The 57,671-nt window shown below is 63.4% G+C and carries 49 protein-coding genes (2 of these 49 cut by a window edge); 21 read left to right on the top strand and 28 right to left on the bottom strand.

All coding sequences use genetic code 11. The features are described 5' to 3' along the window. From apnL to NKI70_RS14665, 7 genes are all read right to left on the bottom strand, one after another. Positions 1 to 436, bottom strand: partial view of a D-apionate lactonase gene (apnL, locus tag NKI70_RS14695; RefSeq protein WP_352697466.1) — the beginning only. It extends 1,472 nt beyond the left edge of the window; the window shows 436 of its 1,908 coding nt (coding positions 1-436); it begins with the start codon at positions 434 to 436; the stop codon falls past the left edge of the window. Beyond that, a complete protein-coding gene (locus tag NKI70_RS14690; RefSeq protein WP_352697464.1) occupies positions 433 to 1,467 on the bottom strand; it encodes a Gfo/Idh/MocA family protein in 1,035 nt (344 codons plus the stop codon). Before NKI70_RS14690 ends, apnL begins: the two co-directional genes overlap by 4 nt. 1 nt (position 1,468) lies before the next feature. Continuing rightward, positions 1,469 to 2,533, bottom strand: a complete 1,065-nt coding sequence (locus tag NKI70_RS14685; protein WP_352577757.1) for an ABC transporter permease — start codon at positions 2,531 to 2,533, stop codon at positions 1,469 to 1,471. Next, positions 2,530 to 4,074 (bottom strand): sugar ABC transporter ATP-binding protein, encoded by a 1,545-nt coding sequence (locus NKI70_RS14680; protein ID WP_352697462.1) that lies wholly within the window; start codon positions 4,072 to 4,074, stop codon positions 2,530 to 2,532. The genes NKI70_RS14685 and NKI70_RS14680 overlap by 4 nt, the downstream gene beginning before the upstream one ends. Next, positions 4,071 to 4,724 (bottom strand): DUF2291 family protein, encoded by a 654-nt coding sequence (locus NKI70_RS14675; protein WP_023675476.1) that lies wholly within the window; start codon positions 4,722 to 4,724, stop codon positions 4,071 to 4,073. Before NKI70_RS14675 ends, NKI70_RS14680 begins: the two co-directional genes overlap by 4 nt. Positions 4,725 to 4,836: 112 nt before the next feature. Continuing rightward, entirely contained in the window at positions 4,837 to 5,778 is a 942-nt protein-coding gene (locus tag NKI70_RS14670; RefSeq protein ID WP_023675475.1) for a D-ribose ABC transporter substrate-binding protein, read from the bottom strand. 263 nt (positions 5,779 to 6,041) lie between these two features. After that, the gene (locus tag NKI70_RS14665) at positions 6,042 to 6,869 is read right to left on the bottom strand and encodes a phosphogluconate dehydrogenase C-terminal domain-containing protein (RefSeq protein ID WP_352568083.1); all 828 of its coding nucleotides are present in this window, start codon (positions 6,867 to 6,869) and stop codon (positions 6,042 to 6,044) included. A gap of 341 nt (positions 6,870 to 7,210) precedes the next feature. On the opposite strand from NKI70_RS14665, the gene NKI70_RS14660 reads away from it, so the two are divergent. From NKI70_RS14660 to NKI70_RS14650, 3 genes are all read left to right on the top strand, one after another. After that, complete coding sequence (locus NKI70_RS14660) at positions 7,211 to 7,885, top strand: DUF2161 domain-containing phosphodiesterase (protein WP_352577760.1); 675 nt, start codon at positions 7,211 to 7,213, stop codon at positions 7,883 to 7,885. 147 nt (positions 7,886 to 8,032) lie between these two features. Beyond that, positions 8,033 to 8,458, top strand: a complete 426-nt coding sequence (locus tag NKI70_RS14655; RefSeq protein ID WP_023675471.1) for a hypothetical protein — start codon at positions 8,033 to 8,035, stop codon at positions 8,456 to 8,458. 66 nt (positions 8,459 to 8,524) lie between these two features. Then, positions 8,525 to 9,715 (top strand): NADH-quinone oxidoreductase subunit D, encoded by a 1,191-nt coding sequence (locus tag NKI70_RS14650; protein ID WP_352615389.1) that lies wholly within the window; start codon positions 8,525 to 8,527, stop codon positions 9,713 to 9,715. A gap of 286 nt (positions 9,716 to 10,001) precedes the next feature. Here the strand turns inward: NKI70_RS14650 and NKI70_RS14645 are convergent, their stop codons facing one another. Next, complete coding sequence (locus NKI70_RS14645) at positions 10,002 to 10,433, bottom strand: hypothetical protein (protein ID WP_023675469.1); 432 nt, start codon at positions 10,431 to 10,433, stop codon at positions 10,002 to 10,004. A gap of 268 nt (positions 10,434 to 10,701) precedes the next feature. Between NKI70_RS14645 and NKI70_RS14640 the strand changes: the two genes are divergently transcribed. From NKI70_RS14640 to NKI70_RS14630, 3 genes are read left to right on the top strand one after another with little or no spacing between them, the layout of a single operon-like run. Next, positions 10,702 to 11,877 carry an HlyD family secretion protein gene (locus NKI70_RS14640; protein ID WP_352697460.1) on the top strand — a complete coding sequence of 392 codons (1,176 nt, stop codon included), beginning with the start codon at positions 10,702 to 10,704 and terminating at the stop codon, positions 11,875 to 11,877. Continuing rightward, entirely contained in the window at positions 11,874 to 13,487 is a 1,614-nt protein-coding gene (locus NKI70_RS14635; RefSeq protein WP_352697458.1) for a DHA2 family efflux MFS transporter permease subunit, read from the top strand. Before NKI70_RS14640 ends, NKI70_RS14635 begins: the two co-directional genes overlap by 4 nt. A 60-nt stretch (positions 13,488 to 13,547) precedes the next feature. Next, positions 13,548 to 13,715, top strand: a complete 168-nt coding sequence (locus tag NKI70_RS14630; protein WP_352448160.1) for a hypothetical protein — start codon at positions 13,548 to 13,550, stop codon at positions 13,713 to 13,715. Positions 13,716 to 13,719: 4 nt separating this feature from the next. On the opposite strand, the gene NKI70_RS14625 is transcribed toward NKI70_RS14630, so the two are convergent. Then, on the bottom strand, positions 13,720 to 14,472 hold the full coding sequence (locus NKI70_RS14625; protein ID WP_023675466.1) for a metallophosphoesterase family protein: 753 nt from the start codon (positions 14,470 to 14,472) through the stop codon (positions 13,720 to 13,722). After that, positions 14,465 to 15,277 carry a nucleotidyltransferase family protein gene (locus NKI70_RS14620; RefSeq protein WP_352586627.1) on the bottom strand — a complete coding sequence of 271 codons (813 nt, stop codon included), beginning with the start codon at positions 15,275 to 15,277 and terminating at the stop codon, positions 14,465 to 14,467. The genes NKI70_RS14625 and NKI70_RS14620 overlap by 8 nt, the downstream gene beginning before the upstream one ends. 708 nt (positions 15,278 to 15,985) lie before the next feature. Here NKI70_RS14620 and NKI70_RS14615 point away from each other — a divergent pair. After that, complete coding sequence (locus NKI70_RS14615) at positions 15,986 to 16,849, top strand: hypothetical protein (protein WP_352697672.1); 864 nt, start codon at positions 15,986 to 15,988, stop codon at positions 16,847 to 16,849. Positions 16,850 to 16,908: 59 nt separating this feature from the next. Here the strand turns inward: NKI70_RS14615 and amaB are convergent, their stop codons facing one another. The 16 genes from amaB to NKI70_RS14535 all read right to left on the bottom strand — a co-directional run bounded on the left by amaB (position 16,909) and on the right by NKI70_RS14535 (position 40,729). Next, entirely contained in the window at positions 16,909 to 18,423 is a 1,515-nt protein-coding gene (amaB, locus tag NKI70_RS14610; protein ID WP_352568310.1) for an L-piperidine-6-carboxylate dehydrogenase, read from the bottom strand. A 183-nt stretch (positions 18,424 to 18,606) separates the two neighbouring features. Continuing rightward, entirely contained in the window at positions 18,607 to 19,881 is a 1,275-nt protein-coding gene (locus tag NKI70_RS14605) for an RNA polymerase sigma factor (RefSeq protein WP_352568090.1), read from the bottom strand. After that, complete coding sequence (locus tag NKI70_RS14600; RefSeq protein WP_292663532.1) at positions 19,878 to 20,252, bottom strand: YciI family protein; 375 nt, start codon at positions 20,250 to 20,252, stop codon at positions 19,878 to 19,880. The genes NKI70_RS14605 and NKI70_RS14600 overlap by 4 nt, the downstream gene beginning before the upstream one ends. A gap of 87 nt (positions 20,253 to 20,339) precedes the next feature. After that, positions 20,340 to 21,458: a DNA topoisomerase IB gene (locus tag NKI70_RS14595; protein ID WP_352568091.1), complete on the bottom strand. Its 1,119-nt coding sequence runs from the start codon at positions 21,456 to 21,458 to the stop codon at positions 20,340 to 20,342. A gap of 118 nt (positions 21,459 to 21,576) precedes the next feature. Then, on the bottom strand, positions 21,577 to 22,461 hold the full coding sequence (locus tag NKI70_RS14590) for a transglutaminase family protein (protein ID WP_352448166.1): 885 nt from the start codon (positions 22,459 to 22,461) through the stop codon (positions 21,577 to 21,579). A 7-nt stretch (positions 22,462 to 22,468) separates the two neighbouring features. Next, positions 22,469 to 24,880 (bottom strand): circularly permuted type 2 ATP-grasp protein, encoded by a 2,412-nt coding sequence (locus NKI70_RS14585; RefSeq protein ID WP_352454108.1) that lies wholly within the window; start codon positions 24,878 to 24,880, stop codon positions 22,469 to 22,471. 6 nt (positions 24,881 to 24,886) lie between these two features. Beyond that, positions 24,887 to 28,258 carry a transglutaminase family protein gene (locus tag NKI70_RS14580; RefSeq protein ID WP_352568092.1) on the bottom strand — a complete coding sequence of 1,124 codons (3,372 nt, stop codon included), beginning with the start codon at positions 28,256 to 28,258 and terminating at the stop codon, positions 24,887 to 24,889. 446 nt (positions 28,259 to 28,704) lie between these two features. After that, positions 28,705 to 29,895 carry an acyl-CoA dehydrogenase gene (locus NKI70_RS14575; RefSeq protein ID WP_352454106.1) on the bottom strand — a complete coding sequence of 397 codons (1,191 nt, stop codon included), beginning with the start codon at positions 29,893 to 29,895 and terminating at the stop codon, positions 28,705 to 28,707. Positions 29,896 to 30,137: 242 nt separating this feature from the next. Beyond that, positions 30,138 to 32,450, bottom strand: coding sequence for a Tex family protein (locus tag NKI70_RS14570; RefSeq protein ID WP_352697455.1), 2,313 nt, complete (start codon positions 32,448 to 32,450; stop codon positions 30,138 to 30,140). A 119-nt stretch (positions 32,451 to 32,569) separates the two neighbouring features. After that, on the bottom strand, positions 32,570 to 33,751 hold the full coding sequence (locus NKI70_RS14565) for a serine hydrolase domain-containing protein (protein ID WP_352697453.1): 1,182 nt from the start codon (positions 33,749 to 33,751) through the stop codon (positions 32,570 to 32,572). 28 nt (positions 33,752 to 33,779) lie between these two features. Beyond that, positions 33,780 to 34,976 (bottom strand): serine hydrolase domain-containing protein, encoded by a 1,197-nt coding sequence (locus NKI70_RS14560; protein ID WP_352724687.1) that lies wholly within the window; start codon positions 34,974 to 34,976, stop codon positions 33,780 to 33,782. Between the two features lie 62 nt (positions 34,977 to 35,038). Beyond that, positions 35,039 to 36,067, bottom strand: coding sequence for an extracellular solute-binding protein (locus NKI70_RS14555; RefSeq protein ID WP_352568095.1), 1,029 nt, complete (start codon positions 36,065 to 36,067; stop codon positions 35,039 to 35,041). Positions 36,068 to 36,094: 27 nt separating this feature from the next. Beyond that, positions 36,095 to 36,907, bottom strand: coding sequence for an ABC transporter permease (locus NKI70_RS14550; RefSeq protein WP_023675453.1), 813 nt, complete (start codon positions 36,905 to 36,907; stop codon positions 36,095 to 36,097). Continuing rightward, positions 36,900 to 37,829, bottom strand: coding sequence for an ABC transporter permease (locus NKI70_RS14545; RefSeq protein ID WP_023675452.1), 930 nt, complete (start codon positions 37,827 to 37,829; stop codon positions 36,900 to 36,902). Before NKI70_RS14545 ends, NKI70_RS14550 begins: the two co-directional genes overlap by 8 nt. Next, on the bottom strand, positions 37,829 to 38,923 hold the full coding sequence (locus tag NKI70_RS14540) for an ABC transporter ATP-binding protein (RefSeq protein WP_352577771.1): 1,095 nt from the start codon (positions 38,921 to 38,923) through the stop codon (positions 37,829 to 37,831). Before NKI70_RS14540 ends, NKI70_RS14545 begins: the two co-directional genes overlap by 1 nt. 102 nt (positions 38,924 to 39,025) lie before the next feature. Further along, positions 39,026 to 40,729 carry an amidohydrolase gene (locus NKI70_RS14535; protein WP_352724686.1) on the bottom strand — a complete coding sequence of 568 codons (1,704 nt, stop codon included), beginning with the start codon at positions 40,727 to 40,729 and terminating at the stop codon, positions 39,026 to 39,028. A gap of 141 nt (positions 40,730 to 40,870) precedes the next feature. On the opposite strand from NKI70_RS14535, the gene NKI70_RS14530 reads away from it, so the two are divergent. Next, on the top strand, positions 40,871 to 41,902 hold the full coding sequence (locus NKI70_RS14530) for a histone deacetylase family protein (RefSeq protein ID WP_352724685.1): 1,032 nt from the start codon (positions 40,871 to 40,873) through the stop codon (positions 41,900 to 41,902). A 237-nt stretch (positions 41,903 to 42,139) separates the two neighbouring features. Next, positions 42,140 to 43,783 carry an MFS transporter gene (locus NKI70_RS14525; protein WP_352697444.1) on the top strand — a complete coding sequence of 548 codons (1,644 nt, stop codon included), beginning with the start codon at positions 42,140 to 42,142 and terminating at the stop codon, positions 43,781 to 43,783. Between the two features lie 220 nt (positions 43,784 to 44,003). Here NKI70_RS14525 and NKI70_RS14520 read toward each other — a convergent pair whose 3' ends face one another. Beyond that, on the bottom strand, positions 44,004 to 46,304 hold the full coding sequence (locus NKI70_RS14520) for a hypothetical protein (protein WP_352724684.1): 2,301 nt from the start codon (positions 46,302 to 46,304) through the stop codon (positions 44,004 to 44,006). A 428-nt stretch (positions 46,305 to 46,732) separates the two neighbouring features. Here NKI70_RS14520 and NKI70_RS14515 point away from each other — a divergent pair, with 428 nt between their 5' ends. Genes NKI70_RS14515 through NKI70_RS14500 form a run of 4 tightly spaced genes read left to right on the top strand, consistent with a single transcriptional unit; the run spans position 46,733 to position 50,581 of the window. After that, on the top strand, positions 46,733 to 47,593 hold the full coding sequence (locus NKI70_RS14515) for an FAD binding domain-containing protein (protein WP_352724683.1): 861 nt from the start codon (positions 46,733 to 46,735) through the stop codon (positions 47,591 to 47,593). After that, complete coding sequence (locus NKI70_RS14510) at positions 47,593 to 48,069, top strand: (2Fe-2S)-binding protein (RefSeq protein WP_023675443.1); 477 nt, start codon at positions 47,593 to 47,595, stop codon at positions 48,067 to 48,069. Before NKI70_RS14515 ends, NKI70_RS14510 begins: the two co-directional genes overlap by 1 nt. A 2-nt stretch (positions 48,070 to 48,071) precedes the next feature. After that, on the top strand, positions 48,072 to 50,336 hold the full coding sequence (locus NKI70_RS14505) for a xanthine dehydrogenase family protein molybdopterin-binding subunit (protein ID WP_352697670.1): 2,265 nt from the start codon (positions 48,072 to 48,074) through the stop codon (positions 50,334 to 50,336). Then, positions 50,336 to 50,581 carry a MoaD/ThiS family protein gene (locus NKI70_RS14500; protein ID WP_023675441.1) on the top strand — a complete coding sequence of 82 codons (246 nt, stop codon included), beginning with the start codon at positions 50,336 to 50,338 and terminating at the stop codon, positions 50,579 to 50,581. The genes NKI70_RS14505 and NKI70_RS14500 overlap by 1 nt, the downstream gene beginning before the upstream one ends. A 276-nt stretch (positions 50,582 to 50,857) precedes the next feature. Here the strand turns inward: NKI70_RS14500 and NKI70_RS14495 are convergent, their stop codons facing one another. After that, on the bottom strand, positions 50,858 to 51,751 hold the full coding sequence (locus tag NKI70_RS14495) for a LysR family transcriptional regulator (RefSeq protein WP_352698612.1): 894 nt from the start codon (positions 51,749 to 51,751) through the stop codon (positions 50,858 to 50,860). 151 nt (positions 51,752 to 51,902) lie between these two features. On the opposite strand from NKI70_RS14495, the gene NKI70_RS14490 reads away from it, so the two are divergent. From NKI70_RS14490 to NKI70_RS14455, 8 genes are all read left to right on the top strand, one after another. Continuing rightward, positions 51,903 to 53,093 carry an MFS transporter gene (locus NKI70_RS14490; RefSeq protein WP_352698610.1) on the top strand — a complete coding sequence of 397 codons (1,191 nt, stop codon included), beginning with the start codon at positions 51,903 to 51,905 and terminating at the stop codon, positions 53,091 to 53,093. Beyond that, a complete protein-coding gene (locus NKI70_RS14485) occupies positions 53,090 to 53,572 on the top strand; it encodes a cyclophilin-like fold protein (RefSeq protein ID WP_502897759.1) in 483 nt (160 codons plus the stop codon). The genes NKI70_RS14490 and NKI70_RS14485 overlap by 4 nt, the downstream gene beginning before the upstream one ends. Before the next feature lie 12 nt (positions 53,573 to 53,584). Further along, complete coding sequence (locus NKI70_RS14480) at positions 53,585 to 53,980, top strand: (R)-mandelonitrile lyase (RefSeq protein WP_352576066.1); 396 nt, start codon at positions 53,585 to 53,587, stop codon at positions 53,978 to 53,980. 26 nt (positions 53,981 to 54,006) lie between these two features. Further along, complete coding sequence (locus NKI70_RS14475; RefSeq protein ID WP_352576068.1) at positions 54,007 to 55,023, top strand: zinc-dependent alcohol dehydrogenase family protein; 1,017 nt, start codon at positions 54,007 to 54,009, stop codon at positions 55,021 to 55,023. A 64-nt stretch (positions 55,024 to 55,087) separates the two neighbouring features. Then, positions 55,088 to 55,516: a lipocalin-like domain-containing protein gene (locus tag NKI70_RS14470; RefSeq protein WP_352644140.1), complete on the top strand. Its 429-nt coding sequence runs from the start codon at positions 55,088 to 55,090 to the stop codon at positions 55,514 to 55,516. Between the two features lie 40 nt (positions 55,517 to 55,556). Next, entirely contained in the window at positions 55,557 to 56,738 is a 1,182-nt protein-coding gene (locus NKI70_RS14465; RefSeq protein ID WP_352698607.1) for an arabinose transporter, read from the top strand. Between the two features lie 87 nt (positions 56,739 to 56,825). Continuing rightward, positions 56,826 to 57,104: a GNAT family N-acetyltransferase gene (locus NKI70_RS14460; protein WP_352724682.1), complete on the top strand. Its 279-nt coding sequence runs from the start codon at positions 56,826 to 56,828 to the stop codon at positions 57,102 to 57,104. A gap of 200 nt (positions 57,105 to 57,304) precedes the next feature. Beyond that, positions 57,305 to 57,671, top strand: the 5' portion of a protein-coding gene (locus tag NKI70_RS14455) for a GNAT family N-acetyltransferase (protein WP_352568107.1). It continues 197 nt past the right edge of the window; 367 of the gene's 564 nt are visible here — the first part of the coding sequence; its start codon is at positions 57,305 to 57,307; the stop codon falls past the right edge of the window.

The raw sequence follows: 57,671 nt of genomic DNA, 5'->3' as shown, positions 1-57,671 counted from the left end.
CGGTATGCTCGACCGTGACCGGGCGGCCGGACAGGCCGGCAATCGGATGCAGGATGCAGAAGCCACAGCGATTGGTTTCGAAATCGCTGTCGGGAAGAGTGCTCACGTCGAAGACCAACTGGCCGTCGGCGGAGCCCTTGATGGTCGCACGGAAGCCGAGCCGGCTTCCCTCTGGTCCGAAACAACCTGCCGAATAGCTGACGAAGAAAGCGTCATCGCCCTGGTCGATGATTAAATCGGTGAGCGTCGGCTCGTAGGTGCCCCAGTCGCGATCCCTGACGATGTAGGCGATGGCACGCAGAACTTCGGTGTCGCCGTGGCGGATGCTGCGCAGATTGCCGTTGACGAAGTCCGCCGTCAGCGCGCCGGCGCGCAGCCTGACCGGTTCGGCTTCAACGGCACGTGTGCCGTAGAGGAGGAAGGCGTCGGCTGTCATTTCAGCAAGGCGTCGAGTTGCACCGGCTCCTGGCTTGCGGCGCCGGCATAGGCTGCCTCGACCAGCGCTAATGTCTTGAGGTTGTCCGCGCCCGAGGTCGCGGGCTCGGTTCCGTTGGTCAGGCAATCGACCCAGTGCTTTTGAATGGCGACGACGCTTTCCTGGATGTTGTGCCACGGCCGTGATGCCCAGGCCAGCAGCGGTGGCGAGACGTCGCTCACGGCTGTCCCGCTCCTGCCGGTGACGGTGAGCCGGTAGCCCTGCGCCAGCCGGATCGTGCCGTCGCTGCCGTCGATCTCGATCAGCGTCTCCGGAAACGGCTCGGTAGCGAGCTTGCTCGCGTAGCTGCAGTCGACCACGGAAGTGGCGCCGCTCGTGTGGTCCATCAGCATCGTCGCAACGTCCTCGCCGGCAATGCCGGGATTGATGCGCGCCGTTCGCGCAGTGACCGTCGAGACGTCGCCCAGCAGAAAGCGGGCGATGTCGAGGATATGGATGCCGAGATCCTCGATAATGAAGCGCTTTCCGGTCGCCAGATAGGGCTGGCCGGAAAACACGTCATAGGCAGAGCGGAACGAGATCCGTCCGAAAAAGGGGGTGCCGATTTCGCCGCTGTCGAGCACGGTACGCACCGCCTGGATCGGCGACTGCCAGCGAAAATTCTCATGCACCATCAGCGGCACGCCGGCGTCAGCACAGGCCTTTACCATCGCTTTGGCGTCGGCAAGCGTCGGCGCAAACGGTTTTTGGCAGATTGCCGGAACGCCGTGCTGCGCCGCCATCTCCACGAGCATTCTGTGGCTTGGTGCGGTGGTGGCGATGTCGACGAAATCCAGCCTTTCGCCGGCAAACAGCGCCGCCGCGTCGGTATAGCGCCGCGCGACCCCGAACTGGTCGCCGACGATCCGCAGCCGGTCCGGATCACGGTCGCAGATGGCGGCGATCGAGGCGCCCTCTATGTCGCGCCAGGCATGCAACTGGTTGACGGCAAAGAAGCCGCAGCCGATCAGCGCTCCACGCAGTTCCGCCATGTCAGCCGGCCTTTGCCATCTGCATCAGCGTGACACGGCTCTGCAGCCGGCGCTGTGCCTGGTCGACGACGACGGCGACGATGATGACGAGGCCCTTGATCACCATCTGCCAGAACGAGCTCACTCCCATCATCACCAGCCCGTCCGAAAGGATGCCGATTACGAAGGCGCCGACAATGGTACCGCCGATGGTACCGCGTCCGCCCGACATCGAGGTGCCGCCGAGCACCGCCGCGGCAATGGCGTTCAGCTCGAAGCTCTCGCCGGTCGCCGGATGCGACGCCATCAGCTCGGACGAGATGATCAGCCCGACGATCGCCGCGCAGAAGCCGGAGAACATGTAGACGAACATCTTCACCATGTTGACGCGGACGCCCGAAATCCGCGCCGCCCGTTCGTTGCCGCCGACCGCAAAGATGTGGCGGCCGAGCGGGGTGTATTTGGCGAGATAGGCCGCCCCTAGCGCAACGACGAGCAGAATCCAGAGCGCGACCGGCAGGCCGAGCAGCCGGCCGGCGCCGAGGTAGCCGAACCCTGTGGTGCCGAGCTCGGGCTTGCCGACGAGATTGGGGAAAGTACGGCCGTCCGACGACAGCAGCGCCAGGCCGCGCGCGACATAGAGCACGCCGAGCGTGGCAATGAAAGGCGCAACGTTAAGCCTGGTGATCAGCAAGCCGTTGACGGCGCCGATCAATATGCCGACGGCAAGCGTGATCAGCGCGATCTCGAAGACGTTGAAATAGATGGTGTAGCCGACCTGCAGGTCGATGCCGTTGAGCACGAGGTAGCCGGCCACCATGCCGCACAGGCCGACGATCGAGCCGACCGACAGGTCGATGCCGCCGGTGATGATGACGAAGGTCATGCCCATTGCGAGGAATGCGTTCAGCGCCACGTGCTTCGACATCAGGATAAGATTGGCGGCCGATAGGAAATTGGGGGCGGCTATCGAGAAGAATAACAGCACGGCGATCAGCGCGATGAACGTCCTCGCCTTCATCAGCGTCAGCAGGACCGAGCCGCCCGACATGGAGTTGACCGCCGCCTTGGCTGGGATGTCAGTCATGCGCCTTGCTCTCCGTGCGGGACCGGTCCGTGGCCGAAGGCCGAGGCAGCGACGAGTGCGGCCTCCGTCGCCTCGGCGCGGTCGAACATGCCGGTCAATTTTCCATTGCTCATCACCGCGATGCGGTCGGACAACGCCATCACTTCGTCGAGATCGGAGGTGGCAAACAGAATCCCCAGGCCGTCGCGCGACAGCTTGCGCATGGTGCGGAACACGTCGGCCTTGGCGCCGACGTCGATGCCGCGGCTGGGCTCGTCCATCAACAGCACCTTCGGGCCGGTGAGCAGCGCCTTGCCGATCACCACCTTCTGCTGGTTGCCGCCTGACAGCGACGAGACTTCCTGCGCCGGATCGGCGACCTTGATCGCCAGTTCGCGCACCGTCCGGGCCACCGCCTGTCTTTCGGCGGCACCGCGAATGTGGAACAGGCGCACGAACCGCGACAGGCTGGCCAGCGTCAGATTGCTGGCGACGGAGAGGATCGACACCAGCCCTTCGCGCTGGCGGTCTTCGGGGATCAGCGCCAGGCCGCGCCGGATGCGCCGCGTCGTGTCGCGCTCGTGCACTTTTTTGCCGGCAATGAATATCGTGCCCGTCGAATGGCCGTGGCGGCCCATGACGCAGTCGAACAGCTCGCTGCGTCCGGCGCCCATCAGGCCATAGATGCCAAGAATTTCGCCGGCGCGCAGCGACAGCGAGACGTGATCGACCGCAAGCCCGCCGGTGACGCGCGGCAGGCAGATGTCCTCGGCGCGGAATATTTCCTCGCCCGGCACATGGCCGTCGGCCTTGGCGAAGTCCTTGGCGTCCGAGCCGATCATCTGCCGCACGATCCACCGGGTGTCGACGTCTTTCATCTCCGCCTGGCCGGTGATGCGCCCGTCGCGCAGCACCGTGATGGTGTCGCCGATGCGGATCAGTTCCTCGAGCCGGTGCGAGATGTAGACGATTGCCACGCCGCGTGCCTTGAGGTCGGCAATCACCTTGAACAGGATCTCGACTTCCGCCGCGCTGAGCGCCGAGGTCGGTTCATCCATGATCAGGATGCGCGCATCGAGCGAAACCGCCTTGGCGATCTCGACCAGCTGCTGCTGGCCGATGCGCAGATCCTCGACCAGCATGTCGGGCCGGATGCCGGCTTCCAGGCGTTCAAGGAACTCCGCCGCGCGGCGCTCCTGCTCCTTGCGGTCGATCTTGCGGAAGCGGTTGGTGATCTCGCGGGTGGCGAAAATATTTTCGGCGACAGTCAGATTGCCGAACAGATTCAGCTCCTGGAAAACCATGCCGATGCCGCGGCTCACGGCATCACCGGAAGACGAGAATGAAACCTCCTCGCCGTCCAGCAAGATGCGCCCGAGCGTCGGTTGCTCGACGCCGGCGATGATCTTCATCAGCGTCGATTTGCCGGCTCCGTTTTCGCCGACCAGCACGTTGACCGCGCCTTTGCGCACCTCGAAATTCGCCCGCTTGACCGCGACGGTGCCGGAATAGACTTTCGAGACGTCCTCCAGCTTCAGGATGACATCTTGATCGCCGGTCATGGCTTCGGCCCGATCTTTGCCTCCGCCGGCGTTACCAGCGGCAGGTCCTGGCCACTGCCCGGCGTATAGGCGCCAAGTACCTCGACGCTGCGGCCCTCGAGTGCCTCGCGCGGCAGCTTGGAAAGCACGGTCTTGTCGGCATAGGCGTTGAAAGCCTTGCCGAACTGGGCGAAGTCGATCTGGTTGGTGAAATCGTTGAACTGGATGAAGTCGAGGCTGTCGCGCAGCGCGGTTCCGCGCATGGCGGGTCCGATCTGCACCCGCGCGTCCGCCTTGCCGTCGCCGTCGGCATCGATGTCCATCGTCGCCGCGCGTGACTGTGTGTTGGCTGCCACGACCTTGCCCTCGAGCCGAACCGCGAAGGTCCATGGCGAATTCGCCTGCTTTTTCGGATTGCCGTATTTGGCGCCGGCAGCGGCGGGATCGGTCTTTGCCAAGGCATGAACCTCGGGAAACGGCCCGGCCTTCTGCTGCAGATAGGGTATGACTTTCGCCGCCCAGATGTCCTCGACCATCTTGTCGGGATTGAACGCGGAGCCAGTGCCGCCGTTTTCCGCTGACGGCGTCGGCAGGATCTTGCAGGCGGTCAGGCTGCCTATTGCTGCGAGGAACAACGCGACAAAGATCGGCCGGGTCAGCGTGTTGAACATGTCGGCTCGTTCGGCATGGCAGTCAGGAGCACCCAAAGAAATGGAAGAAAGGGCGAAATGGAAGCAAGGGACGAACCGGAGGCTCGTCCCTTGCTGCTGATGTTGCACCGGCTCAGTTGGTGAGCGCGAACGTCTCCAGCTTGGCGGCATTGTCGCCATTGACCAGGACGCAGTCCATCAATTGCTTTTCTTCGGCGGGAGACTTCTTGTTTTTGATGAAGTCGTTGGCCTGCTCGACCGCCATCTGCGCCTGCGCGAAGGCCGGCTGCAGGACTGTCGCCTTGATGCCGCCGGAGGTGATCGAGTCGCGCACGTCGTTCGACCCGTCGAAGCCGACGACGATGACGTCCTTGCGGCCGGCAGCGGCAAGTGCCGCATAAGCGCCCATCGCCATCGTGTCGTTGCCGGAGATCACGCCCTTGATATCGGGATTGGCCTGGAGGATCGATTCCATCTTTGAATAGGCCTCGGTCTGGCTCCAATTGGCCGACTGCTGCGCCACCATCTTCAGGTCCGGATAGTCGTCGATGACGTCGTGGTAACCCTTGGAGCGGATGCCGGCATTGGTGTCGGATTCCTTGCCGACGAGCTCGACGAAATTACCCTTCTCGCCCATCAGTTTGACGAATTCCTGTGCGCCGAGCTGGGCGCCCTGATAATTGTTGGAGACGATCTGCGCGACGGCAACGCCGGTGGCATTGATCTCGCGATCGATCAGGAAGGAAGGAACGCCCGCGTCCTTGGCCTTCTGCACCGCGGCGACGGTGGCGTCGGCGCCGGCATTATCGAGGATGATCGCCTTGGCGCCGCGGCCAATCGCCGTGTCGATCAATTCGGACTGCTTGTTGGCGTCGTCGTCATGGACGAGCACCAACGCCTCGTAACCGAGTTCCTTGGCCTTGGCCTCCGCGCCGACAGCTTCCGCCTTGAAGAACGGATTGTCATGCGAGGGCGTGATGATGGCGATCAAATCCGCCGCATAGGCGGGTGCGGCGGTGCCAAGCGCCAGCATACCGGCAAAAGCCGCAAGCGTCATTCTGCGTGTCAGTTTCATGTATTCCTCCCGTTGAAAATCCGTGCCTTATCCCAAGGCTATATGCATTCGATTTCGTTAGCCGGCCGTAGGCGGCGGGTCGCGTCAGATTCACAAGCCTTGCCGGCTTCACTTCGACGGATCGCTCCCCCTATCCTCCACTCATCCAGCGCCTGATCCTGCTGCGAAGCTTGACGGTCCGATCCATCGAACAGCTAAGCCAACTGGTATGATGAGTCAATGACAATTTCAGGTGACATGTTCCGGAAGACGCGTCGCTGCCCTCAAGTGATGCGCTGAATGCTCGCGGCAATCTCCTCCGGCTCGAACACCCGCTTCCAGTCGTCTCGCATCAGCACCGGCTTGCCGAACTCTATCGCCTTGTTGCAGGCGTCGGAGAACACGCCTTTGGTCTCGCCGAAGATGACGGCGCCAAGCACGTTCATATGGCCAAGCAGGAAGTCGAGCGCCGCCTGCTTGTCGACCCCGCGCGCCACCACCTCGTCAACGGCCTCCTTCATGACGACGAGCAGCGAAGCGCATACCGTTTCCGAAAGGCCGGGCTCGAGCAGCGCCATCTGATCGACGGTGACGCGATGCGAGCGCATGACCGGGGCCCAGATGATCTTGGCGATCGCCTCACCCTTGGCGAAATCTTCCTCGGGTCCCTGCATCAAGGCGCTGACCATGTGTTGCTTGGCCTTGACGCCGCCGAAATAGTCCTTCTTCGCCGCCATGTCGGTCTCGTCGTTGAAGATCGGCGGATGGCACGGGTGGGTGACGAAATAGGTCAGGTCCGGCCGCTTCGGCAAATGCCCGGCGAAAGGTGCCGCGGCGTCGAGCACGACGACCATCGTGCCTGATGCAAGCTTGCTCTCGATACTCGCCGCGACCTTGCCGATGTGCGTGTCCGGCACCGCCAGGATCACCACATCGGCGCCATCAAGCGCCTCATCGGCGCTGACGGCATCGATGCCGAGACCCGACTTAAGCCGCTCGCGGCCGGCGTCGCTGACCTCGACATGGCGTATCGTATAGGGAGATCCGCGAAAATTGGTCGACAGACGGTAACCCATTTTGCCGCCCGCACCAAACAGCGCAATCGTTGTCATGTGTCCGTTACTCCTGAATTCAAACGACGGCCCTGCCGATCGTCATCCCATTGACTTGTGTGCACATTGCCGCCGGTTGGCGGATTAGAGAACGCAGGGGAGCCGCCGCTCAAATGACGATGCCATGGACGATGTCTCGGGCGCCCGGATGTCCAGCACAGCGCAGCTACGCGGAGCATGCTACCTTAGGTACACATTATACCAGCATACCAAATTGGCAAGCGGCCATGGCACGGCTCTGACCACTTGCTCGGTCGTCGTTTACCTCCTGTTCAACGGCAAGGAGCAATCATCGCGCTGAACCGCCGATCGGCGGGATGATTCGCAGCGAACAAAGGCCCATGCTCGAAACGTCACTCTACAGCCCGGTCAAGGCCTTCCTCGAAGGCCTGGGATTTATGGTCAAGGGCGAGATCGGCGGCTGCGATCTGCTGGCGCTGAGTGCCGACTCTCCACCGATCGTCGTCATCTGCGAGCTGAAGCTGAAGTTCAATCTCGAACTCATCCTCCAGGGCGTCGACCGTATGGCGGCGAGCGACGAGGTCTGGCTAGCGGCATGCATGTCGGCCCGTGGCAAGGGCCGTGAGAGCGATGTGAGATACCGCAATCTCTGCCGTCGGCTCGGCTTTGGCCTGCTTGGCGTGCGACCGAACGGCGAGGTTCAGGTGCTGCTCAGCCCGACGGCATTGGCTCCGCGTCGCGATCCCCGGCGCCGCTCGAAGCTAATTGACGAACATCGGCGTCGGCAGGGCGATCCTGTCGCCGGCGGCGGCTCGCGTGCGCCGATCATGACCGCTTATCGCCAGCAGGCGCTGGCATGCGCCGCAGCGCTCGCCGACGGCCCAAAGCGGCCGCGTGACTTGAAGCCCAACCTGCCGAACGCGCCTAAGATCCTGCTGCACAATGTGTATCGCTGGTTCGCGCGCACCGATCGCGGGATCTACGAACTGACCGCTCAGGGCCGTGAGGCGTTGCAGCGCTGGCCGCAGCCCGATCGCAGCCACACCGCTGCCTGAGACAGGCAACGCCGGATTTCGCGCCCTGCTTTCCGCGACAATCACGGCTTTCGGCAAGACATCACCTCGGTCACGGAACCATATTTCGACACGATGGTTTTGTCGTCACCGAATTGATCGTCCGCTGAGCAAACGGAAGGAACGGCCATGCGCCTATCGACGACAATTGCCACACTTTCGGCACTGGCCCTTGCCTCGCCGGTCTATGCGCAATCCGTGGGACCAGAGCTTGCCCCTGTCCCGCCGACGGCCCCGCAAACCCTGCCGGAGCAAGCCACGCCCGAAGGGACCACTCCCGACCAGACTACACCTGACCAAGCCTTCTCCGCCCAGAATTTCACCGCAGTGACAATCGTGGCGATGGAGGATCTGCCTCCTGACATCAAGGCACAGGCGGAGGCCGTCGTCACCCAGACCAGCGCCGAGGATTTGCGCATCCTGCAAAGTTCGATCGACGCATCGCCGCAGGCGGCATCGGCGCTGGCGGCGAACGGGCTTAATTCCACGCAGGTCGTGGCGGCCAATATCGACGGCGACGGCACGCTGACGCTGATCATCCAGACGACGACGTGAGCGGCTGAAAGCGGACAAGCCGGCTCCGGCACGGAAACGAAGGCCGCCCGATCGCGGAGGACTGTCATGGCCGAGGCTGCAGTTCGCAACTTCACCATCAATTTCGGGCCACAACATCCCTCCGCTCACGGCGTCCTGCGGCTGGTGCTCGAACTCGACGGCGAGATCGTGGAACGCGCCGATCCCCACATCGGCCTGCTGCATCGCGGCACCGAAAAGCTCATCGAGTACAAGAACTACCTGCAGGCCTTGCCCTATTTCGACCGGCTCGACTACGTCGCGCCGATGAACCAGGAGCATGCATTCTGTCTCGCCGCCGAGAAGCTCCTCGAAATATCGGTCCCGAAACGCGGACAGCTCATCCGCGTGCTTTTCTGCGAAATAGGCCGGCTGTTATCGCACCTCCTCAACGTCACCACGCAAGCCATGGACATCGGCGCGCTGACGCCGCCGCTCTGGGGTTTCGCCGAGCGCGAGAAGCTGATGGTCTTTTATGAGCGCGCGTCCGGCGCCCGCATGCACGCGAATTATTTCAGGGTCGGCGGCGTGCATCAGGATCTGCCGCCGGAACTCCTCGACGACATCTGGAAGTTCTGCGATCCGTTCCTCAAGGTCTGCGACAATCTCGAAGAGCTGTTGACCGAGAACCGCATTTTCAAGCAGCGCAATGTCGATGTCGGCGTGATCGGCCTCGACGATGCCTGGGCCTGGGGCTTTTCCGGCGTGATGGTGCGCGGATCGGGCGCGTCCTGGGACCTGCGCAAGGCGCAGCCATACGAATGCTATTCGGAGATGGATTTCGATATCCCAGTCGGCAAGCATGGCGACTGCTACGACCGCTATCTCGTCCGCATGGAGGAAATGCGCCAGTCGGTCCGGATCATGCGGCAATGTCTGGAAAAGTTGCGCTCACCAGAAGGTCAGGGGCCGGTCGCGATCCCGAACCGCAAGATCACGCCGCCGCCGCGTGCCACGATGAAGCGCTCGATGGAAGCGACGATCCACCACTTCAAACTTTATACCGAAGGCATTCGCGTGCCGAGCGGTGAAGTCTATGCCGCCGTCGAGGCGCCGAAGGGTGAATTCGGCGTCTACCTCGTGTCGGACGGGGGCAACGTTCCCTACCGATGCAAGATCCGCGCACCTTCCTTCGCCCACCTGCAAGCGATGGATTTCCTGTCCCGAGGCCATATGATCGCCGATGTTGCCGCGATCATCGGCTCGCTCGACATCGTGTTCGGAGAAATCGATCGCTAGTTTAGCCAGGTCGCAGGATCTTCCCCGATCGCAGGATCATTCGTCGTTAGTAGCCGCGCAGGCAGGCCTGGACGGCGCACGACCGCCGGTCAGACGAAGGCTCTCACCTGCGGCGGGCCAGCTCAAATTCTCACATCAAAGACTGACGCATGGCCGCGACAAGGCGCAGCCAAGCGTCGAGGAGTTTCACAATCTGCGCGGCCCGACGGGGCACGAGCCCTTCCAAGTTCGGAAGCGCTCTCCACGGCGCGGAAAGAACGCGTGTTCCGCCGTTCCTCGTACCGCCTCAATGCACGATCAAGCCCTTCATCCAGGCAACAAATCTGTTGCCGCGAACTATCCCGCGCACCCTGGCAGCGGCCCATCTCGCTTGCATCGTAGCGCCGACATGGCAATGGCAGACGATTTGATGCAACTGCCGGTCGCTCAGTTCGAAGAAGCGCTTTGCCTCACCATAGGTATCATCGCTGAGGCCCATGGCACGCAGAACCGGATCCTCGAAGGCGACAGTGAGCGGCGTCCCAGCGCCACGCGATCTGTCACGCGCTTCCCTGTTCATATATTCGGTGCCTGGAAGCGCCCCAAGGCATCGGGTCGGGTTTTGTTCGAGAAGTTCCGCCCAACGTTCAATCCGCTGGGTTCGAGTCATCGCCGGGTACGCCGCGAAGGACTCAACTTCCGCGACGGCCTGCAGTTGGTCGAGTGTTTGATGTTTCATGGTCGGCTCCTGTCGACAGGTGAATTCGCCCACGCCTACATGAGCAATTATCGCGCCATGGAGCGCTGACAAGGCCGGACCGCCGTAACATGAGGCGTACGGATCACCTGCCCGGTGAAGCGGCGCTCGAATTCCGACGCGCCCCCGCCTGTGTTCGATGTCGACCCGTTAACCGAACCCGTTTCCGGACAGGAACTTTTGCGGAAGCTTGCCGTTTGGCTTTGCGTCCGCTTCGGCGGCTGCAATATCAGTCTTGAAAGCAATTCCGTTGGACACGAAGCCTCAACGCGTCGAGCAAGACGTCGAGCCTGTAAATGAAACCCGGGAGCAACCGGCCCCGGTTCGAGAATCTCGTGAGCGATCGGCAGAGCCCCGGCAGGAGAAGCTCGACGGGAATGCCTCGCAACGAAAGGCCGGTCTGCTCGGCTTTCCCAGGCGCCATCCCTATGCGGCCGCAGCCATCGCGCTTGCGCTGTTGCTCGTCGCGGCAGGCATCGCGATCTGGTGGCTGAACGCTCGCCAGTACGAATCGACCGACGACGCCTTCATAGATGCGCGCACAGTGACGATCGGTGCGCAAATAGCCGGCCGCATTACCGAGCTGGCGGTTACCGACAATCAGCATGTACAGGCGGGCGATGTCCTCCTGCGTATCGACGACAGCGACTATCAGGCAAACCTGAAGCAGGCCGATGCCGGTGTCGCCGCGGCCGAGGCCGAAATCGTCAATGTCGCCGCCCAGATCGAGGCTCAAAAGGCAAAGGTGAACGCTGCCCAGAGGCAGGTTGCACAGGCCAAGGCAGCGCTGGATTTCGCCAAGGCCGAGGATCAACGCAATCGCGAACTCCTGGCCAGGGGCACAGCAACGCAGCAGCAGGCGCAGCAGGCGGCATCGACGTTGCGTCAGGACCAGGCCGCGCTGGACAGCGCCGAGGCCAATGTCGCCTCCGCAAAAAGCCAGGTTTCGGTCTTGCAGGCACAGGCCAGGAGCGCCGAGGCGCAGCTCGAGCAGGCAAAGGCCAGCCAGGAGCAAGCCCGCATGACGCTGTCGCGCACGACTATCACAGCACCCGCAGCCGGGCGCGCAACGAGCATTTCCGCCGCTAAGGGCACCTACGCCCAACCCGGCCAGGTATTGATGATGTTCGTTCCCGACGAGGTCTGGGTGAAGGCCAATTTCAAGGAGACGCAGCTCGATCTGATGCGGCAGGGACAGCCGGTCGACATCGACATCGACGCCTACCCGGACAAGTCCTTTCATGGCCGCGTCGACAGCATCCAGGCCGGCAGCGGCACCGCCTTCAGCCTCCTGCCGGCCGAAAATGCCACCGGCAATTACGTCAAGGTGGTGCAGCGCGTGCCGGTCAAGATCGTCTTCGACAAGCCGCCGGATGTGCTTCTCGGGCCAGGCCTGTCGGTGGTGCCGACGGTCAAGGTGCGATGAACGGCGAAACCGCCAGAAATCAGGGCGAAAGCCGATCCGCCGCCGGGACACACAATCCGTGGCTCATCGCCGTCGTCGTCTCCATCGCCACTTTCATGCTGGTGCTGGACACCTCGATCGCCAATGTCGCCCTGCGCAACATCGCCGGCAGCCTGGCGGCCGGAATGGATGAAAGCACCTGGGTGATCACCACCTATCTCGTTGCCAACTCGGTGATCATTCCGGTCAGCGGCTGGCTGGCAAGCGTCATCGGCCGAAAGCGCTACTACATGCTCTGCGTTGCGACCTTCACCGTCGCGTCGCTGCTGTGCGGACTGGCGCCCAACCTGGAACTGCTCATCCTGTTCAGGGTCCTTCAGGGCCTCGGCGGCGGCGGCATGGCGCCAAGCGAGCAATCGATCCTTGCCGACACCTTTCCGCCTGAAAAGCGCTCGCAGGCCTTCGCGCTTTACGGCATTGCCGTCATCGTCGCACCGACGGTCGGGCCGACGATCGGCGGCTGGCTGACGGACCATTTCTCCTGGCACTGGATCTTCTTTATCAACGTGCCGTTCGGCATCCTGTCGCTGGCCCTGGTGCAATGGCTGTTGGTCGAGCCGGACGTACTCGAACGCGAACGCAAGGAACGACTGAAGGGCGGCCTGAAGATCGACGGGGTCGGGTTCGTCCTGGTGGCGATTGCCTTGGGGTGCCTGGAGATTTTTCTCGACCGGGGCCAGCGCTACGATTGGTTCGCCTCGGATTTCATCACCACTTTCGCAGTGATTTCCGCGATCGCGTTCCTGCTGCTTATCCCATGGGAACTCAGTCGCAGCGATCCGGTCGTCGACATGCGTCTATTGTTCACGCGCCAATTCGGCACGGCCTTCCTGGTCATGATGGCGGTCGGTGCTATCCTGTTCAGCACCACCCAGATCGTGCCGCAGCTGCAGCAGACGACATTTGCCTACACCGCGACGCTCTCGGGCCTTTCGATGATGCCGGGCGGCATCGCCATGCTGATCTTGATGCCGGTATCCGGATTTGTAGGCACCATCGTGCAGCCCAAATACCTGATCATGATGGGCATGTCGGTGGTCGCAGTGGCCCTTTGGCATATGACCTCGCTCACCCCGGACGCCAGCTTCCGCTTCTTTGCCTTTGCCCGTGTTTTCCTGATGGTCGGACTGCCGTTCCTGTTCATTCCCATCTCGACCGCGGCCTATGTCGGCCTGCCCCCGCAGAAGACCAACCAGGCATCGGCGCTGATCAACGTTGCGCGCAATATCGGCGGCAGCATCGGCGTCTCGCTGTCCAACACCGTCATTGCGCAAAGCTCCCAGATCCATCAATCGAATCTGGTCGGCCACACCGTGCAGTCGTCGCCCGCCTATCAGCAGGCGCTTCGGCAGGCGACCGAGCATTTCGTCGCCCAGGGTTCGCCGATGGTCGAGGCGAAGCAGCAGGCGATCGGCTGGCTTGGCCAGTTGATCGCCCGCCAGGCCACGCTGCTCGCCTATGTCGATGTCTTCCGCTACTGCGCGGTGGCAACCGCCCTGCTCGTTCCGCTTGCTCTGCTGCTGCGATCAAGCAAGTCGGGCAGCAGACAGGCGAATCCGGAGATGGGCTGACCAGAAGGCGGGAACCAGCTGACCCATTGCGTTGTTCTGCGCCAAGAGGAGATGATCACGATGGCCACTATTCCCACACCCGAGCCAATGCCGACCCCGGTGCCGCCGCCTCCCATCCCCGATCCCAAGCCCGTGCGTGAGCCGGACCCCGACAGGCTCCCCGACGAGGACCCCATTCCCAATCCGGATGAAAACGATATTCCGCCGAAGCGGGCGTTCAACATCTAGCCTATCAGATTTCGAGCACAGCGTAGGGGCGGCCGGTCGGCTTGGCGACATGCATGGCAACGTTATAGACCGACGCCCCGCCCGGTGTGCGGCCCTCGTAGGCGCCGCGATGCGCATGGCCATGCACCACCGCGCTGACCTGGAACCGGTCTATTGTCTCGGCCAGGCGTGACGAACCGAGAAACGGGAAGATCTCCAGCGGCTCGCCTTCGACCGTCTCGACGACAGGCGCGTAGTGCAGAACGACAAGCGTGCGTTTGGCGCGGACCTGCCGCATTGCGTTTTCAAGCCGCATCGCTTCGTTCACGCTTTCCGCCACCATTGACTTGATCGCCGGTTCGCCGAAGGAGCCGAGCATGCGCGATCCAAAACCGCCAACGAAACCCTTGACCCCGACGAACCCGACCTCGTGAATCTCCGTCGCCTCGCCGTCGAGCAGGTGAACGCCCGCCTGGCGCAGAATGTCGGTGACCTGCTCGACGGCGCCTGACTCATAGTCGTGGTTGCCAAGTACGGCGACGACCGGGATCGTGCAGGCACGCAGTTCCTCGGCAAGGATTTCGGCCTCCCGAGGCTTGCCGAGGTTGGTAAGGTCGCCGGTCAGCACGAGAACCTGGGCTGCACGCGACATCTCGCCGAAAAGATCGCGGTACGAGGCCTGGTCCTCCTTGCCGACATGCAGATCGCCAATGGCGGCGACTTTGAGTGCGCTGCCGTTTTCCGCCTTCGGCGAAGCGGTTTCGAGCTCGTCAGCCATTGCTATGTTCTCCTTCACCGCCGACGTCGGCAAAACCCCAGTCGTTGACGTCGATCTCATAGTCAGTTCGTGAAAGCATGCGCCCACGGCAGATTTTCATCCGGGAAGGTGGCAATTCGCGCTGCTTGGCCAGCCGGTCAAGCAGCTCGTCGAGCAGCCAGGCGGGCACGCGGCCCCGCTCCGTCGGATAGATCCATCGGAAGTTCAAGAGATGCATCAGCAGAACTTCCCAATGAACTTCCATGTAGGAAAGCAGCCTTTGCCAGTCGATCTGGTCGTGGGCCTTGAGGATGGTGTGCGCGACGTCGGCACCATCGTGGCGACCGCGGTCCTGGATGAAACTTTTGGACCAGATAAGCTCGGTGGGCCCGATGATCCGCACCTGGCTGCCCAGCAATTCGCCCTGACGGGCGTGCTCCAGCCACTGGTCGTCGACAGGCATTGTGCCGTTCATCGAGGCGAAAATGACGTCGAAAAAATGGGTGCCCTTGAACACTTTGCCGAGCCACCGGTCGTCCTCGACCACGACGGCGTAGCCGATCTGCTTAAAATGGGCGAGGATGCGCGGGCAGTCGCCGGCCTTGCAGAAAATGTCGAGATCCTTGGTCTGACGGATGATCCCGGTATAGGCGCTTACGGCATAGGTGCCGGCGACGAGAAAGGGGATGCCGGTCGCGACAAGTTCGCGGATCGCTTCGATATAAAAGACCTCCGCTTCGGCATTGCGAAGCGTCGGGGCGGCTTTTGGGTCGACCGACGGAACGGATGCCGGGATGGCGCTTTCCGGTGGGGGATTAATGATCATGGCAATGGCTCCTGGCCCGGCAGACCAGCAGCCGCCTGTATCTAATAGCCAAGCATGCCCGATGGTTCCCGCCGTTACGCGGCACTGCCGCTCTCGCCTGCTGCATCAGGCGGACATGCCGCCGTGGCAGGCCTTCGAAGCGGTCATGGTTGTCGGCTGCGGCGCGGCCCTAAAATGATATGTGAGCGGTCATTTTTGACGTCAAGATCGCAGCGCGGTCAGCCTCAAGCACGTCGAGGCGGAGTGGGCCCGCTATCGTCCTCGGGTTCGGAAAGGATTGGCTTCAACATGGTTCCCGAACTGTCGGAGGCGCTGCGCACTCGGCGCAACAGCCACTTGAGCGCCCGTGGCCAGACCGACTCTGTTTGCCGGAAAGCTGCAGGCGGCGTGGCGAAAAGGCCATTCTCCATTTTGTAGTCCCTCACTGTCTCAGTCCAATCAGCGTTCTTCAACGAGCAAAGCTTGTGTTGGTTCCGCGTCGCCATCGGCGGGAGCACGGGCTGGACAGGCGAAGTCATCGTTGGTGGGTTCGAGCGGGCTAGCCCTCTGCAGCGAAATCAGTGGCCTCGGCGATCAAGTCGCGGAATTCAGCCCACTAGCCGGCGGGATTCAGCTCGTATCCTAATGCGCCGGCTCTGGACACGACCCGCGAAGGCTGAAATTGTGATCGGCATTTTCCAGTTGCAAATTTGGTTGGGCTCGGCGGGGATGGCGCTGGTTTCTGAAGACATTGCCAGCCATCCGGCACTGCGTCGCCATGTCCAGGCTCAGTCGCGGACGCTTCTCCAGACCTATGAAGCGAACCCGCGGCTGGCTTCCGTATTCGCCACGCAACAGCGTTGGCTGATGGCCCATATCGGCCTTGGCTTGTATTTCAATCGAGAGCCGGACGATCATCGCAAGGGACTTACGTCCGCACGGTTCATGGACGACATCTGCCGGCATTCGGTGGCCAGCCGCAACACCGCCGATGCCTTCCTGAAGGAGATGCTGCATTACGGTTTCATCCGGCATCTGCCGATTAAATATGGGCGCATCCGCCCGTTTCAGCCGACCGCGGGCACTCTGGAGACGGTTGCCGGCTGGGTCATGGCTCATCTCAAAACGCTGGACAGCCTGGACGGTGGATCTCGACTGGCTGCATTCGTCGTACAACCGGATGTGCTCGCCAAACTGCAGCCGCTGGTGGCCGACGGCCTGCTTTCGTCGCATGCCGTGCGGCAGCCAAAACAGACTTTTTCCTTGTTCACCTGGCTCGACAATGGCGGCATCGTCATGGATTGGCTGATGTCCGGCGTCGATCCCGATTATGCCGACCTGGACCGAATCCCGACCGGTGTCGTCTCAATCGGGGATTTCGCGAACTGGCTCAAGCTTTCCCGCACTCACCTGTCACGCAAATTGCGCGATGCCGAGGAACTCGGCAGCATCGGCTGGTTGGGCCAGCGCGGTCACTCGGTCATGTGGGTGTCGAGCGAGTTCTATCAGGAATACATGACCGCCCAGGCGGTCAAGCTCGCCATCATCGATGCAGCCTTCGACAACTGTGTTGTAACTTCCGAAACCAGCTGAACCGCGAGCCGACCGCCCTCGTGGCAGCCTTGGCGCCGCCGCGACGGAGGTCTGGCATTTCAATCGATGTCGAACGACACGCCCTGCGCAAGCGGCAGCGCCTTGGAATAATTCACCGTATTGGTGGCGCGCCGCATATAGGCCTTCCAGGCATCGGACCCCGACTCGCGGCCGCCGCCGGTCTCCTTCTCGCCACCGAAGGCACCGCCGATCTCGGCCCCTGACGTGCCTATATTGACGTTGGCGATGCCGCAGTCCGATCCGTCGACGCTAAGAAAGCGCTCGGATTCCTGCAGGTCGCGGGTAAAGATCGAGGATGACAGCCCCGCTCCCACCGCATTGTGTTCTTCTAGCACGGTGTCGAAGTCCGAATATTTCATCACATAGAGGATGGGCGCGAAGGTTTCCTCCGTCACCGGCGAAACCTGCCGCGGCATTTCGACCAGCGCCGGACGCACATAGTAGGCGTCGGGGTGACCGTTCTCGACCCGCATTCCGCCGGTTATCTTACCGCCATGCGAAGCCGCCTCCTCCAGCGCCTTCTGCATATTCTCGTAGGCAGCCTTGTCGATCAGAGGGCCAACCAGAGCGCTTGTCTCCAGCGGATTGCCGACCGAGACGCTCTCATAAGCCTTCTTCAGGCGCGGAACGAGCTGGTCATAGACGCTCTCATGCACGAACAGGCGCCTGAGCGTCGTGCAGCGCTGGCCGGCCGTGCCCATGGCGCCGAAGGCGATAGCGCGGAGCGCCATGTCCAGATCGGCCGTCGGGCAGACGATGCCGGCATTGTTGCCGCCGAGCTCCAGCACCGCACGGGCAAAGCGCTTCGCCAGCCGTGGGCCGACATCCCTGCCCATGCGCGTCGAGCCGGTGGCCGAGACCAGCGGCACCCTGGGATGATCGACCAGGATCTCGCCGACGGCGCGATCGCCGATCAGCACGGGCGCCAGTCCCTGCGGCGCGTCAGCACCGAAACGCTTTACCGCGCGTGCAAAAATCGCTTCGCAGGCGAGCGCCGTCAGCGGCGTCTTCTCCGACGGCTTCCACACCACCGCGTCGCCGCAGACCAGCGCAAGTGCTGCGTTCCACGACCACACCGCGACCGGGAAATTGAAGGCGGAAATGACGCCGACGACACCGAGCGGATGCCAGGTCTCCATCATGCGATGGCCGGGACGCTCGGTGGCGATGGTCAGGCCGTACAATTGCCGGGAAAGACCGACGGCGAAATCGCAGATGTCGATCATCTCCTGCACTTCGCCAAGACCTTCGGATGGGATCTTGCCGACTTCGATCGATACCAACCGGCCAAGCTCGGCCTTGTGTGTGCGCAATTCCTCGCCGAGCAGCCGTACCAGCTCGCCACGCTTGGGAGCTGGTACCTGCCGCCACGCCAGGAAAGCCTTGTGGGCATTGTCGATGGTCGTTGCCGCATCGGCCGGCGAGATGGTCTTCAGCGCGGCGATCTGCTCGCCGGTCACCGGGCTGCGCACGATAAGATCGCCGCCCGTAAGCGCGCGCTCGGCAACGCCCAGTTTCGCCAGAAGCCCGGCCGTTTCCTTCGCAATCGTCATTTTCATCCCTTTCAGATCCCGTCGCTCATATGGCGTCGGTCCAAGCCTTGCGCCATACCCGCTCCCTGCCGGTCGGCACACCAGGCGCTGTCATGGCGTGGCATTACGCGTTTCAGGGAAAAATCGCCACCCCGGCATGGTCCAAGCCGGCGTCCGACTGTTGAACCAGCCAGATAGAGCGAATCAGTGTGCCGTCTTGGCGGTTTCCCGCACGGCGCTTTCTTTCATCAGCCGGTCGATATGCATGCGGATATGCGCTGCCTCGGCGGCCGTATTGGCGAGCGCGATGGCGCGGTCGAAAGCGACACGCGCCTCCTCGCCGCGGCCAAGCTGCATCAGCAGTCCGCCCTTGAGGCCGAAGAAATGGAAATAGCCGGAAAGCCTTCCCTCCAGCGGCTCGATCATGGCGAGTGCGGCTTCCGGTCCACGCACCTTGGAGACCGCGACGGCGCGGTTGAGCGTCACCACCGGCGACGGCTGCATCTGCTCGAGCAGCCCGTAGAGCAGGTCGATCTCGTTCCAGTCCGTGTCCTCGGGCTTTTCCGCCCGCGCATGCAGTGCGGCGATCGCCGCTTGCACCTGGTAGGGACCGGGCTTGCGATGGCGCAACGCCTTGTCGACCAGCGCCAGGCCTTCATCGATCATCTTGCGGCTCCACAGGCTGCGGTCCTGGTCTTCGAGCAGCACGATCTCGCCGTTCTCGTCGAAGCGAGCCGGCGAGCGTGCATGCTGCAGCAGCAACAGCGCCGTCAGCCCCATGATCTCCGGCTCGGTCTGGAATAGCCTGAGCAGCAGCCGGGCCAGCCGGATCGCCTCTTCGCAAAGCGGCGCACGCGCCGAAGCCTCGCCGCTGTTGCTGGAATAGCCTTCGTTGAAGATCAAGTAGACCATGGCGGCGACGGCGGCGAGCCGTTCGGAGCGCTCGACCGCTCCCGGCGTCTCGAACGGCACCCCGGCGTCGGCGATACGCGCCTTGGCGCGCGTGATACGCTGCTCCATGGCGCTTTCACCGACGAGGAAGGCGCGGGCGATCTGCTTGACCGTCAGGCCGGAGACGATGCGTAACGCCACCGCGATCTGCTGTGTGGCCGGCAGGTCGGGATGGCAGCAGATAAACAGCAGCCGCAAAATATCGTCGCGGTAATGCGCCCCGTCCAGCCGCTCGGCGACGTCGCTCTCGGCATCCTCCAGATCGGAGATCTGGTCCTCCTCCGGCAGCGGCGCCTGCTTGGCCCGCTTGCGCACCGCATCGATGCCGCTGTTGCGGCCGACGAAAATCAGCCAAGCTGCCGGATCGCGCGGAGGACCGTTTTTCGGCCAGTTGTTCAGTGCCCTCAGGCAGGCGTCCTGGAATGCTTCCTCCGCCGCGTCGAGGTCGCGGAAGTAGCGCAGCAATGCCCCCATCACCTGCGGGCGAGCGGTGCTGATTGCCGTGCTGATCCAGGCGAGTTCGGTCATGCGGAAACCTTGGCGGGATTGAAGAGCGAGACCGGCCGGATTTCATAGGAGCCGCCGCTCGGGTTGACTTCGGAAAGCTCGCGCGCGAAGTCGACGGCCTCATCGAGGTCGGCGCATTCGAGCGTGTAGAAGCCGAGGAACTGTTCCTTGGTTTCGGCAAACGGGCCGTCGATGACGATCGATTCGCCCTTGACCTTCCTCAGCGTCGTCGCCGCGGTCGTCGGCAAGAGCCGCGCCACCGGGCCAAGCCGGCCTGCCTGGGCATATTTTTCCTGCACACCGATAAGCTTTTCCATGACTGCGTCGTCCTGCTCCTTGCTCCAGGAGCAGACGACGTCTTCCGAGGCATAGCAGAGGATCGCGTAGAGCATGGGTCGTCCTTTTCTCTATCAAAGGACGAAACACTAGGACCGATGCCGACATGGCGTCGACAAAAAAAATACGCCCCCGGTCTGGCGTCATTCCCTCGCCTTCAGCCATCTCAAGACCAAGGCCTCCTCGTCGTCGAGCGCGGCGATCGAGCGCTTGCCTTTGTTGGCATCCGCCATTTCGTCCAGCAGCCGTCCTTCGGACCAGGCGCGGAACACTTCCGGATGGATGTAGCATTGGCGACAAACCGCGCGCGTATTGCCGAGCCGCTCGGCAACCTTGTCGATGACATTGTTCATCACCCGCTTTTGCTGCGCCTGGCTTTCCGGACGTTCGGTTTGCGCAAACAGCGACGCCGCATGGATGGTGCCGCCCCAGGTTCTGAAGTGCTTGGAGCTGAACTCCGCTCCGGCTTTTTCCCTGATATAGCGGTTGACGTCGTCTGAGCGCACCGGACGCCTGTTACCGTCCTCGTCGAGATACTGGAACAACTTCTGCCCCGGCAGGTCCTGCGCTCCACGCACGACCTTGGCAATCCGGCGATCGACAAGCTTCAATCTCCATTCCTTGCCGGATTTGCCGATGAAAGCAAAACGCAGGCTCGAGCCCTTGATGTCGACATGGCGGTCGCGCAGCGTGGTCAGCCCAAAACTCTTGTTGTCACGGGCATAGGCGGCATTGCCGACACGGATCATCGTGTTGTCGAGCAGCCAGACGATAGCCGCAACGACGCGTTCCAGCGGCAGGCCGTGACGGCGCAAATCGACGTCGATCTGCCGCCGCAGTTCGGGCAGGCTTTCGGCGAAGGCGATCAGGCTCGAATATTTGACGCCGTCACGCTCCTCCGCCCAGTGCGGGTGATAGCGGTATTGTTTGCGGCCGCGCTGGTCCCGACCGGTCGCCTGGATGTGACCGTCGGCATCCGGCGAGATCCACACATCCGTCCAGGCCGGTGGAATGGCGAGCGCCTTGATGCGTGCCAGCGCCTCCCCGTCGACAATCCGCCCGTCGGGTCCTTTGTACGAGAACCCCTTGCCCGAACGCAGCCGGCGAATACCGGGTTCAGTGTCGGTGACATAGTTGAGCGAGGCCCGAACGGCCGAGGCTTGCGCGCCGTTCTCCAGCGCTCCGTTCTGCGGCACCCCGTTTTTTGGTGCAGCTTTCCTCACAGCCAATTGGCCAGACGACGACCCGGATTTGTCCAGCATGTCCTCTCCACGGAATTTCCGTAGATAAGCCGCTTGCCGGCTGCGGGTTCCAACGCCTCTTGATCTCTTGGTTCCAGAACAGCCTATCGACGTCGCCGTGCAACGAAGACGTGCGTCGTCACGCCTTTTCGAGCACGACCGGAATGACGTCGACCGCCTGCTCGCCGACCTGTCCACCAGTGGTTTTCAGCACGCCGACGATCGGCGCCACATCGGAGTAATCGCGGCCGTAGCCGACCGTGATATGGTCGTTGCTTGCCCGCATGCCATTGGTCGGATCGAATTCCTGCCAGCCGGCATCGCGCCCGCACCACACCTTGACCCAGGCGTGCATGGCGTCGGCGCCTTCGAGCCGCGGCTTCCCGCGCGGCGGGATGGTGCGCAGGAACCCGCTGACATAGCCCGCGGGAATACCGAGGCCGCGCAGGCCGGCGATCATGATGTGGGAAAAATCCTGGCAGACGCCGCGCTTCAGCCCGAAGGCGTCGCTGGCCCGCGTCTGCACGGTGGTCGCCTCGCCGTCATAGGTGAAATCGCGGTGAATGCGGTTGCACAGAGCCATGGCCGTGCCGACTGTCGAACTGCCGGCACTGCCTTTCGCATAGGCAGTGATTGCCGCGTCGATGCCGGCATGATCGCTGGCGGCCAGAAAGTGATGCGGCGAAGCCGGCGCCAGCGAGTGCACTGCGCCGAGTTCTTCCCTCAGCCGGCGTATGTCCGGCGATACGTCGAGCCCGGGTTCGGGCCGCGACACTGAAACACGCGCGCTCATCCTGATGTCGAGCGCATCATGCGCGTCACGAAAGGCGATCGAGGTGACACTGTTGCCGAAAAAGTCGGAAAAGTCGGAACGTTCGCTGGGCGCCGGCACAAAAGACAGTGAAGCGGCGATGACGCGCTGCACGCCAGGGATGGTCGGCGGCAGCACGCGCACTTGATGGCGGCCGCCGCCGGCCGCCGCATCATAGTCGTAACGCAGGTGAAGCCTGATGTCGTAGAGCATGCTGTCTCTACCCGAAATAGGCTTTGGCGAGGCTGTTGTAGAGCCCGCCGATTTCATTGGCGAGATCGCCGAGGGCCTTGGCCGTCATGTCCGAGGGCTCCTTGATGGCGATCGACGTGTTGAGCTGCAGGATTTCCTTGGCCGCCGGCGACATATGGCCTTCAGCGCCGACAGCGGGCAGCAGCGCGATTTCGGCTTTCAGCCGTTCGAGCTGGAAAAGGATTGAGCGCGGGTTGAGCGGATCGAGCGCCAGAAGGTCGACCACCGTGCGCCGCCCCGCCTGCACCGGATATTGCCGACGGTGCGTCATGACGCTGTCGCCGATCTCCAGCATCATGTCGAGCGCGCCTTCCGGCGCCTGGGCTCCGGTCAGCCGGGCGAGCGTGCGGGCGATCTGGATGCCGCGTTCGAGCCTGCGGCCGATTTCCAGGAAACGCCAGCCGGCAAAGCGGTACATGTTCTCGTGCAGCAGGCCGGAAAACCCGGCCAGCTTGCGCAGGATGACCGTCATTGCCCTTGTCGCGTCGTCGCCCGGCGCCACTGTCGCGGCAAATTGATGGATGGTCTTCGACAGATCCTTCAATGCCAGCCAGCCATCGGGCGAGAAGCGGTCACGGATCTGCCCGGCGCTGTAAACGGCGCTGTCCAGCGTGCCGATGAGCCCCAATGGGATTGCCGTCTCGACGTCGATGCCGAACGGCGCGAGATAGTCGCTGATATCGGCGAGCAGCGGCATCTCGGGATCGGATGTCTCGGCCAGCCGCACATGGTAGGCGCGCAGGATGCGCACCGTGTCTTCCGACCGCTCGATATAGCGGCCGAGCCATGTCAGGTTCTCAGCCGCGCGGCTGGGCAGGCTGCCGGGCAAGGTTCGGGTGAAGCTGTCGTGCTCCTGCGGCAGCAGCGTCTCGCGCTCGACCGGCCTGTCGCTGACCACCCAGACATCCGCCGCCTGGCCGCCGCGCTGCATGGCGATGGCGGTCGGGTCGAGCGAGAAGCCGACACGGGCAAAGCCGCCCGGCATCACCGTCCAGCCTTCCGGCGTCCGCGCCAGATAGACGCGCAGGCTTGCCGGCCGCGGCTCCAGCCAGCCGCCGACATAGACAGGCGTGGTCGACAGCGTCACCGCTTCCTGGCCGACGAAGTCGCCGCCGTCCCGTTCGATCCTGGCGACGAGTTCGGCCCGTTCCTCGACCGACAGCGCTGACCCGAGCTTGGTCGAGCCGTCGTCCTCGAAGGCAAGCCGCGTCGACAGCGCCGGGCCGATCACCATGCTATCGATATTGGCGAGCACATGCTCACGCTCCGTCTCCTGCCCGCACCACCATGTCGCGACCGTCGGCAGCAGCAGTTCCTCATTGCGCAGGGCGCGCGAAATCTTCGGCAGGAAGGCGAGCAGCGCGCGCGTCTCCATCAGGCCGGAACCCAGTGCATTGACGGCCGAAACCGCCCCTTGCCGGACCGCTTCGACCAGCCCCGGCGTGCCGATCTGCGAGTCCGGCCGCAATTCAAGCGGATCGGCGAAGGCGGCGTCGAGCCGCCGCCACAAGACGCTCACCGGCATCAGCCCCGAAACCGTGCGCACCATCAGCCTGCCGCCCGAGACGGTCAGGTCCTCGCCCTCGAGCAGCATGATGCCGAGATAGCGGGCGATATAGGCATGTTCGTAATAGGTTTCGTTCAGCGGTCCCGGCGTCAGGATGGCGACACGGCCGCCGGCTTGCTTGGCCATGCCGATCAGCGCGTCGCGGAAGCGACGGAAGAAGCCGGCCAGGCGGTGCACATGCATCTCGCCGTAGATGTCGGACAGCGCCCTCGTAGTGGCGACGCGGTTCTCCAGCGCGAAGCCGGCGCCCGACGGCGCCTGTGTGCGGTCGCCAAGCACCCACCAGCGGCCGTCCGGGCCACGACCGAGCTCGAAGGCGCAGAAATGCAGGAAATGGCCGCTGGCCGGCCTGGTGCCGACGACCGGCCGCAAATATTCGGGGCTGGCCGCGATCAATCCGGCCGGTAGAATGCCTTTCTCGACCAGCCGGTTCGGACCGTAAATGTCGGCGATGGTCTCCTCGAACAGATCGGCGCGCTGGACCAGGCCGGCGCTGATACCAGCCCATTCCTGCTCCTCGATCAGCAGCGGCACATGCGCCAGCGGCCATTCCCGCTCGTTGGCGCCGGCCTTGTCGTAGACGCGGTAATAGACGCCGGCATCGCGCAGGTACTGGTCGGCGCGGGCGAAGCGCTGGGCAAGCTTTTCCGGACCCAGGTCCTCCAGCGCCTCGATGAAGTGCCGCCACGCCGGCCGCGGATTGCCCGACGCATCGACCATCTCGTCGACGACGCCTTCGATCGGCTGATAGTGCTCCAGCAGACTGTGGGTTTGCGGCTTGCTGCGCAGCCTTTTGTGATTCCCCTTCGCCATGGCTGATCAGAGTCTTTGCGGCCGCCGAAGGTCAAGGGTCATCGGGAAATCTTCAGAGGCTTCTTCGTTGCGCAGCACATAGCTGGACGGCGTATGGCCACGTGGTTCGAAGCGGGCGAGCCGCCGCGCCTCCGCTTCGTTGCCGTTGACCGGGAAGGTGTCGTAGCTGCGCCCGCCGGGATGTGCCACATGGTAGACGCAGCCGCCGACCGCGCGGCCCGACCAGCGGTCATAGATGTCGAAGACCAGCGGGGTGTTGACCGGTAGCGCCGGATGCAGGCCCGACGCCGGCTGCCAGGCCTTGAAGCGCACGCCGGCCACTGCGATCTCGCGGTTGTCGGTCACCTTCATCGGCACTACGCGGCCGTTGCAGACGACGGCGTGACGCTCCGGGTTGAGCCCATCGGTCTTCACCTGCAGCCTTTCGACGGAGGAATCGACAAAGCGTACGGTGCCGCCGATCGCGCCTTGCTCGCCCATCACGTGCCACGGCTCGAGCGCCTGCCTGAGCTCCAGCTTGACGCCGGCATGCTGGACCTCGCCGCAGAACGGGAAGCGGAATTCGAGCTGGGCGTCGAACCATTCCGGACGGAACGCAAAGCCGTTCAGCTTGAGGTCGTCCAGCACGTCGAGAAAATCCCCCCAGACATAATGCGGCAGCATGAAACGGTCGTGCAGCGAGGTGCCCCAGCGCACGAAGCGGCCGTCGAGCGGGTTCTTCCAGGCCCGGGCGATGATGGCGCGCACCAGCAATTGCTGCGCCAGGCTCATGCGCGCGTTGGGCGGCATCTCGAAGCCGCGGAATTCGACCAGCCCGAGCCGGCCGGTCGGCCCGTCCGGCGAAAACAATTTGTCGATGCAGATTTCCGAGCGATGCGTATTGCCCGTCACGTCGGTCAGAAGGTTGCGGAACAGCCGGTCGACCAGCCACGGCAGGGGTGCCGCGCCCTTGTCCGGATGTGGCACCTGCGCCATCGCGATTTCGAGTTCGTAGAGCGAATCGTGGCGTGCCTCGTCGAAGCGCGGCGCCTGGCTGGTCGGGCCGATGAACAGGCCGGAGAAAAGGTAGGACAGCGACGGATGTCGCTGCCATTGCAGCACCAGGCTCTTCAACAGGTCGGGGCGGCGCAGGAACGGACTGTCATTGGGCGTGGCGCCGCCGACGACGACGTGGTTGCCGCCGCCGGTGCCGGTGTGGCGGCCGTCGATCATGAACTTGTCGGCGCCAAGCCGCGTCTGCCGCGCCTCTTCGTAGATCGCCGTGGTCGTCGCCACGCAATCCTGCCAATTCGCGGCGGGGTGGATATTGACCTCGATGACGCCGGGATCGGGTGCGACACGGATGACATTGAGGCGCGGATCGTGCGGCGGGCCGTAGCCCTCGATGTGCACCGGCAGGCCGATCGCCCTTGCCGCCTTCTCCGCCGCCGCCACCAGTTCGAGATAGTCCTCCAGCGCCTCGACCGGCGGCATGAACACACAAAGCCGTCCGTCGCGCGGCTCGACCGAAAGGGCCGTGCGCACGGCGCCGCCGATCTCGGTAATCTCCTGTTCAACGCGGTCCTGCTGGCCAGTAACGGCCGTAAAGGAGACCGCCTGCTGGCGTCGCGCCATCTCGTCGGCGCCCTCCAGTTCGGCCGCAGCGGGCGACGAAGCAGAACCGGGCAAGATCGCCTCACGCGCCGGCAGTGGTCCGCGCGGCAGCGATGGATCGACCGGGACTATGTAGGGGAACTGCGCCGGCGGCACATAGGGCAGCGTGCCGAGCGGCAGGCGGTAGCCGACCGGCGAATCGCCGGGCACCAGGAACAGCCTGCCGCGCCGCGTCTTCCATTTCTCCGAGCGCCAGCGCGGTCCGGAAGCCTGGCTGTTCCAGCGCTGGACGGGCAGCACATAGCCCGACGGCTTGGTCAGCCCGCGTTCGAACACCCGCGCCATGCGGCTGCGCTCCTCCGGATCCTCCAGCTTCGAATTGGAAGGATCGACGTTGTCAGGCAGCTTGCCTTCCTTGAGCAGCCACTCGGCCGGATCCTCATAGGCTTCGCTGACCATCGTCTTGTCGATGCCGAGTTCGTCGGCGATCGCCGTCAGCAGGCCTTCGGCCTGCTTCGGTCCGACATCCGCCTCGCTCTTTTCATGCGCGATCAGCGACGGGTCGCTCCACACCGGCTCGCCGTCGGTGCGCCAGTAGAGCGAGAAGGTCCAGCGCGGCAGGCTTTCGCCGGGGTACCATTTGCCTTGCCCGTAATGCAGGAAGCCGCCCGGCGCGAAGCGTTCGCGCAGCCGGCGGATCAGCGCGTCGGCCTTTTCGCGTTTGGTCGGCCCGACGGCGGCGGTGTTCCACTCTGCAGCCTCGAAATCGTCGATCGAGACGAAGGTCGGCTCGCCGCCCATGGTCAGCCGCACATCGCCGGCCTGGAGCGCAGCATCGACCTGGACCCCCAGCGCGTCCAGCGCCTGCCAGCTCTCGTCGGAGAACGGCTTGGTAATGCGCGGATGCTCGGCGATGCGGTCTACCCGCATGTCGAAGCCGAACTCGACATTGGCGAAGCTCGCCATGCCGGAGATCGGCGCGGCATTGCGGAAATGCGGCGTTGCCGCGAGCGGCACATGGCTTTCGCCGGTGAGCAGGCCGGAAGTCGGGTCGAAGCCGATCCAGCCGGCGCCCGGCAGATACACCTCGCACCAGGCATGAAGATCGGTGAAATCGGTCGCCGTGCCGGGCGGCCCGTCAAGCGCAACGAGGTCGGGCTTCAGCTGGATCAGATAGCCCGAGACGAAGCGCGCGGCGATGCCGAGGTTCCTCAGTATCTGCACCAGGAGCCAGCTCGAATCCCGGCACGACCCCTTGCCGGCGGCCAGCGTTTCCTCGGGCGAGAAGACGCCGGTTTCCATGCGCACGATGTAGGCGATCTCGCGCTGCAGCCGCGCATTGAGGTCGACGACAAAATTGACGGTGTTGGTCGGGTGGCGCGCGAGGGTTTTCAGGAATGCCTCCAACAGCGGCCCCGCCGGTTCCGGCGTTCGGTAGATGGTCAGATCGTCCCGGATCTCTTCGGGGTATTCGAACGGAAACGTCTCGGCCGACGGTTCGACGAAGAAATCGAACGGATTGTAGACCGTCATGTCGGCAACGAGATCGACCTCGATCTTCAACTCCGTCACCGGCTCGGGAAAGACGAAACGGGCAAGGAAATTGCCGTAGGGGTCCTGCTGCAAATTGACGAAGTGGTTTGCCGGCCCGACCTTCAGCGAATGGCTGAGCACTTTGGTGCGGGAATGCGGCGCAGGCTGCAACCTTATGACTTGCGGGCCCAAGACGACCGGCCGGTCGTATTTGTAGTGGGTCAGGTGATAGACGGCTGCCAGAATTGCCATGGTGCCCCTGAAGTCGGCGTTTCAAAAGGAGTTCGCTGAACCCTGACACGAATGCTGACCATTCTCCAAGCAGAGATGTTGCGCTGCACCTAAATTAAGCAGCTTTCACAGCTTCACGAAACGGAGCGCCGACCTGGGATTCCGTGGCGTGGCGGCAAGACGTTGCAACGGTGCAGAGCCGAAGGCCGGCGAGTCAGCACCGGGCGCTTCCCGCCGACATTGATGTCAGCAGCACGCGCGATGCTTGGTCGAAAAGAGCTGAAAAGAAAAACCCGCCTCGGTGAGCGGGTCGTCGGTGCGAATTAGCACCATAGCGAAATTAGTAGCATAGCTGCCGGCACAAAGCAAGAACAAAATGTGGCGCCGTTGGCGAAAATTGCCGATCTCCCGCCTTGCGAGGGGAGATGCCAAGCAGTGGCGCTGGAAGCGGAGGACACCTGCCAATGCTAAAAGAACGCCTGCAACCCGGTCTGCGCCCGCCCGAGGATCAGCGCATGCACGTCATGCGTGCCCTCATAGGTGTTGACGGTTTCCAGGTTCTGGGCGTGGCGCATGACGTGGTAGCCTATCTGGATGCCATTGCCGCCATGCATGTCGCGGGCCTGGCGGGCGATGTCGAGCGCCTTGCCGCAATTGTTGCGCTTGACGAGCGAGATCATCTCCGGCGCCATCTTGCCTTCATCCATCAGCCGCCCGACGCGCAGGCTGCCCTGCAGGCCGAGCGCGATCTCGGTCTGCATGTCGGCGAGCTTCTTCTGGAAAAGCTGCGTGCCGGCCAGCGGCTTGCCGAACTGCTTACGGTCGAGGCCATACTGGCGGGCGCGGTGCCAGCAATCCTCAGCCGCGCCCATGGCGCCCCAGGAAATTCCGTAGCGCGCCCGGTTGAGGCAGCCGAACGGTCCCTTGAGACCCGAGACGTTGGGCAGCAGCGCGTCCTCGCCGACCTCGACGCCCTCCATCACCACTTCGCCGGTGATCGAGGCTCGCAGCGACAGCTTGCCGCCGATCTTCGGCGCCGACAGCCCGTTCATGCCCTTTTCCAGGACAAAGCCGCGAATCTCGTTGTCATGCGCGGCCGATTTTGCCCAGACGACGAACACGTCGGCGATCGGCGCGTTGGAAATCCACATCTTCGAGCCGGAGATCCTGTAGCCGCTCGCGGTCTTCTCGGCCCGCGTCTTCATGCCGCCCGGGTCGGAACCGGCGTCAGGTTCGGTCAGGCCAAAGCAGCCGATCCATTCGCCCGACGCCAGCTTCGGCAGGTATTTCTTGCGCTGTTCTTCCGAGCCATAGGCGTGGATCGGATACATTACCAGCGACGACTGCACGCTCATCATCGAGCGATAGCCCGAGTCGATCCGCTCCACTTCCCGCGCGACCAGCCCGTAGGTGACGTAGTTGGCGCCGAGCCCGCCATATTCTTCCGGGATGGTGATGCCGAGCAGACCGGCCTCGCCCATTTCGCGAAAGATCCCGGCGTCGGTCTTCTCCTCGAGATAGGCTTCCTCGATCTTCGGAGCGAGCTTGTCGGCGGCAAACGCCGCGGCGCCATCGCGCACCATGCGCTCGTCCTCCGAAAGCTGGTCCTCGATCAGGAAAGGATCATCCCAGACGAATGCGTTCTTGTCGGCGGCCATGGCTCTCGGTCTCCCAAACTCATGCATGTCGCCCAAAGCTTGCCCGCGGGCCTGACCCGAGGGTGTTCGGCAGCTTGGAGATAACGACATGCATCGAAACAGAAATCTTGAAACGCGCGGCTTATCGGCTCCCGTCCTGAAAAAATCAAACGAAATAGCTTCGCCGATCCATGAGCATTGGTGATGGATGATCAATGTCGAGCGCCGCCGTCTGACCTGGCGGCGCAGCCCGGCTCGCGAAATTACTTCCGCTTCAACGCATCGGCCAAAGCGGCGCCGAACGCGCCCTGCTGCACCGGCCGCTCCGGCTGGCGTTGGGGCGCGGGCGCGCGCGGCACCGGCCTGCTGCCATTGTCGCGCGGCTTCGGTGCGCCAGCGTCGCCATCCTTGCGCATCGACAGACCGATGCGCTTGCGCTTGATATCGACGTCGACGACACGCACCTTGACCACGTCGCCGGCCTTGACCACCTCATGCGCGTCCTTGACGAAACGGTCGGCTAGTTGCGAGACGTGCACCAGTCCGTCCTGGTGCACGCCGATATCGACGAAGGCGCCGAAGGCGGCGACATTGGTGACAGTGCCTTCAAGCTGCATGCCGGGCTTCAGATCTTTGATGTCGTCGATGCCATCGGCAAAAGTCGCGGTCTTGAAGCCGGGGCGCGGGTCGCGGCCGGGCTTTTCCAGCTCCGCCAGGATGTCGCGCACCGTCGGCAGGCCGAAGCGCTCATCGACGAAGACGCGCGGATCGAGCGCCTTGAGTGCGGCGCTGTCGCCCATCAGCGAGCGGACGTCGCGCCCGCAGGCCGCAACAATCTTCTTGGCCACGCCATAGGCTTCCGGATGCACCGCTGACGCATCGAGCGGTTCGCTGCCGTTTGGAATGCGCAGGAAGCCGGCGCATTGCTCGAACGCGCGGGGTCCAAGGCGGGAGACCTTCAACAGTTCGCGACGGCTGGCGAACGGGCCGGAGGCATCGCGATGCGCAACGATCGCCTCGGCCAGCGATGCGCCGAGACCCGAAACCCGCCCCAGAAGCGGCGCTGAGGCCGTGTTGAGATCGACGCCGACGGCGTTGACCGCATCCTCGACCACCGCTTCCAGCGAGCGGCCGAGGCGGTACTGATCGACGTCGTGCTGGTACTGGCCGACGCCGATCGACTTCGGCTCGATCTTGACCAGTTCGGCGAGCGGATCCTGCAGGCGCCGCGCGATCGACACTGCCCCGCGCAGCGACACGTCAAGGCCGGGAAATTCCGCCGCCGCCGTTGCCGAGGCGGAATAGACCGAGGCGCCGGCTTCACTGACGATCACCTTGAGCGGCTTCGGCCCGGACCCGGCAGGCATGTCAGCCAGCATGTCGGCCACCAGCCTTTCGGTCTCGCGGCTGCCGGTGCCGTTGCCGATCGAAATCAGCTCGACCTTGTGCAGCCGGATGAGCTTGGCCAGTTCGGCCTGCGTGCCGCGGACATCGTTCTTCGGCGGGAACGGATAGACCGTTGTCGTCGCCAGCAGCTTGCCGGTGCCGTCCACCACCGCCACCTTGACGCCGGTGCGAATGCCCGGATCGAGCCCCATCGTCGGCCGCGAGCCGGCAGGCGCGGCAAGCAGCAAATCCTTGAGATTGCGGGCGAAGACATGGATGGCTTCTTCTTCGGCCCGCTCGCGCAGATCGCGCATCAGATCGAGCGTCAGGTGCAGCGACAGCTTTATGCGCCAGGTCCAGCCGGCGACCTCCATCAGCCAGCGGTCTCCCGGCAACTGGCGGCCGATGGCGTAGGCGTCGGCGATCATCCGCTCAACCGGTTTCACCGGAGAGGCGTCATCGGCATCGACTTCGACGTCGAGCGACAGAACCTCCTCGTTGCGGCCGCGCAGCATGGCCAGCGCGCGATGGCTCGGCACGTTGGCCCAGCGCTCGACATGGTCGAAATAGTCGGAGAATTTCGCGCCCGCCTCCTGCTTGCCGTCGACGACGCGCGACCGCAGGAAGGCGCGTTCCTTCATGTAGGTCCGCAATCTGCCGACCAGATCGGCATTCTCGGCGAACTGTTCGGACAGGATGTCGCGCGCACCCTCGAGCGCCGCCTTGGTATCGACGACGTCTTTGCTGATGTAGGCCAGCGCCAACTCGGCGGGTACAGCCGTACGGTCGGCGAGAATAGCTTCCGCCAGAGGCCCGAGCCCGCGCTCGCGTGCGATCTCGGCCTTGGTCCGGCGCTTCGGCTTGTAAGGCAGATAGATGTCTTCGAGTTCGGCCTTGGTGCCGGCCGCAGCGATCTTTGCCTCGAGCTCCTCGGTCAGCTTGCCCTGCTCGCGGATCGAACCAAGGATGGTGTCGCGGCGCGCGTCGAGTTCGCGCAGATAGGCGAGCCGCTCGGCGAGGTCGCGCAGCTGCGTGTCGTCGAGGCCGCCGGTGACCTCCTTGCGGTAGCGCGCCACGAACGGCACGGTCGCGCCGTCATCGAGCAAGCCGATCGCCGCCGCAGCCTGTTCGGGCCGGGCGGCGATTTCGGCGGCTATGATGGATGCGATGCGCTTGATGTCGGCTGCCATGTCGTACCTGTCGCTAGTCGAAACGAGCAGCGACCATAGGCGCAGAGCACTGCCGCGCCAACTGCGCCATTTTCAACCCGGCGAGAGGTCCACAGGAAAGGTCGGGCTTTCTGGACGGATCAGACCATCCGGCTCAGCGCCTCGAAGAAGGAAACCATATCCAGATCGAGCGGATCGTCGACCGGCTGCGGCTGCGACGACATTTTTGCGATTACCATTTCGGCCTTCGGATTGACGTAAAGCCACTGGCCGTGGATGCCGATGCCGCAGAAGGCGCCGCTTGCGGCGCCCGTCTGGTACCATTTGTTGCGGTAGCGGCCACGCGGAAACAGGAACGCCATCGTGCCGCGCCGCCAGGCCTCGGCGTCACCGCCAGTTTCGGTCGTGTCGCGCACCCAGGCTTCCGGCACGACGCGGCGGCCATTGGCTGCGCCGCCTTGCCGCATCATCTCGCCGACGCGTGCAAGGTCGCGCGGCGTCACCGAAATGCCGCCGGCGGTGCGCGCCGTACCTTCCGTGTCGACTGTCACCGAGGCGTCGCTGACGGCGCCGAGCGGCGCCCATAATTTCTCGCGCATCAGATCGTCGAAACGCCGGCCAGACGCACGTTCGAGCAGGATGCCGAGCAGGTCGGAATTGGGCGAACGGTAGCGGAACGTCCGGCCATGCGGCTCGGCCAGACCTTGCAGCGTCATGAGGAAAGTGGCCAGGCTCTCGGTGCCCCCGCCCGGATTCCACAGCATGGCGCGGCGATAGCGGGCGAAGGCACTTTCCGGATCGAGATAGGCCTCTTCGAAATCGAGGCTGACACTCATGTCGAGCACGTGCCGCACACGCGCATCGCCATAGGCCGAGCCGGCGGCTTCGGGCAGATAGAGGCTTACCGGTGCCTGCGGATCGAAAATCCCCTCGCCTTCCAATATGCCGGCAACAATGGCGGTCAGCGACTTGCTGATCGAAAAGACGATGTGGCGCGCCCCAAACTCCATATGCGGCGCGAACCAGTCGCCGACGAATTTGCCGCGTTTCATGATCGTCAGCGCGTCGGTATCGGAGCGCCTGAGAAAAGCCGCGACCGTCTCCGCGCCGCCTGCAAGAGCGACCTTTTCGCCAAGTAGCCCGCCGAAATCCTGCGCCGGCGCCTCGCTGCTGCCCGGCTGTGCCGTCACGGCAGCGCTCGGCACCAGCTCGCCGACATTCTGGAACGACCACCGGCTGAACGGGCTTTCCCGCCAATTGCCGAGCAGCACCTCCTTGCGGGCAAAGCCATACCTGGTCTCGAACGCGGTCTTGCCAGCCATGGTGGTCCTTGCGGATTTTCTTTGAGGTTCAGCCAAGCGCGGCGGCAATGGCATGCACTGCCTTCAGCGTCGCCACCGAATAGCCGATGTTGGTGAAATCCGGATAGCTCGAAAGCTTCACCATGACCATTTTCGTATCCCAGTCGATATGGATCAGCTGCCCGAACACGCCCCGGCACAACAACGCCCGCGAGCGCGGGTCCTCGATCCAGAACTGGTTGCGGTAGCTGCCTTCCGGCAGGCTGGGACTGAAATCCGGTCCATGCCTGCCATGGCGCGTCGCCTCGATCCAGTCGGCCGGTACGATGCCGCCTCCATTGTCGAGGATCAGCTGGCCGAAGCGGCCATAATCGCGCAGCGTGGCGTTGAAACCGCCGTCGGCGACCGCATAACCGGCGCTGTCGACAGTGAAGCAGGCGCTTTCATCGGCGCCGAGCTTTTGCCAGAGCTCTTCCGAAATCAGCTGCGCCAGCCTTTTGCCGCTCACCCGCTCCATGATGAAGGCAAGCACGTCGGTCTCGATCGAGCGGTATTCGAAGGCGGCGCCGTGCGGCCGGCTCTTTTCCTTGAGCCCCAGGATCAGTTCGAACATATGCGATGGCCAGCGGAAGACCGGATCGCTGCCCGGCGGCACCGGCTTCCAGCCGGTGGCGACATCGACCTGGCCGATGTCGGAATAGGGATCGGCGTATTCCTCGGAAAAGCGCACGCCGCTCGTCATGTCGAGCACATGCTGCACGCTGGCGCCTGCCCAGCCGGTCGCTTCCAGCTCCGGCAGATAGGCCGTCACCGGCAAGTCCGGATCGATCACCCCGTGCCCGACCAATATGCCGAACACCGAGCCCGTGACCGACTTCGCCATTGACTGCGACAAATGCAGCGTGCGCTCGGTCATGCCGTTGAAGTAGCGCTCATAGGCGACCTTGCTGTCCTTGAGCACGAGAAACCCGTCGGTATAGGTCTCGTCGAGCAGCCCGGCGAGCGTCGTCGGCTGCCCCATGCTGTCGCTCACCGGCAGCGCGTCGAGATCGACCTCGGCGCGCTCGAAGCGATGCCGATGGCCATTGCCGCGCCAGACTTCGACGGTCGGCAGAAATTCGCGGATGTGCTGAAACGCCCAGCGGTTCCATGGCGGCCGGTCCCAGTCGAGCTTCGGCGGCACCATCCGCGGCGGCGAACCCTGCATGATCGGCGGCGCCGGTTCGCTGTTGCGATAAGATTTCATCCAATCCCCTTGTCGCAAAGAAGGGAGGCCGAAGCCTCCCTTCGATCGATCCCACGTCGAGCCTATTTGCGCAGATTGGTCCAGATCTTGTTGTAGATCTCGACCACTTCCGGTGGGCAAGGTGGCACAAATTCCGCAGTCGGCGCACCGGCCGGCGGATTGATTTCCGGCGCGCTGGCGAAGTCCGGCGGCAGGAATTTGTGGCTCCCGGTAATGCCGTTGTCGTAACCGGCGAATTCCGAAATCAGCGCGGCGTTTTCCGGGGCCATGACGAAATCCTGAAACAGCTTCGCATTTTCAAGGTTCTTCGCGCCTTTCAGCACGGCCACATTGTCCATCCAGCCTTCGATGCCTTCCTTGGGATAGGCGTATTTGATCGCCGGAATTTTCTGGCGCGCACGATAGGTTGCGCCGTTCCACGCCTCCGTGACGATCACATCGCCCGAGGTGATCTTGGTGATGGTGTCGTAGCTGAAGGTCTTCCATGACGGCTTGGCGGCCATGAGAATGTCGTTGACCTTCTTCAGATTGGCCTTGTCGGCGCCGCAACGCGGCACACCGGCATAGCGCTCGGCCGCGTGCATCACGGTGTTGACATCGTCGAGCATGTTGATCTGGCCTTTCAACTCGTCCGGCGGGTCGAACAGGATTGCCAGCGTGTCGATGTCGCCCTTGTATTTGTCGGTGTTGACTTCGAACGCGGTGGTGCCGAACTGCCACGGCACGGTGTAGTGACGGCCTTTGTCCCAGTAGATGTCGACGAAGCGCGGGTCGAGGTTCTTGCCGTTCGGCATCGCATTGGGCTCGGTCTTTTCGAGCAGGCCCTCATCGATCATGATCTTCACGGTGTAGTCGGATGGGACGACGATGTCGTAGCCGGAATTGCCGGCGCGCACCTTCGACAGCATGGTCTCGTTGGAATCGTAGTCGTCCAGCGTCACCTTGACGTTGTATTGTTTTTCGAATTTCTCGATCAGCTTGGGGTTGGTGTAATCACCCCAATTGTAGATGTGCAGCTCACCATCGGCGAGTGCAGGTACTGCCCATAAAAGTGCTGCCGTCGAAACGGCAGCCATCAGTTTCCTAGACATCACAGTCTCCTTTGCCTTCCCATTGACTCACTTGGCGCGGCGGCGCGCGATCAGGAACGATATCGAGACGAACAGGATCGACACCAGCAGCAGGATGGTGGAGATGGCATTGATCTCCGGCGTCATCGGCCGCCTGATCTGGTTCCAGATGTAGAGGGGCAGCGTCGTCTGCCCGGGGCCGGCGACCAGCTGCGTGATGGTGAAATCGTCGAAGGAGACGATGAAGGCGAGCGCCCCACCCGACAGGATGCCGGGAACCAGCAATGGCAGCGTTATGCGCCGGAAAGCATGCCAGGGCGTGGCATAGAGATCGGCCGCGGCAGCTTCGAGCGTCAGATCCATGTCCTCGAGACGCGCCCGGATGGGCATATAGGCGAAAGGAATGCAAAAGACGGTGTGGGCGAGGATCAGATTGCCGATGCCGAAATTGAGCCCGAGAGTGCCCGCGATCAGCGCAAAGAACGAGAGCGTCGCCACCGCCGTGATGATCTCCGGAACCATCAGCGGCAGGTTGATGACCATGAAGGCGGCCGACAGCCCGCGCCACGGCTTGACCCGGGTCATGCCGATCGCCGCCAGCGTCGCGGCGATCGTCGAAATGATCGTGGCGGTGACAGAGATGATCAGCGTGTTCTTGGCGGCGTTGTGGAATTCCTGGTTGAGCAGCGCACTGCCATACCAACCGAGCCCGATGCCTTCCCAACGCGTGACCAGAGACCCGGTGTTCAGCGAGAAGATCATCAGGATCAGGATCGGCGCGTAGAGCACGCAGAGGCAGATGATGGCGATCGAGCGGAAGCCCGGTTGGTCCTTGATATCGGCGCTGCGGGGGTCAGCCATGCCTCATCTTCCCCGACGTGTTACGGACATAGAAGTAGAGCGCCACCAGCACCGCTGCCATCAGGATCAGCGCCTGCGCGCAGCCGAGCGGCCAGTTGCGCCCGGAGCCGAATTGCTGGGCGATGAGATCGCCGATCATCAGGTGGATACCGCCGCCGAGGATCAGCGGCGTCACATAGGCGCCGAGGGCCGGAATGAACACAAGCAGGCAGCCGGCGATGATGCCGGGCAGCGACAGCGGGATGATCACCCGCCATAGCACCTGCCGACGGGTCGCATAGAGATCGTAGGCGGCCTCGACCAGCCGGAAATCCAGCTTCTCCAGGCTGGAATAGAGCGGCAGCACCATGAACGGCAGGAACGAGTATAACAGGCCGAGCTGGATGGCGAAGTTGGTGTAGAGCATGGTGATCGGTTTCTCGATCACCCCCAGAGCCATCAGTGCGTTGTTGATGAGGCCCTCGTCGCGGATGATGAACATGATGGCAAGAGTGCGCACCAGCAGGTTCGACCAGAACGGGATGGTGATCAGCAGCACCCACCAGTTGCGCTGCGCCGGCGGTCGCGTGGCCATGAAATAGGCTGTCGGAAAGCCGAGCAGCAGGCAGATGACCGTCGTCACCACGGCGAAGACGAACGAGCGCAGATAGATGATCAGGAAATCCGGCGTGAACTGCAGCGTGTCGTCGAAGATGTCGCGCTGGAACAGGAAGTTCAGATAGGCGTCGGTCGAGAATTGCCACTGCACGCCGCCATAGGGTGCTGCGGCAAGAAATGAATAGATGACGATGATGAGAAGCGGCAGCACGCCGAAAATGCCGATGATTATCAAAGCTGGCAACGAAAGCAGGCGGTGGCGCCTGGCACTGGCCTTCTCCGCCTCTGCTTCGAACAATGCAGCTTGGGAAAACGCGCTCGCCATCAATCCCTCAGCACTTGCGCGGCGTCGTTGCCGATCGAGATACCGACCTTGTCGCCCCGCTCGAAACCGCAGCCTGCGCTGCGCGTGTTCTGCTGGCGCACGGTGAAGGCTTCGCCGCTGTCCAGTTGGACATGAATATGCGTGTCGGTGCCGAAATAGACGATGTTTTCGACGGTTCCGGAAAGATCGCCCTTGCCGCTGGTCAGCTTGGCGTGTTCCGGCCTGACCACCACGGTAGCATTATCCTTCGGCTGGAAGCCTTCAGCCACCGTCGCGTCGATCGTTGCGCCGGATTTGAGGGTCGCGCGCGCCTTGCCGTTGCCGATGTCGGTGATGGCTGCGGTCAGGAAATTGGTTTCGCCGATGAAGTCGGCAACGAAGCGCTCCGCCGGCTTGTCGTAGATGTCCCAGGGCGTGCCGACCTGCAGGATCTTACCGGCCGACATCACAGCGATGCGGTCCGACATGGTCAGCGCTTCCTCCTGGTCGTGGGTGACGAAGATGAAGGTGATGCCGGTCTGGTGCTGCAGCCGTTTCAGTTCGATCTGCATCTCCTTGCGCAGCTTGTAGTCGAGCGCCGACAACGGCTCGTCGAGCAACAGCACTTTTGGCTGCGGCGCCAGCGCGCGGGCCAGTGCGACGCGCTGCTGCTGGCCGCCGGAGATCTGGCTGGTGCGGCGGCCGCTGAGCGCCTCCATTTTGACCAGCTTCAGCATCTCGGCGACGCGTGCCTTGATTTCGGCTTTCGGCTTGCCCAGCATCTCCAGGCCGAAGCCGATATTCTCGGCCACCGTCATGTGCGGGAACAGCGCATAGGACTGGAAGACGGTGTTGACCGGCCGCTTGAACGGCGGCAGCGGCGCAATGTCGTGGCCGTGCAGCAGGATTTCGCCTTCGCTGGGGAAATCGAAGCCGGCGATCAGCCGCAGCAGCGTCGTCTTTCCGCACCCCGACGGCCCCAGCAGCGTGAAGAACTCGTTCTCGCGGATCGACACCGAAACCGTGTCGAGAGCGGCGACTTGTGCGTCCCCGGTACCGAACACCTTGCGGACGCCGCGGACCTCGATTGCACTCTTACCCGGCTGATCCGGCACGCATTACCCCATTGTCATGTCCGCTCTTGTTGGCGGATCCAGTTCCCATTCGATTGTCAGCATATGCCGGTCGGCTTGGCAACCATGCATCTGAATCTCGGTTCAGAACGCAAGCTCCGTGCCATCGTCAGCCCCATCATCAACCTGATGACTGATCTTGCCGCCGCAGATGGTAGTCACCGGATGCACCTTGTGTAACAAACCCGGTTCAGTTGTCTCGATATCGGCCGACAGCACCACCAGATCGGCCAGATAGCCGGTTTTCAGCCGGCCCTTGCGGTGCTCCATGAATTCGGCATAAGCGCCTTCGACTGTATAGCCCGCAAGCGCTTCCAACAGCGAGAAGCTCTGGTCGGGAACGCCGTCTGCCCAAGGTTTGCGCAACACCGCCGCCTGAATGCCCAGGATCGGGTCGACCCGCGACACCGGCCAGTCGGAAGCGAAGACGACATGCGCACCCGCCTGCTTCAGCGTCCGCCAGGCATAGCTCAGCGGCCATCTTTCGCGGCCGATGCGCGAAAGCGTCGGCTCCAGCGGGAAGTCCATGGCGCCGGGCGGGTGCGGCGGCTGCATCGAGGCGATGACGCCGAGTTCGGCAAAGCGCGGCACGTCGGCGGCAGTGGTCACCTCGATGTGCTCGACCCGGTGACGGCTGTCGCGCCTGCCGTTCTTCCGCCGCGCCGCCTCGTAACCGTCCAGAACCGCGCGCACAGCGCCGTCGCCTATCGAATGCACGGCGATCTGCAGGCCGCGCCGGTCGGCCTCCAGCGCCACCTCGGCGAAATGCTCTGGCGTGAACAGCGGCTCACCGCGCCAGCCCGGCCGGTCGGCATAGTCGTCGACCATGACCGCGGTCCAGCCTTCCAGCACGCCGTCGCAAAACATCTTGACCATGCCGGACGACAGCCATTCCGATCGGTAGGCGGAAGCCATCCTCGACGCTTTTTCCAGCCTGTCGAGCGTCATGAAGTTCTTGAAATGAAAAGGTATCTTGGTGCGGCAGAGCAGCCGGCCTTCCTGCTCCAACCCGGCAAGCAGTTCGAGCTGGTAGAGATTGCCGTCCATGTTCTGGATTGAGGTGATGCCGTGGCGGGCGCACCATTCCAGCCCGCGATGCATCAGGGCACGGTCGGCCGCGATTTCAGCGGCGGAAGGGTACGGCTCGGGCTCGCCGCCTGTCGCAAGGCCGAGCCACACGCGGTTCTGCCCGGAAAGCTCGAGGATCGGCCCAAAGGCCTCGCCCTCACGCAATTCGCCGGCCGCGAGGCCGTCGGCGCCCATGACGATCTCGTTGCCGGGGCCGAGTTGCTTGCCGTGCAGGATGCCAGCCAGCTCAAGCGCCTTGGTGTTGGCCCACATCGTGTGGTGATCGGAAGCCGACATGGCGAACGGCCGGTCGGCGATAATGCGGTCGAGATGATGGCGGGTGACCGGCTCTTCCTTGGAAAGGATAGTGTAGTCGACGCCGGCCCCAAGCAGCAATTTGGCGTTCGGCCGTGCCGCAGCGTAGGCGCGGATCGCGTCGCTCAGTGCATCGAAGCCATGCACGCCCTGAAGGTGCAGATTGTCGAGCTCGGCCGCGCCGCCGAAAAGGTGCATATGCGCTTCGATGAAGCCCGGCACCACCGAACCGCCTTGCGCATCGATGATCTTCGTGGCCGGCCCTTTCAGCGTCTCGATCGTCCGGCGATCGCCAACCGCCAGGATGTTGCCGTCCTTTATCGCCACCGCCTCGGCCGTCGGATTGCCTTCGTCCATGGTCAGCACACGGGCATTGGTGACGATCAGGTCGGCATTTGAACTCATGATTACCCGCGGTTCGGTTGCGTTGCCGGCAGGCTAGACGACCGGCTGCCGGGCCAGCAAGCCATAGCTGGTTGGCCCAGCGCCTTGTGAAGGGCCATGCAGGACGGCTAGGGTCGCCGCGTCTCACCACGGAACAATTTCATGAAGACTGTTTTTTCGCCTTTCCATGCCGGCCATTCCGGCAATGTCGAATTGATCGCCGGCGCCATCGTGCCGGCTTTTGAAAAGCCTTCGCGCGCCGAGTTCATCAGGGCGCGGGTGGAGAGCGAAAAACTCGGTCCGATCCTGCCGCCGGAAAGCCGCGACCTTGCCGCCGCCAGGAAGGTGCATGCCAGCGACTACATCGATTTCCTGCCGACCGTGTGGCCGCTCTGGGAAGCGTCGGGCCGCAGCGGTTCGGCCATTCCCTTCACCTGGCCGACGCGCGGACTGCGCGGCGACGTGCGCCCGAAAGGCATCGATGCGCTGCTCGGCTTCTACTCCTTCGACGGTGGCGCGACGTTCGTCAAAGGCACATGGGATGCGATCAAGTCGTCCTATGACGTCGCGCTGACCGCCGCCGCGCTGGTCAAGGCCGGTGAGCCTTCCGCCTTCGCCCTCTGCCGCCCGCCAGGGCACCATGCAGGGGCGGCCTTCATGGGCGGCTATTGCTTCATCAACAACGCCGCCGTCGCCGCGCAATGGTTCCGCGACCGTGGCGCCGGGCGCGTTTCGATCCTCGACGTCGATTATCACCACGGCAACGGCACCCAGGAGATATTCTATCGCCGCGGTGACGTTCAGGTGCTGAACCTGCATGGCGATCCGATGACCGAATATCCCTTCTTCCTCGGCCATGCCGACGAACGCGGCGAGGGCGACGGCGAAGGCTTCAACGACAATTACCCGATGCCCTTCGGCACCGGCTGGGACGTGTGGAACGCCTCACTCGAGGACGCTTGCACGAGGCTTTCGGCTTATGCTCCCGACGTCGTCGTGGTTTCACTCGGCGTCGACACTTTCGAGAAGGACCCGATCAGCCAGTTCAAGCTGAAGACCCCCGACTATCCCAGGATCGGCCGCCGCATCGCCAGGCTCGGCCTGCCGACGCTGTTCGTCATGGAAGGCGGCTACGCCGTCGAGGAGATCGGCATCAACGCCGTCGGCGTGCTGACCGGCTTCGAAGACCGCTAGAAGTGCCGCCGGTGCCTGCCAATCACATGGCAGCGCTCGGCAAGCGGTACCGCCTGCCTGACCGATCGTTCAGCCTGCGGCGGCACGCGCTGACCCGCCCGCTATCCTGTTGTTGGACCATGATGTTTTTCCAGAATGCGTTCGCCCTTTGCGAAATGATGTTCTATTTTTTGAACCCACGGCTTGCGGGGCCGATTGATCGGAAGAACAAACGCATTTGAGTCCGGGACAGCATTTATGAACGACGACACACCGGAAAGCGAAAGCGCCTCGGCGCTGGCGCCGTTCCGGCACGGCATCTTCCGGGCGGTGTGGTCCGCCAGCCTCGTCTCCAATTTCGGTGGCCTCATCCAGGGCGTTGGCGCCGCCTGGATGATGACGACGATCGCCACCTCGTCCTACCAGGTGGCATTGGTCCAGGCCTCGACCACCTTGCCGATCATGCTGTTTGCGCTGCTGGCCGGCGCCATCGCCGACAGCTTCAACCGGCGCAAGGTCATGCTGATCGCGCAGATCTTCATGCTCGTCGTCTCGGCTCTTCTGACCGTCTTCACCTATCTCGACCTGATGACACCGTGGACGCTGCTCGCCTTCACCTTCCTGATCGACAGCGGCACCGCGCTCAATAGCCCGTCCTGGCAGGCTTCGGTCGGCGACATGGTGCCTCGCACCAAGGTGCCGGCGGCGATCGCGCTCAACTCGATGGGCTTCAACCTGACGCGCAGCGTCGGCCCGGCGATCGGTGGTATCATCGTTGCCGCGGCAGGTGCCGCCGCGGCCTTCGCCGTCAACACGCTGAGCTATGTCGGCCTCATCGTCGTGCTGGCCCGCTGGAAGCCGGAACTGCCGGCATCGACCTTGCCGCGCGAGACACTGGGCGCCGCAATGGGCGCCGGCCTGCGCTATGTCGCCATGTCGCCTAACATCGGCAAGGTGCTGGTCAGGAGCTCCGCTTTCGGCTTCAGCGCCGGCGCGGTCCTGGCATTGCTGCCGCTGGTCGCGCGCGACGTCGTCAAGGGTGATGCCTTGAGCTACGGCATCATGCTCGGCGCCTTCGGCATCGGCGCCGTCGGCGGCGCGCTGACCAGCGTCAGGCTGCGGCAGCTGCTGTCCAGCGAAACCATGGTGCGCATGGCATTCGCCGGTTTCGCCGTCTGCGCCTTCAACGCCGCCGTCAGCAATCATGCCTGGCAGACGTCGCTCGGCCTGCTGCTCGGCGGCGCCTGCTGGGTGACGGCGCTGTCGCATTTCAACGTCACCGTGCAGATGTCGACGCCGCGCTGGGTGGTTGGCCGCGTGCTTTCGGTCTATCAGACCGCGACCTTCGGCGGCATCGCGCTCGGCAGCTGGGTCTGGGGTGTCGTTGCCGACGCGCATGGCGCCGAAGTCGCCCTGATGGCGGCCAGCGTCGCCATGCTGGCCGGAGGCGCCATCGGCCTGCTGCTGCCGCTGCCGCAGCAGGCGGTGCTCAACCTCGACCCGCTCAACCGCTTCCGGGAGCCGCATCTGGCGCTTGATCTCAAGCCGCGCAGCGGTCCCATCGCCATCATGATCGAATATGTCATCCGCAACGAGGACGTACCGGAATTCCTCGCCACCATGGCCGAGCGCGGCCGCATCCGCCGACGTGACGGCGCCCGCAACTGGACATTGGCGCGCGATCTCGAAAATCCGTCGATATGGATCGAGCACTACCACACGCCGACCTGGGTCGAATATATCCGCCACAATCGGCGCGCCACCTACGCCGACGCGGTCATCGGCGAGCGTATAAGGGCGCTGCACAGCGGCAACGAGCCACCGCGCGTCCGCCGCATGATCGAGCGCCCGACGACTGCCGGCACGGCGCTGGTCATGCCGAAGGGACCGATCGAGCATTAAAGCATTTTGCACCCAAGGGAATCACTTGACGTCGCAGAAATGCGGTTAAAACAAATAGATAAAGCGGGATGCACCGTTCAATTTGAACGCATCCCGCTCCAGCGCAATTCCAAGAAAAGTGTGATACGGTTTTCCGTCCGGAAGAGACAGAGCGGTTCGCCGTTTCCGTGAAACGATGAACCGCTCCAGCCACCCTGACGCCCTTCCGCTGGCGATTCGACTACATGAGCTCTATGACGAAATAATCGCCCTGCTGTATCCACTTTACCAGGAAGTTGATCGTCAGGTCGGTACCGCTCCAATACATCTCGACGGTTGATGGAGACGGCTTTATGAGGCCTCCCTCGATAAAGTCACTCGACCTCGTCCCAGATACGCCTGAGATGAAATTGAAATCCTGGAACTGGAATGTGACCTCGCAGCTGAGAGTGAACGGCGTGAACCCGCCGCCGGCCGGCTTGGGCAACGCGAACTGAACCAACGCCGGCTCTGCGTTCGGCTTTTCGGTCTTTGAAAAGCTGCCGGATGGCCCCTGCAGGTGCCAGGTGATTTCAGTGATTTCTTTCTTGGTGGCGTTGAACCAGAGACCCGTTGCTATCGTCAGCATCGCCGGCTTGACGACCGGCGCCGCAGTAAGGGGAATACTGATGGTCTCGGTCTTGTAGCCAACGGCTGCAACTTGCAAGCTGACCGATGCTTGGCCGGTCGGCGGAGATAGCGTGAACGCTGTGTTGGTGGCCCCGACCACCGCGCCCCCTTGCGATATGGTCCCTCCAACCGATTGGGACTTGTTATCGGCGTCGACTGCTTTGATGGTTATCGTCGCCGGCTGGCCCGCTATCAGGGACGGGGGAGCCGCGGAGAGCAGCATTTCCCCGAGGGTGACATTGACGGGAACTCTGGTGAGCGGAGACATCTTCGTGCACAATGTCTGCATCACCGTAATTTGGTCTTCTACCTTGAGCTCGCCCACGTAAATCCCGAAGAAGAGCGTCGTCCAACCAAGTGGCGTATCGCTGGCGCGCCACTTCCCGTTCACGAATACATGCACGCGCGCCCCGGGAATCACGCCTGATACGTAAATTAACCGCTGGAAGACCCGGACGGGCTGTTGAATATCCGGGGTCTTGAGTGGGGTCAGGTCGGACACTTTGATCGGGCCCCCGACCCGAAGCGCGAGGGGCTGACAAGTAAGCTCCAGCTCGGCGTGAATGTGCTCGCCGGCGCGCAACGGCCGAAATGTCTCGACCCAGACGAGGCCGCCAAAACTGAATACGGGCTTGCTGATTACAGGAGAATCTGGCGCATCCGAGTACAAACGTACGACCGCGTTGTCGACGCTGTTGACGAAAGCGCCGCTTGCACATTCAAATGCAGGCTCCATGACGGTCGGCGGAAATACGCTGCCCTGGTAAGACCCTACCACCAGCAACTTATCCGATGTGGCTGTCTTGCCGCATAGCTCCTGGATGACGACGAGCGATGGAAACGGCGGCGAGGCCGGGATCAGGGCCGACACGTCGGGAATCCAGTATTGGCCGGAACTCACATCCTCGCCGACTCCGATTCTCCCGAGCACGGTAGCTGCACCCGAAGTCGGATCGACAAGTTGGATCGTCAATGTCGCGCCGGGCTCGAGATTGGAGATAGGCAAAGCACGGGCTGCCGGGCAGGAGTACTGTGAGGCGTCGATTACGGGCTTTCTAACCGGCAAGGTTTCGTCGACGATCACCGGAGGGGCAGATGACGGACTTGATGCATTGCAGCGCTCGAAGTGCTGCGTGGCGCTGAAGACATCCGGATTGTGCGCGGCACGGCCAAGCAGCGCCAGGAGGTTGGCACCGACGAAAGGATATTCCAGCACGTCGCCATTGAAGTGGACCTTCGTGGTGGCGCCTTGAGCCAACCCCCTGACGGGTACTGCTTGCGCGCACCCAGGAACCGGGCCGACTGCTGGTGCCGGCATGGTATTTTCCCGATACGGCGTCTGTTCGGCGGGCAAGCTCGGGGTCTGACTGCTCTTCACCTGTCCGGCAGGCGTCTGAACGGACTGCACTGCGCTAAGCACATCGTTGGCCTGGATCGCCCCGCGAATGCGCACTGGTATGACATTTCCGCGTGCAGTATCGCTGCCAATCAATGCGCCGCCGTTGAAAATCTCGACCGTGGCGCCAGGATAGGCTGCGCCTATCAGCACCCAGTCGACGCACTCGTGCACCTGACTCAAATACACCAATGGGCTTAGCGTCGAGGGATACCCGAGCACGACGATCGGGACCGGGCTTGGATCACTGGTTTCGGCGCCGAGCGTCCAGCGTGCGGTCAATGCATCCCCCACGTTGAGGGAGCCTGCGGCGACCGGCACAAAGGTAGTGGTTGTGGCGCCGGCATTTACCGCAGGGACGGGTACGCCATTTACCAGGAGGGAAATGCTCGAGCCGGGAAGCGGCCCATCGATACGGACCGACGTACTCAAGACCGACACGGGGCCAATCACAATTGGTGCAAGGAGCGTGCTCATGTTCGTTTCCCTCTCTGTACGGCGCAGACATGTCGCCTGGTTCGAAACAGGACGTAGAGGGACCGCACTTACGGATGACTTACGGATGGGTCGGCGCGGTGCTAGACTGCGCGCGCGTCCGCCGCATGATCGAGCGCCCGACGACTGCTGGCACGGCGCTGGTCATGCCGAAGGGACCGATCGAGCATTAGGGGCCATCGGTCGCGACGCTCATAATTGACGGAACATAACCTCTATGGAATGACAACAACTGATCCGAGGGATTGGCAGAATGCGCCCAGGGGCGCACGCCAATTCAGGTAGATCAGGTAGATTTGGGAGTCCATTTTGCAGCGCCTGGCCTAATCGCCACCCATGCAGAACTGGATAGCCATTCCGATCCGAGGCTCTATAACAGCTCGACAGGATTTCGAGATCAAGGGGAGACGATGCGTTACATACGTCCGCTTTCAATGGAAGACGCCGCCGGCCTGTTGGCCGGTTCAGCCGGCACGGCCGCCATCCTCGCCGGAGGCAGCGACCTCTTGGTGCGAATGAAAGGCGGCTTTATCGAACCCGACCTGATCGTCGACATCAAGGCGATCGACGGGCTTGGCGAGATCAGGGAAACAGCCGAGGGCTTCAGCATCGGCGCGGCGGTCCCCTGCGCATTGCTGGGCGAGAACACGGCCCTGCAGAAGGCATGGCCTGGCGTCGTCGAAGCGGCCAAGCTGATCGGCTCGAAGCAGGTGCAGGGACGCTGCACCATCGTCGGCAATCTGTGCAACGCCTCGCCGGCCGCCGACAGCGTCCCGGCGCTGGTGGCCGCTGGCGCCAAGGCTGTGGTCGTCGGCCCGGGAACCAGGCGCACGATTGCCGTGGAAGCGGTGCCGACTGGGCCGGGCAAGACGTCGCTGGCCAAGGGCGAGATCATCGAGGCAATCCTGCTCGACAGCCGTCTGCCGCGTTCGGGCGATGCCTATCTGCGTTTCATTCCGCGCACCGAGATGGACATCGCGGTGGTAAGCGCCGGCGTGAACTTGACGCTCGATGAGCAAGGTCGCGTCAAATCCGCCCGTCTGGCGTTGGGCGCCGTGGCGCCGACGGTGATTCTGGTCGAGGAGGCCGCCGAGGTTCTCATCGGCTCCAAGCTGGACGAAGACACGCTGGAGAGGCTCGCCAAGGTCTGCTCGGGCGCCTGCCGCCCGATCGACGACAAGCGGGGCACTATCGAATTCAGACGGAAAGTCGCGGGTGTGCTGGCCAAGCGGGCCGCCACGACCGCCTATGCACGCGCAGGAGGCAAATGATGGCTGGTGTGGCAGTATCAACGACAATCAACGGCGACAATGTCGAGTTTCTTTGCCAGCCGGACGAGACGCTGCTTGATGTCCTGCGCGATCGCCTGGGGCTGACGGGCGCCAAGGAAGGCTGCGGCACCGGCGACTGCGGGGCCTGCAGCATCATCCTCGACGATCGGCTGGTGTGCTCGTGCCTGGTGCTCGGCGCGGAGGCCGAGGGTCGGCACGTCGAGACCATCGAGGGCATGGCGCATGGCGACAGGCTGCATCCGCTGCAGCAGAAATTTCTGGAACACGCCGCACTCCAATGCGGCGTCTGCACGCCGGGCTTCCTCATGGCTGCCAAGGACCTTTTGGCCAAGAATCCCGATCCGACCGAGGAGGAGATCCGCTTCGGCCTCGCCGGGAACCTCTGCCGCTGCACCGGCTATGACAAGATCGTGCGTGCCGTTCAGGACGCCGCCAGCGTGATGAAGGGAGCATGACGATGAATTTCGATCCGCGTTACTCCGGACGCAATTTCACCGCTGTCGGCACGCGTCCCATCCGTCCCGACGGCGTCGACAAGGTGACGGGCCGCGCACGCTATGGCGCCGACTTCAACATGGCCGGGCAACTGGTCGGGCGTGTTCTGAGAAGCCCGCACGCGCATGCCACGATCAGGAAGATCGACACGTCGAAGGCGGAGAAGCTCGCCGGCGTCAAGGCCGTGATCACCGCGGCCGACCTGCCCGACCTCACCGACGGCGATGCCGCCATGTACGACATCCTCGACAACTGCATGGCGCGCAAGAAAGCGCTCTATGACGGCCATGCCGTGGCCGCGGTGGCTGCGGTCGATGCCCGCACGGCGAGGCAGGCACTGAAGCTGATCGAGGTCGACTACGAGGTGCTGCCGCATGTCACCGACGTCGACGAGGCGATGAAGCACTCCGCACCTCTGGTCAACGACGCCATCTTCACCGAGGGCCTCGAGCAAAAGCCCGTCAAGCCTTCCAATGTCACCAAGCGCACCCAGTACGGCCATGGCGACATCCATGTAGGTTTCGGCCAGGCCGACTTCGTTGTCGAACGCTCCTTCAAGACCGAGCAGACGCACCAGGGTTATATCGAGCCGCATGCCTGCGTGGCCAATGTCAGCTCCGACGGCACCGCCGACCTGTGGGTCTGTACGCAAGGCCATTTTGTCTACCGCCAACACTGCGCCCAACTGCTTGGCATGGAGGCCTCGAAGCTGCGCGTCACCTCCTCGGAGATCGGCGGCGGTTTCGGCGGCAAGACCCATGTCTGGGCCGAGCCGGTGGCACTGGCGCTGTCACGCAAGGCCGGGCGGCCGGTCAAGCTGGTCATGACGCGCGACGAGGTGTTCCGCGCCTCCGGCCCGACCAGCGCCACCTCGATCGATGTTCGGATCGGCGCCCGCAAGGACGGCACGATCACGGCGGCCGAGGCGACGCTGCGCTATAGCTGCGGCCCCTATGCCGGCACGTGGGCCGAGATCGGCGCCATGACGGCCTTTGCCTGCTACAAGCTCGAGAACGTCAGGACGGTCGGCTACGAAGTGCTTGTCAACCGGCCCAAGACCGCGGCCTATCGCGCGCCGTCGGCTCCGATGGCGGCGTTTGCGGTGGAAAGTGCGGTCGACGAGCTGGCCAAGGAGATCGGCATGGACCCCGTCGAGTTCCGGATCAGGAACGCGGCGCAGGAAGGCACCAGATCGTCCTATGGACCGGTATACGGCCCGATCGGCATCGGGCCGACGCTGGAGGCGGTGAAGAACCACCCGCATATGAAGGCGCCGCTCGGCAAGAATCAGGGCCGCGGAATGGCCTGCGGCTTCTGGTTCAATTTCGGTGGCCAGACCTGCACCGACCTCAACATCGGCATGGACGGCTCGGTCTCGCTTGCCGTCGGCACTGTCGATGTGGGTGGTTCCCGCGCGTCGCTGTCGCTGGTGGCGGCGGAGGAGCTCGGTATCCCCTATGAGCAAATCAAAGCGGTGGTCGCCGATACCTCCAGCCTCGGCTACAACGATATGACGGACGGCAGCCGCGGCACCTTCTCGTCTTCGATGGCGACGATCTCCGCCGCTCGCAACGCCATCAAGGTGTTGCGGGATCGCGCCGCGCAGATGTGGGACATACCCGTCGACGACGTGGTCTGGGAAAAAGGTCACGCGATTGCCAAGGGCGAGAAATACGGCAACCTTGCAGCATTGTCGCTGAAGGAGATCGCGGCCGCTTCCGGAAAGACGGGCGGACCCATTGCAGGGCACAGTGAGCTCGTCGCCGACGGCGCCGGCGTCTCCTTCGCCACCCATATCTGCGATATCGAGGTGGATCCCGAGACCGGCGCCACCAGGGTGCTGCGCTACACCGTCGTCCAGGACGCCGGCAAGGCGGTGCATCCGACCTATGTCGAGGGGCAATACCAGGGGGGTGCCGCGCAAGGCATCGGCTGGGCGCTCAACGAGGAGTATATTTACGGCAAGGACGGGCGGCTGCAGAACCCTGGCTTCCTGGATTACCGGATCCCGGTCTGCTCGGACCTGCCGATGATCGACACGCAGATCCTCGAGATCCCCAACCCTAACCATCCTTACGGGGTGCGCGGCGTCGGCGAGACCTCGATCGTGCCGCCGCTGGCGGCGATCGCCAATGCGGTGTCGAACGCCGCGGGCGTGCGGATGACGCATATCCCGATGTCGCCGCCGCGCATCCTGGCGGCGATCGAGGCGGAACGGGGAGGCTGATGGTCGAAGTAACGCTCTGGGGGTCGCTCGGCGCGATCGCCGGAGGCAAGAGCAAGGTCGAGATCGAGGCGAAGGACATAAGGGAGCTGTTCAGGAAGCTGGCTGAACAGTATCCCGGCCTCGAGCCATACATCGATCGCGGCATCGCCGTCGCCATCGACGGGACGATCTATCGCGACACGTGGTCGAAGGAACTGCCGGAAGGGGCGGAGATATTCCTGCTGCCGCGTCTTGCCGGGGGATAACTGGACAACCCTGTCCTACCCATTGACGACCAAGACATGGCCTAGGCTCGAGAAAAACCTCGGCTATCCACGAGAATTCTTGGCCAGTTCAGCCTGCGAGTTTGGCTCCTTTTCGATGACTGGCTTCTGTGTCAATCACAGACATAGAGGCGAGCGAGCTACACGTCTGCTTTGGGGCCGGAAGCAGCCGCCCGCAGCGTAGAAGTCAAATGGCTTGGGTCAGAACCTACCATTTACCAATGTCAGCTTCATGATTCATAGGCACAGTCTTGGGAGTCAGATGCGATGGCGGAGCGTCTCAATGATCACCGCCATCGCAGGCGAGAGCTGTCGCCTGCTCGGGTAGTAGAGGTGATAGCCCGCAAATGGCGGACTCCAGTCGTCAAGCACGAGCCTAAGGTATCCCTTGGCGATGTGGTGGCTGACGAGGTTTTCCGGGACATAGGCGATCCCGAAACCGCTTATCGCAGCCTCGATCATGGGAATGGACGAATTGAAGGTGAGTTGGCCTTCCACCCGCACACGAAGGTCGCGGCCATCCCTGGCGAATTCCCAGGCATATAATCCGCCGAACGTCGCCTGCCGCATATTGATGCAGTCATGATCGACCAGATCCTGCGGTGCGGTCGGAACCGGATGGCGGGAAAAGTACTCCGGCGAAGCCACGGCCACGAGCCTCCAATCCGGCCCGATGCGCACTGCGATCATATCCCTGTCGATGCTCTCACCAAGCCGCACGCCTGCGTCGAAGCGCTCCTCCACAATGTTCTTCATGCCGTTGTCGCTGTAGAGTTCGACGCACACGTCAGGATAGTCGCTGAGCAAGGGCTGCAGCTTCGGCCAGACGGTCGTCTGGAGCGCATGGTCGGACAGCGTGATGCGGACCGTTCCGGAGGGCTTGTCGCGAAAGGCCACCAGACTTGCAAGGTCGGCTTCGATTTCCTCGAAGCGGGGAACAAGAGATTGGAAAAGTCGCTCGCCGGCCTCGGTCGGAGCGACGCTCCGCGTCGTACGCGTCAGCAGGCGGACGCCAAGACGAGCTTCAAGCTCCTTGATTGTCGAGCTCAGAGTCGACTGCGAGGTTCCGAGCTTGGCCGCCGCCTTGGTGAAGCTGCGCTCCCGGGCGACCGCCACGAACCAGAGCAAATCCTTCATGCCATCGCGCTGCATAGGGCACCTCCCGTCGGACATTTATATCATAAGCAGATAAGTCCATGCGAATTACTCAGTCTAATAGAATGGGTTCCTCTGCAATATCTTCCAGCATGGTGACGGGGATGGGCGGCTGATCCACCCCCGTCGCCTTGCAAGGATGCCAATTATGGAAACGACGTACGACACAAGGCTTGTCGAAGACCGCGCCGCATGGGGCGCGGTGCTGTCGATGGCTCTGTGTGTTTCCGTGCTCATCGCGTCGGAATTCATGCCGGTCAGCCTGCTGTCGCCGTTAGCGGCCGATCTCGGCATCACCGAGGGCCGCACGGGACAGGCGATCTCGATTTCGGGCGCTTTCGCCGTCGTGACCAGCCTGCTGGTCGCCGGCCTCACGCGCCGGATCGACCGCCGACTGGTCGTGACCGGCTTCACCCTTCTCCTCATCGTGTCCGGGCTCACTGTCACCTTCGCGCCGAACTACGCGTTCCTCATGGTCGGCCGAGCGCTGCTCGGCATCGCGATCGGCGGGTTCTGGTCGATGTCGACCGCGATCGTCATGCGCCTCGTGCCGCAAGACATGGTTCCGAAGGGTCTCGCCATGCTAAACGCTGGCAATGCCATTGCGGCCACCATCGCCGCGCCGCTGGGCAGTTTTCTTGGCGCCTATGTCGGCTGGCGCGGCGCTTTCTTCCTCGTCGTGCCGCTTGGGCTCCTGGCGCTGGTCTGGCAGTGGACAAGCCTGCCGGCGCTGCCCCCGCGCCGGAGGAAGCGTCCAGGCAATCCGCTGGCGCTCCTCGGCCGTCTTCCTGTCGCCACCGGCATGGCGTCGATCATGATGCTGTTCATGGGCCAGTTCGCGCTCTTCACCTATCTGCGGCCCTTCCTCGAGAGCGTCACTAGGCTCGACATCGCCGCGCTTTCGGCGATCCTGCTGGCGATGGGGCTGGCCGGGGTGCTCGGCACCCTCTGCATAGGCCCGCTTTTGCGCACGCGCCTGTTCAGCATCCTCATCGTCATCCCGCTGGTCATGGCCGCGTTGGCCGTAGCGCTCATCGCCTTCGGTACGCTGCCGATTCCTACAGCGCCGCTGCTCGTTGCCTGGGGCTTCTTCGGCACGGCCGCGCCCGTTGGCTGGGGCACGTGGCTCAGCCGGACGTTGCCGGACGACGCGGAGGCCGGCGGCGGGTTGCAGGTAGCCGTCATCCAGCTCGCCATCACCGGCGGCGCCGCCATCGGTGGCACGCTCTTCGATACGGTCGGCTGGTGGGGTGCATTCACTTTCGGCGCGGTGCTGCTCTGTGGATCGGCGCTCGCCGCCTTTGCAGCATCGCATTTGGCCCGGAGGTCGCAGCCATGACGGCAGCCATGACGATCGACCGTCCGGACCTCAGCCGCCGCGCGTTGCTCGGCGGCGCGCTCGCGGCAACGGTCCTGCCGCGGGCCGCCCGCAGCCAGCAGGGCAGCGACCCAGGCAGCCAGGAGCCCACCGACATGAGGATCAAGATGATTTTCAATGGCCGGACCATGACCGCCACGCTCTACGACAATCCGTCGGCGCGCGACTTCTTCACCATGCTGCCGCTCGATCTCACCATCGACGACTACGCGCATAACGAGAAGATTGCCTATCTGCCGCGCAAGCTGACGGAGGAGGGCAGCGGCCCGTTCGGCAACGAGCGGCCATACGACCTTTGCTACTTCATGCCCTGGGGCAATCTGGCCATGTTCTACGCCGACTACCGCCATCCCGGGCTGATCAGGCTCGGCCGCTTCGACGCGGGCGAAGAGGCCCTACACGTAAGCGGCAAGTTCCCGCTTCGCATCGAACGCATCTGACAGGAGATCACCATGGATATTCTTCGCGCAGGCACCAGGCCGTCTGGCGAGGGGCCTTCCGACTGGTTCACCGGCACGGTCCGCATCGATCCGCTGTTCAACCCGTTCGACGCCGCGCGCGTGCAGGGCGCGCAGGTGACGTTCGAGCCGGGCGCCCGCACCGCCTGGCACACGCATCCGCTTGGACAGACGTTGATCGTCGTCTCCGGCCTCGGCCTCGTTCAGAGCGAGGGCGGGCCGGTCGAGGAGATCCGTCTCGGTGACGTTGTCTGGTTCGCACCCGGCGAGAAGCATTGGCACGGTGCCTCACCCGAGACGGCCATGATCCACATTGCCCTCCAGGAGGTCAAAGACGGCAAGGTGGTGGACTGGCTGGAACACGTCAGCGACGCCGACTACGGCGCCTGACATCGATTGAACGAAAGGAAAGCAAAATGCTCGCAACCGTTCTTCATAAGCCCGGCGACATCCGCTGCGAGGAAGTCGAAGACCCAAGGATCCTTCGCCCGACGGATGCTATCATCAAGCTCTCGGCGAGCTGCATCTGCGGCTCGGACCTGTGGCCCTATCGCGGGCTGCAGCCGGTCAACGGCCCGATGCATATGGGCCACGAATATTGTGGCATCGTCGTCGAGGTCGGCGCAGAGGTGGGCACGGTCCGTCCCGGCCAGTTCGTCGTCGGCTCGTTCTGCCTCTCCGACAATACCTGCCCGCATTGCCGCTTCGGCTTCCAGTCGTCCTGTGTGCAGCGCGAGTTCATGTCGGGCGCGCAGGCGCCTTACGCCCGCGTGCCGTTGGCGGATGGCACACTGGTCGCCACCGCCGAGGTGCCGCCGGCCGAACTCATCCCTGACCTGCTGGCTGTGTCCGATGTGCTCGGCACCGGCTGGTATGCGGCCGACGCAGCCGAGGTCCGAGAAGGATCGACGGTGGTGGTGGTCGGCGACGGTGCGGTCGGCCTGATGGGCGTGCTTGCGGCCAAGGAGATGGGCGCCGAGCGCATCATCGCCATGAGCCGGCACGCCAGCCGCCAAAAACTCGCCCGCGAATTCGGCGCGACCGACATCGTCGCTGAGCGCGGCGAGGAAGGTGTGGCCCGGATCAAAGGGCTCACTAAGGACGTCGGCGCGGACTCGGTGCTGGAATGCGTTGGCACGGCGGAATCCTTCGACCAGGCGCTGGCCTGCTCTCGCCCCGGCGGCACCATCGGCTATGTCGGCGTACCGCATGGCGTGAGCTTCGATGGCCAGAATCTCTTCTTCGGCCAGAAGCGCATGCTGGGCGGCCCCGCGCCGGTGCGCCGCTTCCTGCCCGACCTCATGGACCGTGTGCTCAAGGGCAGGATCAAGCCCGGCAAGGTCTTCGACCTCAAGCTGCCGTTGGCCGAGGTCGCTGAAGGCTACCGCGCCATGGACGAGCGGCGCGCCATCAAGGTCATGCTTTCGGTGTAAGCGAAGATTGGGCGGACGGCCTGTCCGCACCCACAAACGAGAAAAAGAACAACGACATATGACGATGAGATTGAAGATCGCTGCCCTTGCGCTTGCGCTTTCGGTCGCCACGCCGGCTTTCTCCCAAGAGTCCCCGATCATCGGCGCATGGCGCATGAGGTCGCTCGAGGCCGGTGCCGAGGGAAACCTCAAGCCCGTGCCATATTCCGGCCAGGTCATCTTCACCGAGGCCCGCACCCTCTCGGTGCAGGCCCAGAACCCCGACGCTAAGGCGCCGGACACGCCTTACACGGCGAATGGCTACGAAGCCTATTACGGGCCGGTCGCCATCAACGACCAGGACAAGACCTTCGTCATCACGATCGAGTCCTCCCTGGTCCGCAACCTTGTCGGGAAGAGCATGAAACGCAAATTCGAAGTCTCGGACAACAAACTGGTCCTGACGCCGGACAATCCGGCCGAAGGCTGGCGCGTGACCTACGAACGTTACTGATCGGAACAGCCCGGCTGTCAACGTGTTATCGGTGGCCACAATGGCGCGGACTTCGGACCGAAATGGCGCGATGGCGGAACTGGTGCCAATCATGGCGGCTGTCTTCGCCGGCTTCCTCCTGATCGGCTTGGCGCTACCCGTCCTGCCGCTGCATCTTCACCAGCAACTCGGCTTCGGCCCCTTCGCAGTCGGGCTGGTGACGGGCAGCCAGTTCGTCGCCTCGATGCTGTCGCGCATTGGAGCCGGAAATTATGCCGATGGGCGCGGCGGCAAGCGGGCCGTCGTCGTCGGCCTCATTGCCGCTGCCCTGGCGGGGTTCATTTACCTCGGCTCGCTGGCATTGCTCGACCGGCCGGCAGCGTCCGCATCGGCGCTCTTCGCCGGCCGGGCGGTACTGGGCGCGTCTGAGAGCTTCATCATCACAGGCGGCGTCGCCTGGGGCCTCTCCCTTGCGGGCGGACAGAACTCCGGAAAGGTCATAGCCTGGGTGGGCACGGCGATGTTCGCAGCACTCGCGCTAGGCGCGCCGATCGGATCTGCGCTTTACACGGCGAGCGGCTTCGCCGCGATCGCACTCGCGACGGTCGGCCTGCCACTTGCGACGCTGCTTGCCATCCTGCCTATGCGTGGCACCAGCCTCGCCGCGAGCGCCGCGCGACAGTCATGGACGAGCGTGGCGCAAGCGGTCTGGCTTCCCGGCGTCGGAGCTGCTTTCAGCAGCCTTGGCTATGGCGCAATCCTGGCCTTTGGCGCGCTGCTCTTTGCCGAACGCGGCTGGCAGCCGGTCTGGCTTCCCTTCACCACTTATGCCGCGTCGCTGATCGCGGCAAGGCTGTGCTTCGGCCACCTGCCTGACAGGTTAGGGGGCGCGCGCGTCGCCGTGATCTTCGTGGCGGTCGAGGCGGCAGGGCTGATGCTGATCTGGCTTGCGCCCGGGCCCGTTCTCGCCGCCATCGGAGCGGGCCTGACTGGCCTCGGCTACTCGCTGGTCTATCCCGGTTTCGGTGCCGAGGCCGTAAGCCATCTTCCACCAAGCAGCCGCGGCCTGGCCATGGGACTCTACACCGTCTTCCTCGACGTGGCGCTCGGCTTCGGCAGTCCGGCGCTCGGCTTGGTCGCTGGGTCGGCCGGGCTGCAATTCGTCTTCTTCGCCGTCGCGACGGCGACGCTTCCGGCGTTGGGCATCGCTCTGCTGCTGGGTCGCCGTAACGCTCCACTATAGAGCCGGATAGTCTGGGCTCGAGATGTCGCGCAACTACGATCGCTCCCGCTTCGCGGGAAGCTGAGGCATCAGCCGAACCTGCTTTTGGTGGCGATAGAGGCCGATCAGGTCGTCGGATCGATCATCGCCGGGTATGACGGCCATCGAGGTTGGATATCGCGCATCGCTACCTTGCAGTCCCATCGCCAAAAAGGGATCGGCGAGGCCCTCATCCATGAGGCCGAAAGGCGGCTCGCCGGCCTTGGTTGCATAAAGATCAACCTCCAAATTGTCGCTTCCAATTCGACGGTTCTTGGGTTCTACCGAAAGTGCGGATACGAGGTCGAGGAGCGCATAAGCATGAGCAAACTGTTACCGAAAGTTTGAGGTGCTCCGCCGATTAACTCGTCGTCGCGGCTCGACGGCTCAGGTCCATTGGAATCTTGCTGCCGGTCATTATTGTGGCAGGCGAACCTCTCCGGGTGAATCGCGCTGCGGGATACGGCCGACGGCCGAAGCCGGGCGAAGTCCAGCCAGCCGGAGGGAGCCCTACATACGGTCGAATTACTGGAGCAGTGAGGACATGCATGCAGATCGCATCCAAGCCACGCGTCCGCCTGGCAAGCCGTCAGGAACTGGATGGAATTGGGTTGCTCGTCTCAGAGGCTTTCGCATCGTTACGGCCCGTTCTGGCACCGCACATCTTCGAGCCCTACGTCAAGGATGCGCGGGATGTCGCGGGGCGTTGGGCGAAAGCCAGCGTCGCGGTGCTCGAAGCCGAGGGACGCCTCGTCGGGACGGTCACCTACTACGCCGATGCCGCCTTTGACGGCATGGGCTGGCCGCCCGGGCTGGCAGGCCTCAGGACTCTCGCGGTTGTTCCCTCGGCACAGGGCCGCGGATATGGCCGCGCGCTTTGCGAATGGTGCGTCATGCAAGCGCGTCTGCAGGGCT

The organism is Mesorhizobium sp. M0500 (assembly GCF_040321165.1).
Classification (GTDB): Bacteria; Pseudomonadota; Alphaproteobacteria; order Rhizobiales; family Rhizobiaceae; genus Mesorhizobium.
The sequence above is the reverse complement of the archived record's forward strand: the minus strand, read 5'-3'. Positions and strand labels throughout refer to the sequence as shown.

Coding starts and splice junctions, on each gene's coding strand:
- NKI70_RS14690 (WP_352697464.1), bottom strand. CDS start 1,467: ATGGCGGAACTGCGTGGAGCGCTGATCGGCTGCGGCTTCTTTGCCGTC.
- NKI70_RS14685 (WP_352577757.1), bottom strand. CDS start 2,533: ATGACTGACATCCCAGCCAAGGCGGCGGTCAACTCCATGTCGGGCGGC.
- NKI70_RS14680 (WP_352697462.1), bottom strand. CDS start 4,074: ATGACCGGCGATCAAGATGTCATCCTGAAGCTGGAGGACGTCTCGAAA.
- NKI70_RS14675 (WP_023675476.1), bottom strand. CDS start 4,724: ATGTTCAACACGCTGACCCGGCCGATCTTTGTCGCGTTGTTCCTCGCA.
- NKI70_RS14670 (WP_023675475.1), bottom strand. CDS start 5,778: ATGAAACTGACACGCAGAATGACGCTTGCGGCTTTTGCCGGTATGCTG.
- NKI70_RS14665 (WP_352568083.1), bottom strand. CDS start 6,869: ATGACAACGATTGCGCTGTTTGGTGCGGGCGGCAAAATGGGTTACCGT.
- NKI70_RS14660 (WP_352577760.1), top strand. CDS start 7,211: ATGCTCGAAACGTCACTCTACAGCCCGGTCAAGGCCTTCCTCGAAGGC.
- NKI70_RS14655 (WP_023675471.1), top strand. CDS start 8,033: ATGCGCCTATCGACGACAATTGCCACACTTTCGGCACTGGCCCTTGCC.
- NKI70_RS14650 (WP_352615389.1), top strand. CDS start 8,525: ATGGCCGAGGCTGCAGTTCGCAACTTCACCATCAATTTCGGGCCACAA.
- NKI70_RS14645 (WP_023675469.1), bottom strand. CDS start 10,433: ATGAAACATCAAACACTCGACCAACTGCAGGCCGTCGCGGAAGTTGAG.
- NKI70_RS14635 (WP_352697458.1), top strand. CDS start 11,874: ATGAACGGCGAAACCGCCAGAAATCAGGGCGAAAGCCGATCCGCCGCC.
- NKI70_RS14630 (WP_352448160.1), top strand. CDS start 13,548: ATGGCCACTATTCCCACACCCGAGCCAATGCCGACCCCGGTGCCGCCG.
- NKI70_RS14625 (WP_023675466.1), bottom strand. CDS start 14,472: ATGGCTGACGAGCTCGAAACCGCTTCGCCGAAGGCGGAAAACGGCAGC.
- NKI70_RS14620 (WP_352586627.1), bottom strand. CDS start 15,277: ATGATCATTAATCCCCCACCGGAAAGCGCCATCCCGGCATCCGTTCCG.
- NKI70_RS14615 (WP_352697672.1), top strand. CDS start 15,986: ATGGCGCTGGTTTCTGAAGACATTGCCAGCCATCCGGCACTGCGTCGC.
- amaB (WP_352568310.1), bottom strand. CDS start 18,423: ATGACGATTGCGAAGGAAACGGCCGGGCTTCTGGCGAAACTGGGCGTT.
- NKI70_RS14605 (WP_352568090.1), bottom strand. CDS start 19,881: ATGACCGAACTCGCCTGGATCAGCACGGCAATCAGCACCGCTCGCCCG.
- NKI70_RS14600 (WP_292663532.1), bottom strand. CDS start 20,252: ATGCTCTACGCGATCCTCTGCTATGCCTCGGAAGACGTCGTCTGCTCC.
- NKI70_RS14595 (WP_352568091.1), bottom strand. CDS start 21,458: ATGCTGGACAAATCCGGGTCGTCGTCTGGCCAATTGGCTGTGAGGAAA.
- NKI70_RS14590 (WP_352448166.1), bottom strand. CDS start 22,461: ATGCTCTACGACATCAGGCTTCACCTGCGTTACGACTATGATGCGGCG.
- NKI70_RS14585 (WP_352454108.1), bottom strand. CDS start 24,880: ATGGCGAAGGGGAATCACAAAAGGCTGCGCAGCAAGCCGCAAACCCAC.
- NKI70_RS14580 (WP_352568092.1), bottom strand. CDS start 28,258: ATGGCAATTCTGGCAGCCGTCTATCACCTGACCCACTACAAATACGAC.
- NKI70_RS14575 (WP_352454106.1), bottom strand. CDS start 29,895: ATGGCCGCCGACAAGAACGCATTCGTCTGGGATGATCCTTTCCTGATC.
- NKI70_RS14570 (WP_352697455.1), bottom strand. CDS start 32,450: ATGGCAGCCGACATCAAGCGCATCGCATCCATCATAGCCGCCGAAATC.
- NKI70_RS14565 (WP_352697453.1), bottom strand. CDS start 33,751: ATGGCTGGCAAGACCGCGTTCGAGACCAGGTATGGCTTTGCCCGCAAG.
- NKI70_RS14560 (WP_352724687.1), bottom strand. CDS start 34,976: ATGAAATCTTATCGCAACAGCGAACCGGCGCCGCCGATCATGCAGGGT.
- NKI70_RS14555 (WP_352568095.1), bottom strand. CDS start 36,067: ATGTCTAGGAAACTGATGGCTGCCGTTTCGACGGCAGCACTTTTATGG.
- NKI70_RS14550 (WP_023675453.1), bottom strand. CDS start 36,907: ATGGCTGACCCCCGCAGCGCCGATATCAAGGACCAACCGGGCTTCCGC.
- NKI70_RS14545 (WP_023675452.1), bottom strand. CDS start 37,829: ATGGCGAGCGCGTTTTCCCAAGCTGCATTGTTCGAAGCAGAGGCGGAG.
- NKI70_RS14535 (WP_352724686.1), bottom strand. CDS start 40,729: ATGAGTTCAAATGCCGACCTGATCGTCACCAATGCCCGTGTGCTGACC.
- NKI70_RS14530 (WP_352724685.1), top strand. CDS start 40,871: ATGAAGACTGTTTTTTCGCCTTTCCATGCCGGCCATTCCGGCAATGTC.
- NKI70_RS14525 (WP_352697444.1), top strand. CDS start 42,140: ATGAACGACGACACACCGGAAAGCGAAAGCGCCTCGGCGCTGGCGCCG.
- NKI70_RS14520 (WP_352724684.1), bottom strand. CDS start 46,304: ATGAGCACGCTCCTTGCACCAATTGTGATTGGCCCCGTGTCGGTCTTG.
- NKI70_RS14515 (WP_352724683.1), top strand. CDS start 46,733: ATGCGTTACATACGTCCGCTTTCAATGGAAGACGCCGCCGGCCTGTTG.
- NKI70_RS14510 (WP_023675443.1), top strand. CDS start 47,593: ATGGCTGGTGTGGCAGTATCAACGACAATCAACGGCGACAATGTCGAG.
- NKI70_RS14505 (WP_352697670.1), top strand. CDS start 48,072: ATGAATTTCGATCCGCGTTACTCCGGACGCAATTTCACCGCTGTCGGC.
- NKI70_RS14500 (WP_023675441.1), top strand. CDS start 50,336: ATGGTCGAAGTAACGCTCTGGGGGTCGCTCGGCGCGATCGCCGGAGGC.
- NKI70_RS14495 (WP_352698612.1), bottom strand. CDS start 51,751: ATGCAGCGCGATGGCATGAAGGATTTGCTCTGGTTCGTGGCGGTCGCC.
- NKI70_RS14490 (WP_352698610.1), top strand. CDS start 51,903: ATGGAAACGACGTACGACACAAGGCTTGTCGAAGACCGCGCCGCATGG.
- NKI70_RS14485 (WP_502897759.1), top strand. CDS start 53,090: ATGACGGCAGCCATGACGATCGACCGTCCGGACCTCAGCCGCCGCGCG.
- NKI70_RS14480 (WP_352576066.1), top strand. CDS start 53,585: ATGGATATTCTTCGCGCAGGCACCAGGCCGTCTGGCGAGGGGCCTTCC.
- NKI70_RS14475 (WP_352576068.1), top strand. CDS start 54,007: ATGCTCGCAACCGTTCTTCATAAGCCCGGCGACATCCGCTGCGAGGAA.
- NKI70_RS14470 (WP_352644140.1), top strand. CDS start 55,088: ATGAGATTGAAGATCGCTGCCCTTGCGCTTGCGCTTTCGGTCGCCACG.
- NKI70_RS14465 (WP_352698607.1), top strand. CDS start 55,557: ATGGCGCGGACTTCGGACCGAAATGGCGCGATGGCGGAACTGGTGCCA.